The following is a 57671-nucleotide window of genomic DNA, read 5'->3' as shown; positions in this document are numbered from 1 at the left end:
TAAAAGATGTGGCAAAGATACAATGTTGAAAAACGGACGAAGATTCAAGTTATATTATGGGTATAAAGGTAATAGTCATATTCACATATCAGGTGGTACATTTGATATGAATGGTTTCAATTATCCATATAATAATACAACGATGTGCATGGGACACGCAGAAGATATTCAAATACAAAATGTAACTTTTAAAGATGTTGTAGGAGGACATTGTTTAGATGCTTGTGGTATCAATGGATTGTATATCAATAATTGTGAGTTTTTAGGCTTTAGAGATTTAGATGGAACGCGATTTTTCTCTGAAGCAGTTCAGATAGATATACAGGTGCCGGGTGCTTTTCCTAAATTTGGTGCTACAGATGGAACGATTACTAAAAATGTAATTATAGAACACTGTTATTTTGGTAATTCAAATACACCAACAATGCAAACTTGGAATCGTGCAATTGGCTCACACGCCAGTCGCTATGATCAATATTATCAAAATATTCATATTCGCTATAATACATTTGATGGCTTGAATCAATATGCACTTACACCGCTGAAATCAAAAGATACCTATATTCATCATAATATATTTAAAAATTGTGCAGGTGGTATAAGATTTTTAGCAGTTAAAGATGGTAAAAATGCCAAAGATTTAAAAGGTAAAGAGCAGGGGACGCAAGCTGGTAGCAATTTGAATATATATCAGAACAGTTTCATTGGAAAAATGAGTAAAGAGTCAATACGCATTCAAAGTTATAATGATGTGAAACACCAAACCGTGCTCATAGCTGATAATAGTTTTAAGGACTCGTCACAAAGCATACACTTACAAGATATAGCATCATTAATCCTGTTTAATAACAAAGATAGTGATATTAAAATTAAAAAAGTCCGTGTGGAATGATTATATTTTTGAAATAAAATCATAAATATTCTTTATGTAAATGATTAAAAATACTAACCCTATTTAAAATATATTATGTTATACTCTAATAAATTATTATGAATATTCAGATAATAATTAAAAGGGGGAAGACATCGTGAATGATTTAAATAAAGGGGATATGAGACGATCACAATATTTGACGTTTTTTTCAAATAAAAAGGAAAAGAAGTCATATAATGCAGGCCAATTAACAGGTTTAATATTGGGGCCATTGTTATTTGCTTTAACATTATTGCTATTTCACCCAGATGATTTATCGGTTAAAGGCATTTATGTGTTAGCAATTACACTTTGGATAGCTACTTGGTGGATTACTGAAGCGATACCTATCGCTGCAACCAGTTTGTTACCATTGATTTTATTACCGATAGGGCATGTGTTGAATCCAGAAGAAGTTTCAGCTCAATATGGTAATGATATTATTTTCTTATTCTTAGGTGGTTTTATTTTAGCTATAGCGATGGAAAGATGGAATTTACATACTCGTGTTGCTTTGTCTATTATTAATACACTTGGTACAAGTACTGGGAAGATTTTATTAGGCTTTATGATTGCTACTGGATTTTTATCAATGTTTGTTTCTAATACAGCAGCCGTGATGATAATGATACCTATTGGTCTTGCGATTATAAAAGAAGCAAATGAATTAAAAAGCCAAAATACTAAACCGGAAAGTATATCTAAATTTGAACAATCTCTTGTGCTTGCAATTGGTTACGCAGGAACAATTGGGGGACTAGGTACATTGATCGGTACACCGCCCTTGATAATTTTAAAAGGACAATACCAATCAGCATTTGGGGAAGAAATTAGTTTTGCTAAATGGATGATTATTGGTGTGCCAACAGTAATTGTATTACTCTTCTTAGTTTGGATATATATTCGTTATATTGCATTTAAACATGACATGAAAGAATTACCTGGTGGCCAAAAATTAATTAAAGAAAAATTAAGCGAACTAGGTAAAATGAAATATGAAGAAAAAATTGTTTCAGTTGTATTCTTACTTGCAAGCTTTTTATGGATTAGCAGAGAGTTTTTATTAAAGAATTGGTCAGTTACTTCTGAAGTCGCGGATGGCACAATTGCAATGTTTATATCCGTGCTGTTATTTCTTATTCCTGCTAAAAATAAAGAAAAACATAAGAGAATTATAGATTGGGAAGTTGCTAAAGAATTGCCTTGGGGTGTTTTAATACTGTTTGGTGGTGGTTTAGCTTTAGCAAAAGGTATTTCAGAAAGTGGATTAGCAAATTGGCTTGGTGAACAATTGAAATTAATCGAAGGCGTAAGTCCATTGATTATTGTCCTTGTAATTACAATATTTGTGTTATTCTTAACAGAAATAACATCTAATACAGCAACGGCTACAATGATCTTACCTATTTTGGCAACACTTTCTGTTGCAGTAAATGTGCATCCATTATTACTTATGGTACCTGCAGCTATGGCTGCTAATTGTGCATATATGTTACCAGTTGGAACGCCACCAAATGCCATTGTGTTTGGTACAGGTAGGATCAGTATCAAGAAAATGGCATCTGTAGGTTTTTGGGTCAATTTATTAAGCATAGTTGCAATTGTCTTGGTTGTGTATTTCTTAGTACCACCAGTGTTAGGTATTGATGTTACCAAACCGTTACCATTGAAATAATAAAATAAGCATCATTTATAACATATAGAAGGCATAACATATCAAAGTTACTTACTGTAACTTTATGGTATGGTGTGCCTTATTTTTATAACATGTTTATGGTAATTGTATTTAGTTTATAAATGAAAACTGTTCAAAATATTGTGAAATAGGCATTACAATATCGACAAAGTCAGAGGAGACGATGTCGATGTTGTAATGCCTATTTATTACTGGATAAGTTATTATTTTGAATATAAACAGCTCAGATTAATAGCATAGCGTAGTTTTCATAGTCTAATTTAATAATGAATTAGGGAGAGTATTATTCATAAAGTTGTACTAATTCAATTTATTAAATGAACCTATTATAGTAACTTGGAAGTCTAAAGTATTGAGAATTTTAATTACTTTGGATAAATCTTCTGTTATTGGCGTGTCTGCTTGGACAAAAAAATGATACATGCCGAGTTGCGTTTTTAATGGTCTAGACTCTATCCAAGATAAGTTAATATTAAACAAGACAAATGTGTTTAATATACTTGCTAATAACCCTGGTTTATCGAACTGAGGGGTTATTAGTAACATAGTATCGCTAGCATTTTCGATATGACTAGGTTGGTTACTAACAACTAAAAAGCGAGTGACGTTGTGTGGATAATCTTCAATATTTTGTTCTATAGGCGTGTAACCATATGTTTCTCCACTGCCAAGTGGCGCAATAGCGCCGATACCGTTGCTAATCATATCTAAGCTTTTAATTGTGCTATCCACATAATCAATATCGAAACCATGTGATTGGATATATTTACTAGTTTGACTAATGGCAGGTCCAATAGAATATACTGTTGAAATATCGTGAACAGAAGCGCCATCAATACCATATAGTGCAAATTGAATATCTAAATGTAACTCGCCTTGCGCGTAAATATTTTGTTGTGTTAATGCATCTGCGACAATATTAATAGTGCCTTCTATTGAATTTTCAATTGGCACAACTGCTACGCTATCGTCATCTTCAGATACAGCAGCGACTACTTCGTATAAATTAGATTTTGATACATAATCTATGTCTGTTTCTGGTTGATATTGTGTTGCAGCTAAATAAGAAAATGTTCCCTTTGGACCTAAATAATAAAGTTTCATTTGACGTGACCCCTTGTTTATATATGTGTGATAGATTCATTAATGAAATGGACAGCCAGTAGCTTCTGGTTTTTTATAAAAGAAGTTAGGTTCTTTCATAATATTTTTATATCCATGATGATAATTAGACGCTAATGTGGGTGACAGGGAAGGAGCTAGCCATGACCATTTGCCAGTAATCTCTCTACCATTTCTTGTTTCATTTAATTCAAATCTTTCAAATTGTTTTGATGCAGTGAGATGATCAACGATAGATACGCCAGATTTTTTAAATGAGTGATAAACCGCATAGTTCAATTCGACAAGTGTGCGATCTTTATTGAAAGAATTATTCTTTAGTGTACCAAATTCAAAAGCTTCTGCAACACTTTCTAATAAATTATAACGATAAGAATCTGTGAAGTTACGTACAGCTATTTCATTTACCATATACCAACCATTAAATGGTGCAGTTGGATATGTAACACCGCCAATCTTTAAATCCATACTTGATATGATGGGCACCGCGTACCATTTTAATCCAAGCTGCTGTAATTTTGGAAAACGATCATGTTCAATAGCAACTTCTTTAATTAAATGAGGTTGATATTCATGATATTTCATTGCACCATCCGGCATTTTATAAATTAAAGGTAAAATATCGAAGTCAGTATGTGAACCGTGCCAGCCAAGACGTTCAGCAAGTTGAGTAACGCTTCTTTCTGCGGGATCGCCCATACCTTCGTAACCTGCATATCTAATTAATTGATTATTAAATATTTGAGGAGGATTATCCTTTGAAAAGATTGTGATATAAGGTTTTATTTTTCCATTATTTGTTGCTGTTGCAATATGATTTTCTATTGCATCAATAAAGTCATTTTCAGATTGTATGTGTCTTGCATCAACAACCGTTAATGAATCCCAAAAAAATCGTCCAATACAGCGATTAGAATTACGCCAGGCCATTTTTGTTCCATAAGTTAATTCTTCAACAGTATGTTCATAAGTACCAGTTGATTCGATGGCATATTCAATTTCTTTAATTCTATTTGAAATACTTTGCTCATCATAGTTTAATTCTTTATACATTGTTTCGATGAATGATTTGGCTTCTTTTAACATATAAACACCTCAATAAAGATTATAAATCATTTTTAAATTTTTATAATCTTATATCATACAAATGTCACGACATTGTCGTTAGCCATGTCACATTTTAAACAAATTTAAATCATATATTAAACTGTATATGTAAAAAATATAATCTTATATTAAATTTTCCAGTATATTTAAGTCCTCTTTCATGTGCTATCAAGCTTTCATTTATGCTAAACTAATGGAAAAGCCGATTGGAGAGATGGTTGTGTACCAATTTGAAGACGATACGTTAGTATTGCATAACGATTTATATCAAATAAATATGGCAGAAAGTTATTGGAATGATGGGATTCATGAACGTATGGCAGTATTTGATCTATATTTTAGAAATATGCCATTTGATAGTGGCTATGCTGTTTTTAATGGATTGAAACGTGTCATCGATTACATTAATAGTTTTCACTTCTCAGAGTCAGATATCGATTATTTAAAATCTATTGGTTACCAACAAGATTTTCTAAGTTATTTGAAAAATTTAAAATTTACCGGCAATATTCGTTCAATGCAAGAAGGGGAACTTTGTTTTGGTAATGAACCATTATTGAGAGTCGAAGCACCTTTAATACAAGCACAGTTAATAGAAACAATGCTTTTAAATATTGTTAATTTCCATACATTGATAACAACTAAGGCGAGTAGAATTAGACAAGTAGCACAAGAAGATATGTTAATGGAATTTGGTACCCGCCGAGCACAAGAAGCGGATGCAGCATTATGGGGAGCTAGAGCTGCCTATATTGGAGGATTTAATTCTACAAGTAATGTACGAGCAGGTAAGCTATTTGGTATTCCTGTTTCAGGAACGCATGCGCATGCCATGGTACAAACATATGGCGATGAATATATTGCTTTTAAAAAATACGCTGAACGTCATAAAGATTGTGTGTTCTTGGTTGATACGTTCCACACATTGAAATCTGGTGTGCCGACTGCAATTAAAGTTGCTAAAGAATTAGCTGACAAAATTAATTTTGTTGGTATTCGTTTGGACTCTGGAGATATAGCATATTTATCGAAAGAAGCACGTCGTATGCTAGATGAAGCTGGTTTCCCTGATGCTAAAATTATCGCTTCAAACGATTTAGACGAGCAGACAATTACGAGTTTGAAATCACAAGGTGCAAAAGTCGATTCGTGGGGCGTCGGAACAAAACTTATTACTGGTTTTGATCAACCTGCATTGGGCGCAGTTTATAAATTAGTTGCAGTTGAAGATAGTAATGGTGAATACGTGGACCGTATTAAACTTTCTAATAATGCTGAAAAAGTTACAACACCAGGCAGGAAAAATGTTTATCGTATTATCAATAAAAAAACAAATAAAGCTGAAGGCGACTATATTACGCTCGATTACGAGGATCCATATGCAGAATCACCTTTAAAACTTTTCCATCCAGTTCATACCTATAAAATGAAATTTATAAAAACATTTACCGCAAAAGATTTACATCATGATATTTTTAAAAATGGCCAATTAGTTTACGAAATGCCAAATGAGAGTGAGGCGCAAGCTTATCTAAAAAACAGTCTTGATTACTTATGGGATGAAAATAAACGTCATTTAAACCCACAAGAGTATCCAGTAGATTTAAGCACAGCGTGTTGGGAAAATAAACACAAACGTATTTTTGAAGTTGCTGAACATGTTAAAGAGATGGAGGAAGAAAATGAGTAACCTACAAGATATCGTTGTTAGAGAAATGAAAGTGAAACCTGAAATCGAAAGTAAACTTGAAACAAAGCAAATCATTCACTTTATAAAAAGTTATGTACAATCCCATTCATTTGTACAAGCATTAATTTTAGGAATTTCAGGTGGTCAAGATTCGACATTAGCTGGAAAGTTATGTCAAATGGCAGCAGAAGAATTAAGAGAAGAAGGCAATCCATGTAAATTTATAGCTGTTAAATTACCTTATGGTGAGCAAAAAGATGCTACAGAGGTTGAAGATGCATTATCCTATATTCAACCTGATGAAATCATAACTGTAAATATTAAACCAGCAGTGGATCAAAGTGTGCAATCGCTTAAAGATGCTGGAATTACTTTGACAGATTTTCAGAAAGGGAATGAGAAAGCTAGAGAGCGTATGAAAGTGCAATTTTCAATCGCTTCTAACAAAAAAGGCATCGTAGTAGGTACAGATCATTCTGCCGAGAATATAACTGGTTTTTACACTAAATACGGAGATGGAGCTGCAGATATTGCACCTTTATTTGGCTTAAATAAAAGACAAGGTAAGCAATTATTAAAATACTTAGACGCGCCTAAACATCTTTATGAAAAAGTGCCGACTGCTGATTTAGAAGAAGATAAGCCTCAGTTACCTGATGAAGAAGCGTTAGGTGTAAGCTATAATGATATCGATGATTATTTAGAAGGTAAATCAGTGCCTAGTGACGCAAAGTCTACAATTGAAAATCACTATATTAAAACCGCACATAAAAGAGAATTAGCATATACGAGGTATACTTGGCCGAAAAATTAAGTGAGTTTCCAATATTTTTAGTGACAAAATAAAAAGATGTTGGTAAAATTACTTGAATTTAATATCAGAAAGGAAAATGGTCATGTCAGTGATAACATCTAATCCATGGTTAATGGTTTTAGCGATTTTTATTATAAACGTTGCTTATGTAACTTGTCTTACAATGAGAACGATATTAACACTTAAAGGTTATCGCTATGTAGCTGCACTTGTCAGCTTTTTAGAAGTTCTTGTGTATGTCGTTGGACTAGGCATGGTAATGTCTAGCTTAGATCAAATTCAAAATGTATTCGCATATGCATTTGGATTTTCAATTGGAATTATTGTGGGTATGAAAATAGAAGAGAAATTAGCGTTAGGTTATACTGTCGTTAATGTCACTTCATCTGAATATGAATTAGATTTACCACGACAATTAAGAGATTTAGGTTACGGTGTAACGCACTACACAGCTTATGGTCGTGACGGAAATCGCTTAATATTACAAATTTTAACACCACGACGCTTTGAATTTAAGTTAATTGAGACCATTAAACAAATAGATGAAAAAGCATTTATCGTAGCGTATGAACCTCGTACAATTCACGGAGGTTTCTGGGCGAAAGGTGTTAGAAGTAAAAAACTCAAACAATATGATACGGATGAAGTTGAAAGTATATGAAAAAGCAGCAAAAATTTAAAGTCGAAGAAAATGAGACAATCCAAGATTGTTTACAACGCATGAGAAACGCGGGTTACACACCTGTAAAACGCTTCGAAAAACCTGTTTATAAAGAAAATAAAGATGGAACTTTCGAGCTGTATAAACAAGAGATAGAATTTGTTGGTAAAATTTTATAATAAAGATTGGCAAACCGTTATGGGAATACGCGTCCATAACGGTTGTTTTTATTGCCATGTAAATTTTTTATACAGATAATTGAAAAGGTTTATACTTTTCATAGGAATTCTGTTAAACTAATAATGAAAAGGTTAAACACGAACTTTTATTTAAATTTATGTTTTAATGTACATGTTTTAAGGCGTAATATTAACAAAATTTATGTATGATAGGAGCTTATTTCAATGATTGAACGTTATTCTAGAGAAGAAATGTCTAATATTTGGACTGATCAAAACCGCTATGAAGCGTGGTTAGAGGTAGAAATACTTGCATGTGAGGCATGGAGTAAATTAGGAGATATCCCCGCGGAAGATGTAAAAAAAATACGTCAAAATGCTAAAGTTGATGTAGCGCGTGCGCAAGAAATTGAACAAGAAACACGTCATGATGTTGTGGCATTTACTAGACAAGTATCAGAAACACTTGGTGAGGAACGTAAATGGGTCCACTACGGCCTAACATCAACAGATGTTGTAGATACTGCATTAAGTTATGTTATTAAACAAGCGAACGATATTATTGAAAAAGATTTAGAACGTTTTATTGAAGTATTGGCGAAAAAAGCAAAAGACTATAAGTATACATTAATGATGGGACGTACCCATGGCGTGCATGCTGAACCAACAACATTTGGTGTTAAGATGGCATTGTGGTACACAGAAATGAAACGTAATTTAGAACGTTTTAAACGTGTAAGAGAAGAAATAGAAGTTGGTAAAATGAGTGGTGCTGTAGGCACTTTTGCGAATATCCCACCAGAAATAGAAGCATATGTTTGTGAACATTTAGGTCTAGATACAGCGCCAGTTTCCACGCAAACATTACAACGTGATCGCCATGCTTATTATATTGCGACGCTTGCTTTAATTGGTTCATCAATGGAAAAATTCGCTGTAGAAATCCGTAACTTACAAAAAACTGAAACTCGTGAAGTAGAAGAAGCATTCGCAAAAGGTCAAAAAGGGTCATCTGCAATGCCTCATAAACGTAATCCAATCGGTTCAGAAAATATTACTGGTATCGCACGTGTGATTAGAGGTTACGTAACAACTGCTTATGAAAACGTACCATTATGGCATGAACGTGATATTTCACATTCATCTGCTGAACGTATTATGTTACCAGATGTTACAATTGCATTAGATTATGGATTAAATCGTTTTACTAATATTGTAGAAAGATTAACGGTATTTGAAGATAATATGCTCGATAATATAGATAAAACATTTGGTTTAATCTATTCACAACGCGTATTACTTGCCTTAATAAATAAAGGTTTGGCTCGTGAAGCTGCATATGATAAAGTACAACCAAAGGCTATGGAATCTTGGGAAACGAAGACACCGTTTAGAACTTTAATTGAACAAGATGAATCAATTACTGAGTTATTAACTAAAGAAGATTTAGATGAATGTTTCAATCCGAAACACCATTTAAACCAAGTAGATACGATTTTCCAAAGAGCTGGTTTAGAATAATTGAATTTTTCAAGTGAAATCGTTACACTTTAATGTATTAGTACGTTAAACTGAGATTAAATTGAAAAATACAGGGGTTGTTTTAAATGCAAATAGAAAAACTAAAAGGGAAAGCATTAGATGAATTATTTGATGCTATTTTAACACTAGAAAATAGAGAAGAATGTTATCAGTTTTTTGATGATTTATGTACTGTTAATGAAATTCAGTCATTATCACAGCGATTACAAGTAGCAAAAATGATTAAACAAGGCTATACGTATGCAACTATTGAACAAGAATCTGGTGCATCAACTGCAACTATTTCACGTGTGAAAAGATCATTACAATGGGGTAATGATGCTTATACGATGATTCTAGAGCGCATGAACATAGAAACGGCCGATTAACGATTTCATAAAGTATAAAATAAAAGAATAGGCTTACAAGAGCTAACGACAAGGATATTTAATACCTCGTCGTTAGTTTTTTTGTTGTTTACTTTGAAACAAAGTAATACGGAAATGTAATAGAAATACCCTCTTTTAAATATACGCATATTTTAAATGTTTATAAAAATAAAGTAGGGTAATTGATAGATAACAACAAAATAAATATAGTGATAGTTATTGGAAAAACTATTGGAATTGAGTGAAAGGAAGTAACTTTATGATTAAAAAATTGTTGTTTGGCCTAATAATGTTATTATTACTAAGCTTTATATTTGGTATTGCTTTGGTAGTATTTTCGAATTCATACACACCATCAAAGTCTAATATTGTAAAACCTAAGAATGCCTTGCCAATTATTAATAAAACAGAAGGCGTTACACAGGTGAACGGCCACGTGATTGTCAATAAAAAATATAAACTCCCCCCACAATACCAACCAGGTGAAGATAAAATCGCGAAACGAAATTTTAATAAATTATTAGTTAAAGGTGAAGATGCCCAGTTAGATTTAAAATTTTCTAGTGGTTATAGAAGTTATAAAGAACAACAAAAAGTAATGAAAGACTATGTAGAAAAAGACGGTGAAAAAGTTGCGCGTCAATACACTGCAAAACCAGGAGAATCAGAACACCAAACAGGCCTTGCATTTGATGTTGGTACCAATAAGCCACTAGACGATTTTCATAAAGATTTTGAGAAAACACACGAAGGTCGATGGATAAAACAACATGCTTCAGATTATGGCTTTATTATTAGATATCCAAAAGGACAATCACATGAAACAGGCTATGCATACGAAGCGTGGCATCTTCGTTACGTCGGTAAACCACTCGCCAAAATTATTGATGAACAAGATACCAATTTAGAAAGTTACTATCGTTTAAATGAAAAATGAAATTAAAATCAACAAATCGCTGCGAAAATTCGGGGCGATTTTTTTACATCATTTTAGAACTCATAGCATAAAAATGATATAATCAAATGTATGCTAAAAGAAGGAGTAACATGTCATGAATGAGATTAAAAAGTGGAAACATATTTTTAAATTAGATCCTGCAAAATCAATCAGTGATAAGGATTTAGAGCGAATTTGTAGATCTGGCACAGATGCTATTATGATAGGTGGTACAGATAATGTTACCGAAGATAACGTTTCACACTTGATGAAAAAAGTTAATGCTCATTCCGTACCGCTAGTGTTTGAATTTTCAAACTTAGAGAGTATCGTGCCAGGGTTTGATTTATATTTTATACCTACAGTGTTAAATAGCAAGGATGTAAAGTTTCATAATGGTATGCTCTTAGAAGCGCTGAAAAATTATGGGTATTTAATCGATTTTGAAGAAATAGTGTTCGAAGGTTATGTTGTACTAAATCCCGATTGTAAAGTGGCGACATTAACACAAGCCAACACACATTTAACAACAGAAGATATTGAAGCTTATGCCCAAATGATTAATGATATTTATAAATTACCAGTTATGTATATCGAATATAGTGGTGTTTATGGAGAGATTGATATGGTAAAAGCAGCAGCTGATTCATTATCTAATACACAATTATTTTATGGTGGTGGTATTAATGATTATAAAGAAGCAGAAGCAATGGCTTCAGTAGCTGATACAATCATCGTCGGCAACATTATTTATGAAGATATAAACAAAGCACTAAAAACAGTTAAGATAAAGGAGACACATAAATGAATGCATTAGTTAATAAAATGAATGACGAACAAAGCCAGGCAGTACGTACAACAGAGGGTCCATTACTTATAATGGCAGGCGCGGGTTCAGGTAAGACACGTGTCTTAACACATCGTATTGCTTACTTGTTAGATGAAAAGGGAGTGTCTCCGTATAATGTTTTAGCGATTACTTTTACAAATAAAGCAGCTAAGGAAATGAAAGAACGTGTCCAAACTTTGGTTGGTGAACAAGCTGAAGTGATTTGGATGTCAACATTCCACTCCATGTGTGTGAGAATTCTTAGAAGAGACGCAGATCGTATTGGTATTGAAAGAAACTTTACGATTATTGATCCAACTGACCAAAAATCAGTTATTAAAGATGTTTTAAAAAATGAAAATATAGATAGTAAGAAATTTGAACCTAGAATGTTTATAGGCGCAATTAGTAATTTGAAAAATGAATTAAAGACACCTGAAGATGCGCAAAAAGAAGCAAATGACTACCATTCACAAATGGTTGCGACTGTATACAAAGGTTATCAACGTCAACTTTCAAGAAATGAAGCGCTAGACTTTGATGATTTAATTATGGTGACCATCCGATTATTTGAACGTGTTCCAGAAGTGTTGGATTACTATCAAAATAAATTCCAATACATACACGTGGATGAATATCAAGATACGAATAAAGCACAGTACACATTAGTGAAATTATTAGCATCAAAATTCAAAAATTTATGTGTAGTAGGAGATTCTGACCAATCGATTTACGGGTGGCGCGGGGCAGATATCCAAAACATTTTGTCATTTGAAGAAGATTATCCTGAGGCAAAAACAATTTTCTTAGAACAAAATTATCGTTCTACTAAAAATATATTAAATGCAGCTAATGAAGTTATTAAAAATAATTCAGAACGTAAACCTAAGGGATTATGGACAGGCAATACAGATGGCGATAAAATTCATTACTACGAAGCGACAACTGAACGCGATGAAGCAGAATATGTTGTACGTGAAATCATGAAACATCAACGAAATGGCAAGAAATATCAAGATATGGCAATTCTATACCGTACCAATGCACAGTCACGTGTACTGGAAGAAACCTTTATGAAATCTAATATCCCTTATACTATGGTTGGAGGACAAAAGTTCTACGACAGAAAAGAAATTAAAGACTTATTGAGTTACTTAAGAATTATTGCAAACAGTAATGACGATATTAGCTTACGCCGTGTTATTAATATTCCAAAACGTGGCATTGGCCCGTCTTCGGTAGATAAAATTCAAGCTTATGCTGTTCAAAATGATTTGAGTATGTTTGATGCTTTGGCAGAAGTTGATTTTATTGGTTTATCGAAAAAAGTAACACAAGAATGTATTACTTTTTATGATACGATGCAAAATATCATCAAACAGCAAGAGTTTTTAGAAATTACAGAGATTGTAAATGAAGCGTTAGAAAAATCTGGTTATCGCGAAATGTTAGAGCGTGAACAAACATTAGAATCGAGAAGTAGATTAGAAAATATTGATGAGTTCATGTCTGTACCAAAAGATTTTGAAGAAAATACGCCGTTAGAAGAACAATCTTTGATAAACTTCCTAACTGATTTATCATTAGTTGCTGATATAGATGAAGCACAAATTGAAAATGGTATAACATTGATGACAATGCACTCTGCTAAAGGTTTAGAATTCCCGATTGTTTTTATAATGGGTATGGAAGAGTCGTTATTCCCGCATATTAGAGCAATTAAAAGTGATGACGAACATGAAATGCAAGAAGAAAGACGTATCTGCTATGTGGCTATTACACGTGCAGAAGAAACATTATATTTAACACACGCAACATCAAGAATGTTGTTTGGTAGACCACAGTCTAATATGGCATCTAGGTTCTTAAGAGAAATCCCTGAAGATTTACTAGAAAATGAATCTAAACGCAACGCTTCTACGCAAAGTCAAGGAAATCGTTTCCAATCAGCTACAAAGCAACCAGCTAAAAGAGCACATAGCCAAAAAACTACTACATCAAGAAAATCTCAAGCAACAACTAATTGGAATGTTGGAGATAAAGTGATGCATAAATCTTGGGGTGAGGGTATGGTTAGTAATGTGAAGGAAAAAAATGGTTCAGTAGAATTAGATATTATCTTTAAATCAGAAGGGCCGAAACGATTATTAGCACAATTCGCACCAATTGAGAAGAAGGGGGAGTAACAAGTGGCTGATTTGCAATCACGTGTAAATGATTTACATGATTTATTAAATCAATATAGCTATGAATATTATGTTCAAGATAACCCATCTGTACCTGATAGTGAGTATGATAAGTTATTACACGAATTAATAGATATTGAAACAACTCATCCTGAATATCGCACAGAGGATTCACCTACAGTGAGAGTGGGTGGAAGTGCTCAATCAACGTTTGAGAAAGTGCAACACGACACCCCTATGCTCAGTTTAGGTAATGCATTTAATGAGGAAGATTTAAGGAAGTTTGACCAACGTATACGTGATAACATTGGTGATGTGGAATATATGTGTGAATTAAAGATAGACGGTTTAGCTGTATCATTAAAATATGAAAATGGAAGATTTGTCCAAGGCTTAACACGCGGGGACGGTACTACAGGCGAGGACATAACAGAAAACTTAAAAACTATTCACGCCATTCCTTTAAAAATTAATGAACCTAGAACATTTGAAGTTCGTGGTGAAGCATACATGCCTAGAAAATCATTTTTTAATTTGAATGAAGCTAAAGCAGAAAATGATGAACAGCCCTTTGCAAATCCAAGAAATGCAGCTGCAGGCTCACTAAGACAATTAGATTCAAAACTTGCTGCTAAACGTAAATTAAGCGTCTTTCTATATAGTGTGAATGATTTTACGCAATTTAATGCAGATACTCAGAGTGAAGCATTAGATGAGTTAGATCAATTAGGATTTAAAACAAATCAAGCACGCCAACGTGTACAAACGATAGATGAAGTGCTGGCATATATTGAAAAATGGACAGAGCAACGTGAAGATTTACCATATGATATTGATGGTATTGTAATTAAAGTGAATGCTTTAGAACAACAAGAAGCACTTGGATTTACTCAAAAATCTCCGCGTTGGGCAATTGCATATAAATTCCCTGCAGAAGAAGTAATAACAGAGCTGTTAGATATTGAGTTAAGCATCGGTAGAACGGGTGTTGTGACCCCAACTGCAATATTAGAACCAGTAAAAGTTGCTGGTACAACTGTTTCCCGCGCTTCGTTACATAATGAAGATTTGATACATGAGAAAGACATTAGAATTGGTGACAGTGTCGTCATTAAAAAAGCTGGAGATATTATCCCTGAAGTTATCAAGAGTGTGCTAGATAGACGTCCTGAAAATGCAGAACAATACCATATGCCCACACATTGCCCGAGTTGTGACCATGAGTTAGTAAGGATTGAAGGTGAAGTTGCATTACGTTGTATCAATCCGAAATGTCAAGCTCAGTTAGTAGAAGGGTTAATACATTTTGTTTCGAGACAAGCTATGAATATTGATGGTTTAGGAACAAAAATCATTCAACAATTATACGAAAATGAACTGATTAAAGATGTAGCAGATATTTTCTATCTAACGAAAGAGGACCTAGAGCCACTTGATCGCATGGGTGAGAAAAAAATCGATAATCTGCTTAAAGCTATTGAGCTAGCGAAATCTAATTCTCTTGAACAACTACTATTTGGATTAGGTATAAGACATCTAGGAGTAAAGGCTAGTCAAGTCATTGCAGAGAAATATAGTACAATGGATAAGTTGTTTGATGTTACAGAAGAAGATTTGGTAACAATCCATGATATTGGTCACAAATTAGCACAATCAGTAGTAACTTATTTAGAAAATGAAGATATCCGTGCTCTAATTGAAAAATTAAAAGTTAAAAATGTTAATATGACTTATAAAGGTGTTAAGACAAGTGAACTTGAAGGGCATCCTGAATTTAAAGATAAAACAATTGTCCTTACAGGTAAATTGTATCAAATGACACGAAATGAAGCATCCAAATGGTTGGCGTTGCAAGGTGCAAAGGTAACTAATAGTGTGACTAAAAGTACAGATTTAGTTATTGCTGGTGAGGACGCTGGATCTAAGCTAACTAAAGCAGAAAAATTCGGTACAGTAGTTTGGTCTGAAGAAGACTTTGTTCAGAAACAAAAAGAAATTGAGGGATAGAGGAGATAATGCATGAAAAGAACGATAATATTATTCATTTCAGCAATTTTTGTATTATCAGCGTGTGGTCAAAATGAAGAAAAACCAAAAGAAAAATCTAATGATAATGAACAACAAGAATCGGGTTCTGTAAAAGAAATCGCTACAGACAAAAATGTACAAGGTGATAATTACAGAACAATTTTACCTTTTAAAGAAAGTCAGGCTCGAGGATTATTACAAGATAATATGGCTAATAGCTATAATGGAGAAGACTTTGAAAATGGGCTTCTAGATTTAAGTAAAAGTGTGTTTCCAACAGACGAATATTTATATCAAGATGGCCAATACTTAGATAAAGATACAATTAATGCATTCTTAAGTCCAAAGTATACAAAAGCAGAAGTAGATAAAATGGATGAAGACGAGCGTAAAGAGAAAAAAGCAAATGAGAATTTAGGGCTTAACCCTTCTCATAATGGTGAAACAGACCCTGAAAAAATTGCTAAAAATTCACCAGCCTATTTATCTAATATTTTAGAGCAGGATTTTTATGGTAGCGGTGATACTAAAGGTGAAAAAATTAAAGGCATGACAATAGGCTTAGCTATGAATAGTACATACTATTATCAAAAGGAAAAAGATGGCGAAACTTATAGTAAAGATTTAGATGATAAAGAAATTAAAAAACAAGGTAAGCAAATGGCTGGCGAAATTTTATCTAGAATTCGTGAGCATAAAGAATTGAAAGATATACCAATTCATTTTGCTATATACAAGCAAACTGGTGAAAATTCAATTGTACCTGGCGAGTTTATTACTGGTACAACTGTCGAAGAAGGCAAAACTCGCATCAATGACTGGAAAGATATTAACCAAAAAACAGCCTTATTACCTTCACAAGAAGCAGACGATTTAGATGAAAACTTGAACAACGATTTCAAACAATTTAATGATAATTTACAAACTTATTTTAATAACTTTACTCAAGCAGTTGGAACGGTTAAATTTGATAAAAAAGAAGCAAAACAATTATCTGTCGATGTACCAATCGATTATTATGGTAAAGCAGAAACAATTGGTATTACACAGTATGTGACAGAACAAGCAGAAAAATATTTTGATGATATTGATGAATATGAGATCCATATAAAGGATGGTAATAACCCAAAAGCCTTAATTAGTAAATCAAAAGATGATAAAGAGCCACAAGTTCATATTTATAAAAATAATAATTAGTAAATAGAATATATTGAATTAACGCCCTGCAAGATTGTCAATTTATGTCAATCTTGTAGGGCGTCTTTATATCATATAAATAATTTAAAAGTGTTTATTCTTTAATAATTTGTTTGACCTTATTGAGATCTTTTTCGACAAAATCTCCAGGTTTTTTAGTATATTTACTTACTAGGTAAGTAACAATCACACTTGCAAAGAAACCAGGAATTATTTCATACATACCAAATATTTCGTTGATAGTAGCTAAAGGTTTTATCCAAGCAATCCAAATAATAACGACTACTGCGCCTGTAATCATTCCAGATAAAGCCCCTGCATGTGATAAACCTTTCCAGTATAACGAGAAAATAACTAAAGGACTGAAAGCAGCGCCAAATCCTGCCCAAGCATTTCCAACTAAATTTAAAATAGTATCGTTTGGAGACCAAGCAATCCAAATAGCAACAATAGCTACTAATAATACAGATAATCTGCCAACTAGAACGAACTCCTTTTCATGTTCTTTAGCTTTATCTTCGCCGCGAATTAATTTATAAAAATCTTCAGTTAATGAACTAGAAGTTACAAGTAATTGAGATGATATTGTACTCATGATTGCTGCCAATATCGCTGCTAATAAGAAACCACCTACAAGTGGGTGGAATAAAATCTGACTCATAACTATAAATAGCGTTTCAGGGTCTTCTAATTGAATATTGCGTTCAGAAATAAAGGCAATACCAGTAAGTCCAACTGCGACAGCGCCTAACAAACCTATAACCATCCAACTAATTCCAAGTCGTCTTGCTTTAGGTAATAGTTTATGTGTCTTAATAGACATAAACCTAACGATGATATGTGGCTGGCCAAAATAACCTAAGCCCCAAGCAAACAATGAAATAATACCTAATACTGTCGTACCTTTAAATAAATTCATATTTGTCGGTTTCATTTCAGCTACTTGTCTAAACGTATCTAAACCGCTGAGCTCTATAAGAGCAACAATCGGTACCATAACCATAGCAATTAACATGATAACTCCTTGGAAGAAGTCTGTAATAGAAACAGTTAAATAACCTCCAAAGAAAGTATAAAATATGACAATAGCTGCTACTATAATAAGCCCCCAATGATAGTTCATGCCAAAAGCGCTTTCGAATAATTTGCCACCTGAAACAAAACCTGAGTGTGTATATAAAGTGAAAAAAACTACGATAATTAAACCAGAAATAATTTTTATATAATTATTTTGGTCATTAAGCCTATTTTTGAAAAAATCTGGCAAAGTAATCGCATCACCTGCGAGTTCAGTATAAACTCTCAACCTAGGGGCTACGACAAAGTAGTTCACATATGCGCCTAAAGATAGACCAATTGTTATCCACATTGCTGAAAGACCAGTGCTATACACAGAGCCAGGTAACCCCATAATCATCCAACCACTCATATCCGATGCACCTGCTGAAAGAGCAGTGACATAAGGACCAATACTTCTGCCTCCAAGCATAAATTCACTTAAATTTCCTGTAGACTGTTTATATCCATAGTAACCAATAACGAGTAGTATAATGAAATATATTACAATCATAATATAAGTCTGCCAACTCGCCTGAACTTGGTTGGCTAATGAAGTGCCCAAAATCAGCATGGTTCATCTTCTCCCTTTGTCTTTATCTATTAATTTGTTGTACATGAATGATTATACAATAAAATTTATAAATAGAGTAGTGCTATTTTAAATTATAACAATATATTGCTTTTCGCAATATATTGTTAAGCGCTTACAAATTTGTATTGTAATGATACACTTACTATAAATTTTTGTGATTTATTATGCATTCTAATATAAGGAAAATATAGATAAGGTAAATGAATATATTGAAAATTAGATATTAAATAGCACAACTAGAGAAATTAAATCGCTTTAATTTGCGTATATTGTTGAAAAACTTAGATTTTTGGGCGGAATTTTGGTACAATTTTGTAATGAATGAGTAAAAAGGAGGCTTTTATTAATGGCTAAAGTTACACGAGAAGAAGTTGAACACATCGCTAATTTAGCAAGACTTCAAATTACTGAAGATGAATCTGCAGAAATGCAAAACACTTTAGAAAGTATTTTAAACTTTGCTAACCAAATAGATACAGCGGATACAAGTAACATTGAACCAACATATCATGTACTAGATTTACAAAATGTGTTACGTGAAGATAAAGCAATCGAGGGCATTCCCCAAGAACTTGCATTAAAAAATGCTAAAGAGACGGAAGATGGACAATTCAAAGTACCATCTATCATGAATGAGGAGGACGCTTAAGATGAGGATCCGTTATGAATCTGTGGAGAATTTAATCAGCTTAATCAAAAACAAAGAAATAAAACCATCACAAATTGTTAGTGACATTTACGATGCAATTGAAGAAACGGATCCAACTATTAAATCATTTCTTGCGTTAGATAAAGAAAATGCAATTAAGAAAGCACAAGAACTTGATGAATTACAAGCTAAGGATCAAATGGAAGGTAAGTTATTTGGTATACCTATGGGAATTAAAGATAACATTATCACCGAAGGCGTGGAAACAACTTGTGCTAGTAAAATGCTAGAAGGATTTGTACCGATTTATGAATCAACTGTAATGAATAAATTACATAATGAAAATGCGGTGCTTATCGGTAAATTGAATATGGATGAATTTGCAATGGGTGGTTCAACAGAAACATCTTATTACAAAAAAACAGTAAATCCATTCGACCATACTGCGGTTCCAGGTGGTTCATCGGGTGGCTCAGCAGCAGCAGTGGCAGCAGGTTTAGTACCTTTTAGTTTAGGATCAGATACTGGTGGCTCAATCCGTCAACCAGCTGCGTACTGTGGTATCGTAGGTCTGAAACCAACATACGGACGAGTGTCTCGTTTTGGTCTTGTTGCATTCGCATCGTCATTAGATCAAATTGGCCCATTAACACGTACGGTAAAAGATAATGCATTAGTGTTAGAAGCTATTACAGGCGTTGACGAAAATGATTCAACAAGTGCTCCAGTTGAAGATGCTGATTATACAGCTGATATAGGAAAAGATATAAAAGGACTTAAAGTAGCTTTACCAAGTGAATATTTAGGTGACGGCGTGTCTAATGAAGTTAAAGCTTCAGTAAAGGAAGCGGTCGAAACACTTAAATCATTAGGTGCAACAGTTGAAGAAGTTTCCTTACCTAATACGAAGTATGGTATTCCATCTTATTATGTTATTGCATCATCAGAAGCATCATCAAACTTATCTCGTTTTGATGGTATAAGATATGGTTATCATTCACCTGAAGCTAATTCATTAGAAGAGTTATATAAAATGTCTAGAAGTGAAGGGTTCGGTGACGAAGTTAAACGTCGTATCTTTTTAGGTACATTTGCATTAAGCTCAGGATATTATGATGCTTTCTACAAAAAATCACAAAAAGTTAGAACTTTAATTAAAAATGACTTTGATCGTATTTTTGAAAATTATGATGTTGTAGTAGGCCCTACTACACCAACTACTGCATTTAATTTAGGTGAAGAAATTGATGATCCACTTACAATGTATGCAAATGATTTACTAACAACTCCTGTAAACTTAGCAGGATTACCGGGTATCTCTGTACCATGTGGACAATCAAATGGTCGACCAATTGGCTTGCAATTTATTGGTAAACCTTTTGATGAAAAAACATTGTACCGTGTCGCTTACCAATACGAAACACAATTCAATTTTCATAATGAATACGAAAAATTATAAGGAGTGGAAATCATGCATTTTGAAACAGTTATTGGGCTAGAAGTCCATGTTGAGTTGAAAACAGATTCTAAAATGTTCTCATCATCACCAGCGCATTTTGGAGCGAAACCGAACTCAAATACAAATGTAATTGACCTTGCATATCCTGGTGTCTTGCCAGTAGTAAATAAACGTGCAGTTGATTGGGCTATGAGAGCATCAATGGCATTAAATATGGAAATTGCTACGGAATCAAAATTTGACCGTAAAAACTATTTCTATCCAGATAATCCAAAAGCATATCAAATATCTCAGTTCGACCAACCAATTGGTGAAAACGGCTATATTGATATCGAGGTTGATGGAGAAACAAAACGTATTGGTATCACACGTTTGCACATGGAAGAAGATGCTGGTAAATCAACTCATAAAGATGGTTATTCTTTAGTAGATTTAAATAGACAAGGTACACCATTGATTGAAATTGTATCTGAACCAGACATTCGTTCTCCGCAAGAAGCGTATGCATATTTAGAAAAATTACGTTCTATTATTCAATACACAGGCGTTTCTGATTGTAAGATGGAAGAAGGTTCGCTACGTTGTGACGCTAATATTTCTTTACGTCCATATGGCCAAGAAGAATTTGGTACAAAGGCAGAACTTAAAAACTTAAACTCCTTTACATATGTACGTAAAGGTTTAGAATATGAAGAAAAACGCCAAGAAGAAGAATTATTAAACGGGGGAGAAATCCTTCAAGAAACGCGTAGATTTGATGAATCAAATGGTAAAACATTATTAATGCGTGTTAAAGAAGGTTCTGATGATTATCGTTACTTCCCTGAACCAGACATTGTTCCTTTATATGTTGATGATGAATGGAAAGAACGTGTGCGCCAAACAATTCCAGAATTACCAGATGAAAGAAAAGAAAAATATGTTAACCAATTTGGTTTACCAGCATATGACGCGCATGTACTTACACTTACTAAGGAAATGTCAGATTTCTTCGAAGGTGCTGTAGCACAAGGTGCTGACATCAAATTGACTTCTAACTGGTTAATGGGCGGGGTGAATGAGTATTTAAATAAAAACCAAATTGAGTTATTAGATACTAAATTAACTCCTGAAAACTTAGCTGGTATGATTAAATTAATCGAAGATGGCACAATGAGCAGTAAAATTGCTAAAAAAGTATTCCCAGAACTTGCTGAAAATGGCGGAGATGCCAAACAAATTATGGAAGATAAAGGTTTAGTCCAAATCTCTGACGAGGCGACACTTCTTAAATTTGTAAATGAAGCATTAGATAATAATGAGCAATCAATTGAAGACTATAAAAATGGTAAAGGTAAAGCAATGGGCTTCTTAGTTGGTCAAATTATGAAAGCTTCAAAAGGTCAAGCAAATCCACAATTAGTTAATCAATTATTGAAACAAGAATTAGATAAAAGATAATAGTTAGAACATAAGTGTTTATAATTACTAAATTATTATGTGTGTTAAAACTATGACTAGCAGTACAGGCTGAGACAATTTAATTGTCTCAGCCTTAATCATTATATTGGTAGTAACTTAAAGTTCCACTTCCAATTTATATATCCTTCGTTCTATATTTTCTTTAAAATTTAACCTAAAATGCTTTTATCATCTATGTAAATCATTTAATATAGGTAATGAGTATACGAAGTTGAGGGATAAATTATGAGAAAACGAGCTAGAATCATTTATAACCCAACATCTGGAAAAGAACTTTTTAAACGTACATTACCAGATGTTTTAATTAAATTAGAAAAAGCAGGCTTTGAAACAAGTGCTTATGCAACTGAAAAAGTCGGAGATGCTACAACAGAAGCGACACGTTGCTTAGAACAAAATTACGATGTACTTATAGCTGCAGGAGGCGATGGCACTTTAAATGAAGTCATTAATGGTATAGCAGAAAAAGCCAATAGACCGAGTTTAGGTATCATTCCAATGGGCACTGTTAATGATTTTGGTCGTGCGTTACATTTACCTACTGACATAATGAGCGCCATTGACGTCATCATTGAAGGTCACATTACGCGTGTAGATATAGGGAAAATGAATAGTCGCTATTTTATTAATTTAGCTGCAGGAGGACAATTAACCCAAGTCTCATATGAAACACCGAGTAAATTAAAATCCATCGTTGGACCGTTTGCATATTATATAAAAGGTTTTGAAATGTTACCGCAAATGAAAGCAGTAGATATCCGCATTGAATATGATGATGAATTATTTCAAGGCGAAGCGCTTTTATTTTTACTTGGCCTGACAAATTCGATGGCAGGTTTCGAGAAATTAGTACCCGATGCGAAATTAGATGATGGTTATTTTACTTTAATTATCGTTGAAAAAGCGAACCTTGCAGAGCTTGGTCATATAATGACTTTAGCATCTAGAGGTGAGCATACAAAACATCCAAAAGTCCATTATAAGAAAGCGAAATCTATAAGCATTTCATCCTTTACTGATATGCAACTTAATGTAGACGGTGAGTATGGTGGCAAATTACCCGGTAACTTCTTGAATTTAAAACAACACATTGAAGTGTTTACACCGAGTGACATACAGAACGAAGAAATAGTTGAACAATAAAATATATAATAAACTACGAGGTTAGGTCAGTCTATAAATATTCCTAACCTCTTTTAGTGTGGGGTGAAATAATGAACGCAATTCAAAAAAACGAAGTCGTAGAGGGGAAAGTTGTAGATTTAACACATGAAGGTCATGGTGTTGTTAAATTCGATCGTTATCCTGTTTTTGTTCCTAATGCGTTAATTAATGAAGTAATTGAATTTAAAGTGATTAAAGTGAAAAAGAATTTTGCTATAGGTAAATTAATAACTATTAAAGAACAAAGTGAATCTCGGGTAGAACCACCATGTATATATTATTATAAATGTGGTGGTTGCCAATTACAGCATATGACTTATCAAGCGCAATTAGATATGAAAAAAGAACAAGTAATAAATTTATTCCAACGTAAAGCAGGATTTAAAGATGTTGTGATACATGATACAGTCGGGATGGATAATCCTTGGTATTACAGAAATAAATCCCAAATTCCAGTAGGTAAAAATAATGAGCATGAAGTAATAACCGGATTTTATCGTCAACGTAGTCATGACATAATCGATATGGATGAATGTTTAATACAGGACAGTTTACATCAAGACGTAATAAACAAGGTTAAAGCATGGTTTAATGAACTTAATGTTAGCGTTTATAATGAACGTCAAAAACAAGGCTTAATGCGACATGTTGTCATTAGGACTGGGCACCACTCAAGAGAATTAATGGTTATATTTGTCACAAACGGTAAAAAATTTAAACAAAGTGACATCATAACAGATAGATTAATTGCTACCTTTCCGGAAATTGTCAGTATTAAACAAAATATAAATACGACACATTCTAATGTGATTATGGGAAATGACTCATATACTTTATATGGAAAAGATGAGATTGAAGATACATTATCTGATGTTACATTTAAAATAAATGACCAATCATTTTATCAAATTAATTCAATACAAACTGAAAAATTATATCAACGCGCTATAGAATATGCAGAACTACAAGGTGAAGAAGTTGTGCTTGATACGTATTGCGGGATTGGAACTATTGGATTATACATGGCTCCGAAAGCGAAACATGTTTATGGTGTTGAAGTTGTTCCTGAGGCAATTAAAGACGCACAGTTAAATGCGACTATAAACCAATTCGAAAATACTACTTTTGTCTGTGGCAAAGCTGAAGAAGTTATCTTAAAATGGGAATCGGAAGGAATTAAACCAGATGTAGTAATGGTTGATCCACCTCGCAAAGGGTGCGACGAAACATTTTTGGAAACATTATTAGAATTAAAACCCAAAAAGATTGTCTATATTTCCTGCAATCCATCCACACAACAACGCGATGCTCAATTACTAGCACAACATTATAAATTAACGCAAATCACACCAGTAGATATGTTCCCACATACGACACATGTTGAAACTGTTGCACAATTTGAACGACTTTAAGTTTAACCCATTAGATTAATGTGATGTTTTGTTATATATAGTAATTGTGAAATTAATTAATTAGTTGTTTACTGAGTATTGCAGATTATTGCAAGTTGAGTAAGTTTGTTAAAATTTAATTACAAGCAACTAACTTTCTTGAAAAGCCCTTTATTAGTGGAGATAATCGTTGTATACTCTAGGTAATAACGAATGACATGGAGGGTTGACTGATGTTCAAAATTGATTTGTTTTCGAGCAAAAAGGCGCTTGAAGGCTTTATCTTATTTCAATTTACAATTGTGATGATTAGCATTTTAGTATCTTATAAATTGGCTTATTCAATGACACATATTATTGAACAGAATATTGTTTTAAATTTGCTGCTTGGTATAATAGGTTTTGCAGTTGTATACTTCTTACATGAATTTATTCACAACGTTATGTTTCGAATATTTTCAAAAGGTAATAAACCTACATATCGTATTCGGTTAGGTTTAATGACAACACATATGCCAAATGTTTATTTCAAAAAATGGCAGTACATCAGCATCATGTTAGCTCCATTAGTCATCATTACAAGTGCATTATTAATACTATTTTCTTTCTTTGCATATTCATCACTTATATTTATTGCATGTTTCCATATAGGATATTGTGTGTTGGATTTGTACTTTCTATCAGGCGCATTCAATAAAAATGTGCAATTGATTGAAGACACCGAAGATGGTATTATATTTTACACTAAAGCTTCAGTCCAGGAGTTACAAACAGAAGCAAAATAGCATATATTTAATATAAATCATTTTTAATTAAAGAGTTAGGATTCTAGTATTAAAATATATATTGACGATACGTTCAGTATTTATTTCAATAACTAGGACTAGCTCTTTTTTAATGAGCAAATTTGAAGAATTAAAATATAGTAAATTGTAAGATATAAGTAATAGAAAGAATTAATACTAGCATAAAAAGAGGAGGTGAGGTAATTGTCAGAGAGAAGAATTATTCATATTGATATGGACTATTTTTTTGCGCAAGTTGAAATGAGGGATAACCCTAAATTAAAAGGGAAACCAGTTATTGTAGGTGGTAAAGCAAGTGGTAGAGGCGTTGTTTCTACAGCATCTTATGAAGCAAGAAAATATGGTGTCCATTCTGCAATGCCCACCGCTCAGGCACATAAACTTTGTCCTAACGGATATTACGTGACGCCTCGATTTGAAGCTTATAGAGAAGCATCAGAACTAATTATGAATATCTTTAAAAGTTATACTGACATAGTTGAACCACTTTCATTAGATGAGGCCTATCTAGATATTACACACCTTGTTAGACCGGATTTACCTGCTTCTCATATTGCACAATATATACGGAGAGATATTTTTGAAGCGACACAACTTACTTCTTCAGCAGGTGTTTCTTACAATAAGTTTCTAGCAAAGTTGGCTAGTGGAATGAACAAACCGAACGGCTTAACTGTAATTGATTACCACAATGTACACAAGATATTAATGGAGTTAGACATTGGTGACTTCCCAGGTGTTGGAAAGGCTTCGAAGGGAAAAATGCATGAGCATAATATATATACGGGACAGGATTTGTATGATCAAAGCGAGCGAGAACTGATTAGGCTGTTTGGTAAAAGAGGTCATGGTTTATATAACAAGGCAAGGGGCATAGATCATAATCCAGTTAAATCAACGAGAATTAGAAAGTCTGTTGGTACTGAACGAACGTTTGCTACTGATATGAACGATGATGAAGAAATATTACAAAAAGTTTGGGAGTTAAGTAATAAAACAGCAGAACGGTTAGCTAAATTGCATAAATCAGGTAAAACAGTAACTGTTAAAATAAAGACATTTAAATTTGAAACATTATCTAAGCAACGTAGCTTACGTGATCCTGTTCGGAACGAGACGGATATCTATAATATTGCTTATAGTTTATATACTGAATTAAAAGATTCCGATACACCTATTAGACTTATAGGGGTGACTGTTGGGAACCTAGAAAAAGCTACATTCGAAAACATGACAATTTATGATTATATTTAAAGGTGTTTATTGTTATATAGTTTCATCAAATTATATGTCTTAATAATATTTAGTCTTTATCTCTAAGATCTTTACCATATACCTTAAGCATACTTGGTAAATTGTCATAGTGTTTTAGAAGTCTAAATGTGATCATAGCACAAGCTTTAGCGTCATTTAGTGCATCATGGTGTCCGTGAAAGTCTAAATTGTAATATTGCATCATATAATTTAAACCATAACGGTGGTTATGAATTGTTCTTCGTGATAATTGAAGTGAACAAAAATAAGTCATGCATGGTGTTTCAATTCCCAATGCTCTAATACTTTCGTGTAACACAGTCATATCAAAAGCCGCATTATGCGCTACTACTGGTAAATCACCTATAAATTTCAACATGTATGGATACACAGTTTTAAAAGTAGGGGCATCTGCAACTTCCTCGGGATGAATACCGTGTACTGCAATATTTTGTTGTGAAAAGAAGTCATTAGGATTAATAAGGGTGTTAAACGTTTCTGTTATTTGATGGTTAATAACTTTAACCATACCAACCGAACAAATACTCGTTCGTTTCCCATTTGCTGTTTCAAAATCTAAAGCAATAAAGGCATCTGAAGTCATTTTATATGGTTCCTTTCTTAATATTAATATGTAATGACTTTATATAAATATGCTTAACTAGTCAAGTTAATAAGACTATTCGAAGTGGCATTAATAGTTTGTTTAAATATTACTAATTGTGGAAAGATATAAAAAAGAGGGATTAGCATAAAAATCATTTTAACAAAAATTGATTCTTAGACTTTTCCCTTTTATGATGTGCCAAAGTTAGGCATGGAGTATAAAAATAAGATATTTATGCTTGAATAATATCGTGGCACAAATATCTTACTTACTGTTTAATGTCCAAGAAAGTTTAAGCGTCCTCGTTGAAAGAACGTGCAGCTAATTCTTTTTCGTATAAGTAAAGTGTATTACTGTCATCACCGATACGATTTAAATAATCGATATGTGTTTCAAACATAGCTTCCTCTTCAACTTGTTCATCTAAGAACCAATTTAAGAAAGAAATTGTTGCGTAGTCTTTATCTTTATTAGCTAAATCAGATAAATTATAAAATCTACGCGTTACATCTTGCTCTTGCGCTAAACCATCTTTAAACGTTTCTAAAATACTTGAGAACTCTGTTTTTGGTGCAGGAATAGAACTGAAGAGCGCATGGCCACCACGATCATTAATGTAGTCGTATATTTTTTTACCGTGGAAACGTTCTTCTTTCGCTTGTTGGATATAGAAGTTAGCAAATCCTTCATAAGAATTGTCATCACAGAAAGCAGCCATAGCCATATATGCATGAGCTGCGTAAAATTCATGATTCATTTGTTCATTTAACGCATTCAATAAGTCTTCATTTAACATAATTAATAAGCCTCCAATGCTTTTTTTTAAGTATATCAAAACTATTCATAGTAGTAAATTATACGTAACACAGATAGTAAAAATGCTATAGTAATTTAGATTTAGAATTGTTTGGAATACAACATAATCATGTTATAATATTCTAGTGAAGAGTAGAGGAGGAAGTATATGAGACATTGGACTGCAACCCGATTAGCAAAAATGGCTAGGCAAGCGAGTAGAGTAGCCGGTAAAAAAGGTACAGATTTGCCAGGTCAAGTTGCTAGAAGAATAGATAAAAATATATTACGAAAATTAGCTTCTCAGGTTGATGAGATTGTCTTCATTAGTGGAACAAATGGGAAAACGACGACATCGAATTTAATCGGTCATACATTAAGAGCTAATGATATTGAAATTATACATAATAATGAAGGCGCAAATATGGCTGCTGGCATAACGTCAGCTTTTATTTTGCAAAATAATAAAGATACAAAAATTGCAGTTATTGAGATAGATGAAGGGTCAATTCCAAGAGTGCTTAATGAAGTAACACCGACAATGATGGTTGTTACGAATTTCTTCCGAGACCAAATGGACCGTTTTGGCGAAATCGATATTATGGTCAATAACATAGCAAACGCAATTAATAATAAGGGAATTAAGTTGCTGTTAAATGCGGATGATCCATTTGTAAGTAGATTAAAAATAGCTAGTGATACAGTTGTTTATTATGGGATGAAAGCACACGCACATGAATTTGAGCAAAGTACAATGAATGAAAGTCGTTATTGTCCAAACTGTGGCCGCTTATTACATTATGATTATGTACAATATAATCAAATTGGACACTATCATTGTGAATGCGGATTTAAACGTGAAGATACAAAATACGAAGTATCTCAGTTTACACTTACGCCATTTATTAATTTAGATGTAGGAACTACTACATTTAATATGAAAATAGCTGGTGATTTTAACGCGTATAACGCGATAGCAGCATACACAGTCTTAAGAGAATTAGGTTTAGATGATGAAGGTATACGACAAGGTTTTGAAACTTATACTTCTGACAATGGCCGTATGCAATATTTTAAAAAAGATAGCAAAGAGGCAATGATTAATCTTGCCAAAAACCCTGCTGGAATGAATGCAAGCTTATCTGTGGGAGAACAATTAACTGGTAGTAAAGTTTATGTATTGAGTTTAAATGATAATGCTGCCGATGGTAGAGATACATCATGGATATATGATGCTGATTTTGAAAAATTAACCAGACAGCAGATTGAAGCAATTATTGTGACAGGTACGCGTGCTGAGGAATTGCAATTAAGATTGAAACTTGCTGGTGTTAATGTTCCAATCATTTTGGAAAAAGATATATATATAGCTACGGCTAAAACAATGGATTATAAAGAAAGTTTCACCGTGGCAATTCCAAATTATACTTCACTTGCACCAATGCTAGAACAATTAAACCACTCATTTGAGGAGGTCAAAGTGAAATGAATGAATTAACGATTTACCACTTTATGCCAGACAAATTAAACTTATATAGTGATATAGGTAACATTATAGCATTAAAGCAACGTGCCAAATTAAGAAATATTAAATTAAATGTTGTAGATGTTAATGAAACAGAAGGTATCACCTTAGATGGTTGTGATATATTCTTTATCGGTGGTGGAAGTGATAGAGAACAAACTCTTGCAACAAAAGAGTTAAGCAAAATTAAAAATGCTTTAAAAGCAGCAATAGAAGATGGTATGCCAGGTCTAACGATTTGTGGAGGGTATCAATTTTTGGGAACTAAATATATCACTCCTGATGGTACAGAACTCGCTGGCTTAGATATATTAGACTTTTATACAGAATCACAAAAAGAACGTCTAACTGGTGATATCGTTATACAAAGCGAGACTTTTGGTACAATTGTTGGCTTTGAAAATCACGGCGGGCGCACGTACCATTCCTATGGCACTTTAGGGAAAGTAACACATGGTTACGGTAATAACGATGATGAAGCGGCAGAAGGTATACATTACAAAAATCTCTTAGGCACGTATTTGCATGGTCCAATTTTACCAAAAAATCATGAAATTACAGATTACTTGTTAGAGAAAGCTTGTGAGCGCAAAGGTATAGAATTTGAGCCTAAACAAGTGGATAATACAGAAGAAGAAGCTGCTAAACAAGTCATTGTTGAGCGTGTACAGAAAAACAATTAATTAAACGTTTATAGTAATGCGATAGGGTAGACTACAAATTATGCAAAAAAGAGTGGTACAGAAATCATTTTAGTCAAAAACGATTTCTGTACCACTCTTTTTATATGTATAATTAGCTGAATACTCACGCTATCGTATAATGATTAACTAATTATAATTTATGAGGCAAAACGATGGTCTAAGATTCGATAAATTAATAATATCTCATAGATGATATGACTTTTAATTTGATTTTCATCAAACTCATCTAAACCTTTGACTGATGTTTTGAGTAATGAAGCGTGGCGTGGTTGGCGTTCAAAATGGCCAGTCGTATAGATATTATTTATACTTTGTGCAATATATAAGATGGCCAATTTTTCATCGTGCGTAAATGTTACAATAGTATCTTTTGGTAAGTACACTAAATTGGACAAATGAGTTATAAATAATCTGTTTGTGTGTGATCTAGTTGTTAATGACTTTAGCCGTAACCAGTCAGAGTCATTATGCTTATGGTAACTAAGTTCATCTTTTTGGTAAGCCAATAACGTTTCTACTTTTTGGTTGATGTCGACCAAAGCATTTAATTGACGATAAGGTGCGCTTTTGGTGAATTTACCAAGTAAAAGTTGCCGCATTCTTAAATCAAAAAGAGCATACATTTTACGTTCAGAAGTATTTATTGAAGATTCTAACTGATCATAATATTTCGGAGGTAAAATAATAAAGTTCACAAGACCTGCAGTTACAAGGCCTATTATGGCTGTTAAAAGTCTGGAAAAGAAATTAAAGAAATAAGCATCGTGAATACCTGGAATCATGGCCATTGCAGTTAGTGTAGCGACAGTTGTACCCACGTGTAAGTTTAACTTGGTACATAAAATGATTGTGAATGTTGCACTAAAAGCATAAGCAAAAGGTGATTGATCACCGAAGATAAAAGTAAATATTACGGCAAATAATGCGCCAATAATAGTTGCTGGCAGTCTTCGATAACCTTTTTTCAGAGAAGCTTTAGCAGTTGGTTCAATTGTAACAATTGCTGTTAAAATTGCAAAAATAGGGTTTAAATCTAAGGCTAAGCAGAAAAATGCAGTTAAAAATGTAGCTAATCCTGTTTTGATTGTTCGTGCACCGATAATCTTTTTATACCAAATGTCATTCATAGAAAAACTCCTAATGGTATGTATAGTAGCCAAATCAATATGAAATATTAAAAGTAGTCATGTCATTCTTTCCATAAAATGTTAAACTATACATGTTAAAATTTTCTAATTTATTATATCAAAAAAATTCTGCTATAATAAGGGAGAATATAATTTATAAAAAGGAACGGGATAATATGATCGTAAAAACAGAAGAAGAATTAACAGCTTTAAAAGATATTGGTTACATATGTGCTTTAATTAGAGATAAAATGCAAGCTGCTACTAAACCCGGTGTAACTACTAAAGAGTTAGATGACATAGCAAAAGTATTGTTTGAAGAACATGGTGCAATCTCAGCACCAATCCACGATGAAAACTTCCCAGGCCAAACATGTATTAGTGTAAATGAAGAAGTTGCACACGGCATTCCTGGTAAACGTAAAATAAACGAAGGTGATTTAGTGAATATTGATGTGTCTGCCTTGAAAAACGGTTATTATGCAGACACAGGTATTTCATTTGTTGTTGGTGAAGCCGATAATCCATTGAAACAAAAAGTTTGTGATGTAGCATTAGAAGCTTTTGAAGCAGCTATGACAAGAATTAAACCTGGCGCAAAACTTAGCCAAATTGGTAAAGCAGTGCATGCAACAGCCCGTAAAAACAACCTTACTGTAATAAAAAACTTAACTGGGCACGGTGTTGGACAATCATTGCATGAAGCGCCAAACCACGTGATGAACTATTATGAACCAAAAGACAAAACATTACTAAAAGAAGGTACAGTCATAGCAGTAGAGCCATTTATTTCTACAAAGGCAACTTATGTTACTGAAGGGAAAAATGAATGGGCGTTTGAAACCAAAGATAAAAGTTTTGTGGCTCAAATTGAACATACTGTCATTGTGACAAAAGATGGACCAGTATTAACTACTAAAATAGATTAGATAGTGTTTCGGTCTAAAGTCCTAATATAAGATGGTTCCGGAGCCTATATTAAAGGTTCCGGATGTTTTTTATAATAGAATTTAATCAATCATGAGGTGATTCTATGAATTATATTAAGACTTACTTAGAAAAAATGACTAAAAACACTTTTTACACTAGTTTAGTAGAATATAGACAATATTTAGATAGAAAATTAAGAAGTATTGAAATGTACATAAATTATTTAATCGAAAGAAAAGTTTATGTAGGAAAATTAATTGATAATTTAACTTTATCATTAGAAAACAAATATATTGAAATGATAGATGAAGATTACATTTATTGCGCTCAAGAGATTGAGGATATCGAAATAGATAGAATAAAAAACGACTTAAATGAAATGGAAGCAGACTACGCTCGAATCGAATCCGATCTATCACAACAAGCAGTTGAAAGAGCAAATATTGAAACTGAGTGTGATTTAATCGAACGCATTAGTTTAGTCGCTTGAAGAAAGGTGGCGAAACATGACTCATAAATATATATCGACAGAGATGCTTATTGTTTTTACAGCATTGATGATTATTGCCAATTTTTACTATATTTTCTTTGAAAAAATTGGCTTTTTACTTGTCTTATTACTTGGTTGTATTTTAGTTTATGTAGGTTATATTTATTTTCATAAAGTACGTGGACTACTCTCGTTTTGGATAGGGGTATTATTGATTGCGTTTACGTTACTTTCAAATAAATACACAATTATAATTTTATTTGTATTTTTAATTGTATTAATCGTAAGATATATTATTTATAGATTTAGACCATTGAAGATTACTGCTACTGAAGAAGAGGTAGATACGCCAGATTTTATAAAGCAAAAATGGTTTGGTGAACAACGTACGCCTGTATATGTTTATAAGTGGGAAGATATTCAAGTACAACATGGTATTGGAGATATTCATATTGATATGTCAAAAGCTGCTAATATTAAGGAGAATAATACTCTAGTTATCCGTCATATTATTGGAAAAGTACAAATTATCGTACCATTGAACTACAATATAATCTTACATTTCACAACGTTGTATGGTAATGCCTATGTAAATGAAACGTCTTACAAAGTTGAGAATAATAATATCAAGATTGTTGAGGAGACTAAAGAAGATAATTATGCTGTGAACATTTATGTTTCGTCCTTCTTGGGCGATGTTGAGGTGGTTTATAAATGAATCACTACATTAGAGCAATAGGTTCAATGTTGATATTAGTTTATAGTACGTTTTTTGCTATATTTTTTATAGATAAAGTATTTGTTAACATCATGTACTTTCAAGGTATGTTTTATACGCAAATATTTGGGATTCCCGTCTTACTATTTCTAAACTTAATGGTTATTTTACTGTGTATTATTGTAGGTTCTGTATTAGCCTATAAAATTAATCAACAAAACCATTGGTTAAAAGACCAGATAGAAAGATCAATAGAAGGGCAAACTGTAGGTATAAATGACCAAAATATTGAATTGTACAATGAAACTATCGAGTTATATCAAACGTTAGTTCCTTTAAATCAAGAAGTACATAAATTAAGGATGAAAACGCAAAATTTAACTAATGAATCATATAATATTAATGACGTAAAAGTTAAAAAAATTATTGAGGATGAACGACAAAGGTTGGCACGTGAATTACATGATTCCGTGAGCCAACAGTTGTTCGCAGCTAGTATGATGTTATCAGCAATAAAAGAAACAAAATTAGAAGCACCATTGGATCAACAAATCCCAGTGCTAGAAAAAATGATACAAGATTCTCAATTAGAGATGAGAGCTTTATTACTACATTTAAGACCTATAGGTTTGAAAGATAAATCACTTGGTGAAGGTATCAAAGATTTAGTTGTAGATTTACAGAAAAAAGTACCGATGAAAGTTGTATATGATATAGAGGAATTTAAAGTGCCTAAAGGCATTGAAGACCATTTATTTAGAATTACACAAGAAGCTATATCTAATACATTAAGACATTCAAAAGGAACTAAAGTGACTATAGAGTTATTCAATAGAGATGATTACTTATTATTAAGAATACAAGATAATGGTAAAGGCTTTAATGTAGATGATAAAGTAGAACAAAGTTATGGCTTGAAAAATATGCGTGAACGTGCACTTGAGATTGGTGCCACATTTCATATTGTATCGTTACCTGACGCAGGTACTAGAATTGAAGTTAAAGCCCCATTAAATAAGGAGGATTCATATGCCGATTAAAGTTTTATTTGTGGATGATCATGAAATGGTCCGAATTGGAATATCTAGCTATTTATCAACACAACCAGATATTGATGTTGTAGGAGAAGGGAAGTCCGGAAAGGAAGCAATTGAAAAGGCACACCAATTGAATCCAGATTTAATATTAATGGATTTATTAATGGATGATATGGACGGTGTTGAAGCAACCGAACAAGTGAAAAAAGATTTACCTCATATGAAAGTAGTCATGCTTACAAGTTATATAGAAGATAACGAAGTATATCGTGCGCTTGATTCAGGAGTGGATAGTTATATTTTAAAAACAACAAGCGCTAGTGATATTGCAGAAGCAATCAGAAAAACCTATAATAATGAGTCGGTTTTTGAAGCGGAAGTTTTAGTTAAGATGAGAAATAGGATGAAACAACGCGCAGAATTATATGAAATGCTAACAGAGCGTGAGATGGAAATATTATTGTTAATTGCAAAAGGCTATTCAAACCAAGAAATTGCAAGTGCTTCACATATTACAATTAAAACGGTTAAAACACATGTAAGTAATATTTTAAGTAAATTAGAAGTGCAAGATAGAACGCAAGCTGTTATTTACGCTTTTCAACATAACTTAATTCAATAAGTTATAAAGTATTTAATAAATAAAGGCTAAAACAGAAACGTAATCATTTAATACGTCATGTTTTAGCCTTTATTTTTATATAACACAGATTTCTGTCAGTTCCTATAAATTTAGCTATTGTAGAATTGTCAAAACTTATTGATTATTATTTTTGCTATTGTTCGAATCAGCATCTAAGTTTACATCTTCTGAATTTTGTTCTGGTTTTAATTCTTGTTGTTCAGAAGTAGCATGGTTTTGCTTGATTTCCTCAAAAGTTTCTTCTTCAGGTGTCTTACCAATCACAACTTTTCGTTGGTGGAAAATTGCATTGATTTCAGCACCTATAATGATAATGAAACCAGTAATATATAACCAAAGCATTAATATAATAATGCCGGCAATACTACCGTATGTTCTAGAATAGTTGGAAAAATTAGATATATAGATACCAAATAAGTATGAACCAGCTAAGAAAACTACTGTTGCAAAGATAGCACCAGGTATTACAGACATTAACTTAATTTTAACATTTGGAGCTAAGGTATATAAGACCATGAAAGCAATCAATACGACAATTACTGGAAGAACAAAACGAATCGTATCAAACACCCATTTTACTTGCTCTCCAAGTCCTAGGGGACCAAATAATAAGTCACCGATTTGTTGGCCAAATGTTGGTAATACAAGTGCTACTGGCATAACAATTATCATTGCTAATGTAAATAAAACGCTAAGTAATTTTGAAACGATAAAATTTCTACTGTCTTCAACGTCATAGGCAACATTAAATGAATTCATTAATGCAGTCATTCCATTTGATGCTGACCATAATGCTAAGATCAAACCTACAGATAAAATACTGCCGCTGGCATTACCCATGATATCCCCAATGATGTCAGCTACCTGTGAAGCATAAGCAGGTGGCACATGATCTTTAATTATATCTCTAATAGTAGATTGTTTTACACCAACTACAGGAACAATTGATAGTAAAAATAATAGCATTGGGAATAGAGATAACATGAAATAATAAGACAGTTGTGCAGATAAGCCAGATGCGTCATCCTTACCTATTCTATACACCAAATAAGAGAAAAAATTAGAATCTTTGGTATATTTTGCTGGTTTATTAATACGGGATACAAAGAACGCTTGATTGTCCTTTTTGGGCGATTTAGATTTGAATTCGTCAGGTGTAATATATGTACGATCACGCTTAATCTGTTCACCATTCTTTTCGGACGAGTTCTTTTTTTCCAGCTCTTTAGCGGAATTTAAAAAGTTAGAATTAGTTTTTTCTTTTTTAGACATATCAAAACTCCTTATGTATTTATATTTTTAATATACTTTAAAATGATAATAAGGTAAATATGTGTTGCCATATTCTTACTATAAAAGAGAAAATAATAGTTTTAGATAATATTGTAAATTATAAAATAATATAAAAAAGGGCGAGACATAAATCAAAATTTTAATTTGATTTCATGTTTCGCCCTGATTTAGGCTTATTGATATCTAAAAAATTAAAATAAATAATACTTAGTATTTTAATATCAATTATTACTATGCGTTGTATCAATATAAAATTACTAACTTTGAATTTTAGTTTTCATTAATAACCAATCAACATGCAATACCTAAATGTTTAATTCAGAGACTTTATTAGCCGTTTAAACGATTGTTTTTACGTTCAACAAATGTGTTTTTAGCGTCTTTTATTGAGCGTTCTAATTCAGGATTGTTGCGTCTGATTTCTTCAACAACATCTTTCCAATAAAACACTTCATCTTTTATATTATTAATTGCAGATGGTTTTTGAGAACGGTTGCCTTCTTTTCTATCTTTGATAGATTGTTTTAAAGACTGTCTAGTTGATTTATCTGCTAATGTTGCTGCGCCTCCGATGACGGCACCTATTAATACTCCTGGAATTAATTTGTTTTTCATTATATTTTACCCCTCTCTTAAATTTGCATCTTTAATTATAAAATTAATTAAATTATCACAAGATGATTGTACCATTTTATAAACACCTTCGAAATTATTTGTATAATAAGGGTCTGGCACATCAGTTTCGTCCATATCACTAAAGTCTAATAGTTTGTATAATTGACCTTTAATGTTAGGGTTGATTTGTTTAATGTTCTCTACGTTACTTTGATCCATTGCAATGATATAGTCAAAGTCATCAGTAGGTTGAAACAATTCGCTAATCATACCGTCAAACGGTATATTATGCGAGTTTAGAATTGCCTGAGTACCTTCATGAGGAGGTTCTCCTAAATTCCATTTTCCTGTACCTTTAGAGGATACATTAATATCTTGAATGTTTCTATCAAGTAACTTTTGACGCATAATGGCTTCTGCCATGGGTGAGCGACATATGTTACCTAGACATACAAATGCTACAGTTGTCATACGAGTACCTCCAAATTTATATAATCCTCATTCCCATTTTAAAGCTTTTTCAATCATTTCTAAAGGGGTAATTATTATAAAAGTTTTACAAGGTAGTTAAATTTGATAAAATGAATAAAAAAGAGGTGAATAATTTGGCAAATAGTAATGAACAAATGATAGATGAAATAAGAGGACGCTTAAATCTTGTGAATCAAAGTGTGATTGATCCTGAAAAGTTTAAAACAGCAGATGAACAAGAAATTCGTGAAATTTATGATTATGTAACATCAAAGGCATCATTTACGCCAAGTGAAGCATCGGCTATCGCAGAGGCTCTTGGTCAGATTCGTCAATAAGAATGGAGTGAGTACATATGACTCAATTACAAGATAAACTTAAACAATATGCCGAACTTTTAGTAGGTGTAGGTATGAATGTTCAAAAAGATCAACCAGTATTTATTCGCTCGAGTGTTGATGCACTTGAACTAACACATTACATAGTAGAAGCTGCTTATAAACGTGGTGCGTCTGATGTTAAAGTAGAATACAGTGATGATAGATTATCACGCTTGAAATTTGAGTATGAGACGGTACAACATTTTGAGGAAAATGAAGTTAAATCTTATGAAGTGGAAAAGCGTATGGATTATGTGAAAAGAGGCGCGGCAAATCTTGCTCTAATTACTAAAGATCCTGATTTATTAAATGGTATAGATGGTGATAAACTATCTGCATTTCAAAGACAGTACTCAATGGCATATAAAGGTTATATGGAAGCGAGTCAAAAAAATCAATTTCCTTGGTGTGTAGCAGCATATCCATCTAAAGCATGGGCAAAACGTGTCTATCCAGAATTATCTGAGTCAGACGCATACAGTAAATTTATTGATGAAGTGTTAGATATTGTGCGTGTAGATGGTAACGACCCAGTCGTGAATTGGCAAACACACGTCGATAATTTAAGTCAACATGCTGAAAGGTTGCAGCTAAAAAACTATAAAGCGCTTCATTATGTGTCAGAAGGTACGGATTTAGAGATTGGTTTACCTGATGGTCATATTTGGGAAGATGCTACAAGTTATACAAGCGATGGCCAAGCATTTGTAGCAAACATACCTACAGAAGAAATTTTTACCGCGCCACATCGATTGAAAGTTAATGGCTATGTTACTAATAAATTGCCTTTAAGTCATAATGGTAATATTATTGATAATTTCACGTTAACGTTTAAAGATGGCGCTGTAGTTGACTTTAAAGCCGAGAAAGGTGAGTCAGTACTACGTGATTTATTAAATACTGATGAAGGTGCAAAACGTCTAGGAGAAGTAGCACTTGTACCTGATGATTCACCAATTTCAAATAGAAACACGATTTATTATAACACTTTATTTGATGAAAATGCTTCTTGTCATATTGCTTTAGGGGCGGCATATGCTTTCAATGTTGAAGGCGGTACAGAAATGACAACGGATGAAAAAATTGAACGTGGACTTAATGATTCGTTGATTCATGTCGACTTTATGATTGGTGGGCCTGATTTAACAATTTATGGAATTACCCAAAATGATGAAGAAGAACTAGTATTTGAACAAGGAAATTGGACGAAGTAACATACAATGTTGAATAAATAAATTTACAGTGTTTTGATGTAATTTCAGAACACTGATTTTTATTAGTTAAAAGCAAAGGAATGGATTATATTATGGGAAATGTAAAACGTAAATCAATGTCGGAATCAAGAAGTATAAAGGAACGACAAGTGTTTCCACAAGATACAAATCATTTACACACAATGTTTGGTGGTATGTTGATGGCAAACGTGGACGAAATTTCTGCAATAACTGCAACTAAGCATAGTAATTCTCAAGTAGTTACAGCTTCAACAGATTCCGTAGACTTTTTAAAACCAATTAAGACTGGTGATATTGTGTCATACGAAGCTATGGTGTCATATGCAGGCAAATCATCTATGGAGGTTTGTGTACAAATCATTATAGAAGATATTATAAGAAATGAGCGACATTTAGCAGCGTTAAGCTTTTTAACTTTTGTTGCATTAGATGAGGATGGTAAACCACAAGAGGTACCTCAAGTTTATCCAGAGACACAAACTGAAATGTGGTTTCATGACACAGCGCTTGCACGAGTGAAACGTAGAAAAGAACGTAGAAATGAAAGTAAAGAAACGATAGCATTCTTAGCAAAAGCACAAAGTATGAAATAGGGATTGGAACGACGAAATCTAATATAACGATTAAAAAACGGCTAGGATCATTAAAGATCCTAGCCGCTTTTTGATCATATTAGTATAACTTGAGTTCATCACATTTTTTAATTGAATTAAAACAATACGATACATTTGATTAGTATTTAAAGCATTGTGTGTAATGTGTGCATCTCTTTTTCTTTTTCTTTAAAATCAGTTTTTGGATAATACATGTTTTTTACAAGAACATTAGGACCAAGACAACTAAATGATGAACAATGACAGTTGAGTGATTGTGCCAGTGAAGAGTTTAGCCAATGGCTAAACACATCGGGTAATTTATCATTTTTAATATTTGAAATAGTGCCGTTTTCGTCACCAAAATCTGTGACGATAACATTACCTGTAAACACATTAACATTTAATCTGTTTCTACCATCCGGATCATTACGCATAGTAACATTTGGCGTATCACGTAATCGTTGTAGTAATGCTTGGTCATTTTCGTCATTGATACATGGATAAATTGGTAGTGTACCAAATAGCATCCATAAGTCTGGGTCGCGTAAATCTAAAAGTTGGTGTATCGCTGTTTTCATGTCTTTAAGTGATAATACATCTAATTGACTTGCAAAATCTGCAGGATACATAGGGTGAATCTCATGTCTTTTACACTTCATGTCATTAACGATTTCTTTATGAATTTTTTCAAGATGTGGCACAGTACTTTGATTTAACATCGTTTCTGCTGAAATAAACATACCTTGATCAGAAAGCGTGCTAGAATTAGTAAGCATTTGATCATATAATTTAAGTTTCGCTTTTAAAGGTGGTTGTTTATCCATGGCTCCAAAACCTACATCTGTAAATTCATCGATGGTACCCCAATTGTGGGAAATATGCATGACATCTATATATTCAGCGATATCTAAATAACGGTCTAGTGGTAATGTTAGATTCGAATTCATTTGTGTATATATACCACGGTCATAAGCATATTTTAATAATGGTTTAACCACATTTTTAATTGATTTCTTAGAAAACATAGGCTCACCACCTGTGATGGATATCGTCTTAAGATCTGGTATTTCATCAAGGCGACGATAAATTAAGTCCATAGGTAATGGATCAGGGTCAGTTGTTTGCAGTGTATAACCAACAGCACAATGACTACAACGCATATTACATAAATTAGTCGTCGTGAATTCTATATTACTTAACGTCAAACGATTGTGTGCTTGTATATCATTATAAGCTTCCCACGGGTCGTTAGTGATTGAAATTGGTTTCTTTGAATTAGTAGCGTGTAAATTTAGCATAAATTAAACTTCCTTTTTATTAACTTTGTACTTGGGGTAATTGAAAATGAATATATTAGTAATTGAATCATAGCATAATAAATCAATTGTTTTACAGGTAGTAGTGTGGTTTACAAAATAAGTTATACATGATTATTTTGAGGAATAAAAACGTAAAATAAACCAAACATTCAATTTAATATTATTAAGACTATACCAAAATTTGTCAAATCCATGTTAGGATATAACTATCATAAAAAAAGGAGTCATTTTTAAAATGGATGAAAATCAAACAATTGATCAAATAAAAGCGAGATTAGAAAAATTTATAGATGACATTGACCATGTTAATCCAGATGAAGTTAAAGTGGAAGATATTGATGAGTGGATTGGCTTACTCGATCAACTAGAAGAAAAGGTTAAAACTGTCTCAAACACTTCAGACTCAAATAAAGCATAAATAAATGAAAATAAAAAAATATGTTTAAAACCTAGTTGTTTAGTCTATATTAAATGTAGAACCTAAATAGAGAAAGGTGATTAAACATGGCGAAAAAAGTAGCAATCATAGTAACAAATGAATTTGAAGATAGCGAATTAACAAGTCCTAAAGAAGCAATTGAAGAAGCGGGACATGAAACTGTTGTAATTGGCGATGAAGCAAATAGTGAAGTAGTCGGTAAACACGGCGAGAAAGTTACAGTAGATTTAAGCATTGCTGATGCCAACCCTGAAGATTACGATGGATTATTAATTCCTGGCGGATTTTCACCTGATCACTTGCGCGGAGATTCTGAAGGAAGATATGGTACATTTGCTAAATACTTTACTAAAAATGACGTTCCAACTTTCGCAATTTGCCACGGACCACAAATTTTAATAGATACAGATGATTTAAATGGCCGTACATTGACTGCAGTATTAAATGTACGTAAAGATTTAGCTAACGCTGGAGCGCAAGTCGTTGACGAATCTGTAGTTGTAGATAATAATATTGTTACAAGTCGTACACCAGACGATTTAGATGATTTCAATAGAGAGATTGTAAATCAACTTAATGACTAAACGACTAAGAGTAGCATTAATTCAATAAATTGAAGTTTTAATCTTCCGTAACTGGAAAAATATAGAGAACACGTATTGAAAAGTGATATTTTAAAATTTATCACGAAGTAATATGTAAGTATCTTTGTTTTTCCAGTTTTTATTTTGTGAAAATGTAGGATGTCATAAGTGGTTTGGTAATAATGTAAAACTTCATATTGAGTATGGCATACACCCTTGGACTGATTTTTACAATTAGCTCTAGATAAACATTTCATCTATTGATAAACTCACTTATAATGATATGAGAGCAACATAAAGGAGCTACCGCATGAAAAGAAGCGATCGATATAAAGAAAATAAACAATATAAAGCAAAAGGTTCGAATATACCGTATCACAATACTTACTCCCAACCTGTGAATAAACCAAAGAAAAAGAAAAAAGGTATAGGACTGTTATTTAAATTATTAATGCCAATCATTATCATATTAGGTATTTTTGTTGCTGCGATGTATGCTTTGTCTTTAAGGGCAAATGTTGATGAATTAAAAACAATTGAAGATAAGGAAAGTTTTGTTGCCGCTTCAAATATGCCTGATTATACAAAAGGTGCATTTATCGCTATGGAAGATGAACGATTTTATAAACATCACGGATTTGATTTCAAAGGTACTTCAAGAGCGCTTTTCTCAACATTAAGTGATAAGAGTGTTCAAGGAGGCAGTACCATCACACAACAAGTAGTAAAAAATTATTATTACGATAATGAACAGTCTTTTACTAGGAAAGTCAAAGAATTATTTGTCGCGCATAGAGTTGAAAAAAATTATGATAAGAATGAAGTATTGAGTTTTTATATGAATAATATATATTTTGGCAGTGATCAATATACTGTCGAATCTGCAGCGAATCATTATTTTGGCGTAACAACAGATAAAAATAACCCTAATTTACCACAAATATCAGTATTACAAAGTGCAATTTTAGCAAGTAAAATCAATGCACCAAGTGTATATGATATAAATGACATGTCAGATAATTTTATTAATCGAGTTAAAACGGATTTGGAAAAAATGAAACAACAAGATTATATAACAAATGAACAATACGAAAATGCTATTCAAGAATTAGGGGTTTAACAAAATAAAGCAGCAATATGAAATCTAGAAATAAAATGGATATCATATTGCTGTTTTTTATGTTTGGGGAGCTAATAGAAAACTGATTTATGTTGTTGTTAAAATTTGTTTCGTTTTATGGTATAACATAAATTTCTTCATGTTATTAATGCTATAATTTAGTAATACATATTATGAATTAAAATTAATTTTAAATATACTAGACACTATAATTCCATTCATAAACAATATAAGTTATCCTAAGAAGTGGAGTGAGGACTATGCCGAAAATAACTAAAATAGAAGTACAGAAAAAGAATAAAGAGCGTTTTAATTTATATTTAGATGGTGAATTTGAAATGGGTATAGATATGGATACATATATTCATTTTAATCTAAAAAAAGATCAGATTGTCGAAGCGCAAGATATGGAAAAAATACAAAATTATGATCAATATAGACAAGCTGTAAATACAGCTATTCAATATATATCTTATCGGAAGAGAACAGATCATGAAGTTATAAAACATTTACAGAAGAAAGAAGTTTCAGAACTTGTAATAGCAAAAGTTATAGAATACTGTCATGATCAACGTCTGATTGACCATAATGATTATGCAAATAGTTTGAAGAATACTATGATTCTAACTACTGACAAAGGGCCTGGTATCTTCAAAGAAAAATTACGGGAAGCTGGTGTAGAACAAATCATTATAGATGATTATGTGGAACGATATGAAGCAGAACAACCATTGGAAGCTATTGTTAAAGTAGCGAATAAAATTTTAAGGCAAAAAAAGGGACCAATTGTAAAAAGAAAAGAAAAATTAACTCAGTCATTGATACAAAAAGGTTACTCATTTGAAAAAATTAAAGAAGTTATGGATGAAATGGATTTTTCTCAGCCAGAAGAAGAATTAGATGGTTTGCTACAACAGGAATTAGAGAAAGTATATAATAAACATTCAAGAAAATATTCGGGCAGAAAATTGATTAATAAAACCATTGAAGGCCTTATGAGAAAAGGTTACAAATATGATAAAATTAAAGGTAAATTAGAAGAGAGTGGTATCGTCGATGGAACAGAAGAAATTGAGTGAAATGAGTGAAGTAGAATTACGACACGAAATTCAAGGGTATAAAGAAAAAATGAGAAAAGCAGAAATGAATGGTATTTTAAATGAATATGATGTCTATCAAAGTAAAGTGATAATTGCAGAAAGTTACTTGGTCGATAGAACAAAAATTGAACTAGGCAAAATATACAAATTAAATGATGGTACAGAAAATTACTTTAAGGTTGAAAGATTAAAAGGTGTATTTGCATGGGGCTTTAGAATTAAAAGTACAGAACCTGAAGAAGGTTTACCTATTGCATTATTAAAATTATAGAAGGATGAAGATAGGATGGGTAGTTCAATTATATTAAAGTTACTTAATGTGACGCATTATTATAGAAATAGAAAATCCAAAAAATGGTATCAACCCTTTGGTTATGATGCAGAAGATATAGAATTGAATAATATTAACCTACATATCTATCAAGGTGAAGCCTTAGGTATAATTGGTGAAGTTGATTCCTCTAAATCATTGATAGGTCGTTTATTGAGCGGTGAAATTAAACCGGATAAGGGTAGAGTTGTGAGAAAGACAGATATGTTTTTCGCGGATATTGAAGATAAACCATTGTTATCTTTATCTGTTAATGATTATGTAAAAAATGCAATTATATTGTTTCAATATGACACGTCTGAACACAAAGTAGAACAAATAATAAAGTTTTCACATCTAGATAACGAAACTAATGAACCAATTAATTCCTTAACAGATCAACAGTTTGCTCAATTGCAATTTACATTGGCTAGAACATCCAAAGCTAACATTATTATTATGAATCAAATCTTACATAATTTGGATGAAAGTTATTTTGAAAAAGCAATTGAATTAACAGATGAATACATAAATAATAACTTAACTATCGTTATGATAGATGATAATGTGGAACGTATTTCAAAGGCTAGTAATTATTTAGCATGGATTTCTCATGGACAATTAAGAATGGAAGGTTCAATTAAGCAAGTATTGCCTATGTTTAAAGAACATGAAAAAGATAGACAGTCATTAAATAGTGAAGAAGAGAAAGCTAATTTTGATGTAGACTGGAAAAAGAATAGAACAAGAATTCCAGAATTGACTTATAATTTTAGAAGAATTGAACGTTATAAACATGCAAAACCACCCGTGGCGTTGGTCCGTTTTTGGACTTTATTTACTATTTTCTTTATGGGGCTTTTATTTATGGCATTATTGATGTTCAATGACTTAGGTAAACTTGAGATTGGTGAAAATCAAGATCAGGCTTCTATTCAAAACCAACAGAAAAATCCATACGAAGAGAAACTGGCGTACGGCATTGTATTGAATGATGCTGTTAATTTAGAAAATATGAACAATAGTAAGAAAATAAATGCAGATCAATATTCATTTGTAACAATTACTGGCGAAAATTCAAAAAATTATCGTGTCGTGGTCGATAATAACAATTATAAAATTGCCAAAAATAAATTACGCTATTTTGATCCAGCGGGATTATTTGAAGAGCATAGCTTGAAATCATTAGCACCGTATATGCATACAAATTACAGTAATTACAATGAATTTTTTAATAGTCATTTGCATAAAAAACATAATAAAGTAACAGATTCACTTGTACCTGAAAGTGGGAAAGATAACCGATTTAATGTGCCAATTGTACAACAACCAATTTCTATGATTTTTGATGATCAAAATAAATTAACTGGTTTCACTTTCCCTATTAAAGATAAAAAAGAATTGAAAGACAAATTTGATATTGAAAATAACTTCTGGATTACTAAATCAGGGGATGGTTATTTCATGGCAGATTTAAAGAATAATAAATGGATTTATATTGAATTGTAGGTGTAAAAGATGATTGATAGTATGATTAGCTATTTTAAAAACACGCCATACCTAATGAAACATGCATATCATCGTTTGAAATCAAAATGGATGTGGCTAGCAGCGCCTTTCGTGGTAAGTATTGCTCTGTTACTTATAATGATGTTGATATTTCATTTAAGTGGTACAGAAGAAATTAAGCAAGCACGCGGTTATTTTAGATTAACTTCATTAGTATGCTTTGCATTTATTTGGATTGCGATTTATCAAAGTTATAATACATTTAAAACTGATTATTTCATAGGGAAATTATTTAATTTAAACCCAGTTTTTCAAAACATCCTTATTTCGATTGTTATAAGTATAACAATGTTTATAACACTCATAATTATTATCTTAGCAACGCCTGTTAATATTGAAAGTTCAATCTACTCGGCATTATTTTTTGTAGTTATGACTATGCTGTTTATAATAATTATTTCTACATTCTTAGGATTGATTTCAATCATACAAAGTAAAATTAATACCATATTCTATGTCGTTACGTTCATTATGTTCTTTACTTTACCAATTATTTTTATTCCTAATAGTGATACTTCCATATTGTTACATATTTTAATGTTGAATCCTTTGTTCTATTTGGTTGAAGGTATTTCTCAATCAGTAGTACTAGGAACTTTGAGTTTGAACAACATCCCATATCATTTATATTTTGTTTTATTTTTAGCGATCATGGGCGTGCTTATCTATGCTTTGTATAGAATTGTAGCACATAAAAAATATGACTATGTGAAAACAAATTCACACACGGAAGAGACAACAGAAGCAAATCCGCAAAATAATAACGTTCAACATACAGCAGAGTAATTAAAAAACTATAGTAATATATAAATACGAAACAGAAAACTGGAGGCAACCGTTAAAAGATAACGCGTGCCTCCAGTTTTATTAATGAAATATTGATTTTTACTTCGCAAATAATTTACGTTGCAACTTATCTTCGCTAAACACCCAGCCAATATATGAATGGTCTATTTGCATATCTTTATCCAAGTGGGCAATTGCTACAAAAGAATAGTGACCGTTTTTTAAATAACGTAAATCAACCAATCTTATTTCGGTAGTACCGTCATCTAATGTTTTGGCTTGCCAACGATAAATAGAAGAAAAATTAAGGAAAGTTCTTATATTTTTATCACCTTTTACATATTGCATTAAATCATCATTAGCAAATGATTGGCGTTTACCTTTATCACTAAATACAATATTACGACCATAACTTCTTCCCACATAATCATGTTCTTCAGTTTGAATAGCCACTCGCCATTGCATAAATCGAATAGTTGGGGCTACAAAAACTTTTACGGGATTATGTTCTTGCTTAATTTGTTTCAATGCTTGTTGCTTAATTATAGCTTGCATTCTAAAGCGAATCATATAATATACTACAAGGATAGCAATAATAGGGAAGAAAGCGACATATGGATGTATACCAATTAACCAAAATATTATCCCAACACACCATAATATGAAAATAATAGGATCGAAGGTGTTGATTACGCTTAATTGAATCCATTTGTTAGTAATGGGTCTAAGTGCTTGTGTACCATAAGAATTGAAAATATCTACAAATACATGAAGAAACACAGCAAGTTGTGCCCATAGCCAAACGTGTGTTGTATCTACGTTTTTGAAAAATGTAAATATGAAAAGCGTGATTAATAAAGGCCACAGAATTGTAAAAGGTATTGAATGTGTTATCCCTCTATGATTGGATATATACGTAGCATTATCTTTTAATTTAAAAACTGTGTCACCATCAGGTATTAATGAACCAACTACTAATGTTGTAGCTGTTGCTGCAAAAGATCCTGCCATAGCGGGGTCTTGGGTAGCTAGTGCAGTGAGTCCGATACCCATGACTATATGTGTTCCTGTATCCATAAGTATTCACTCATTTCATGTCAATATTATATTCATTATAATCGAATATGCACAATATTAAAAATAACATACTATGTTTATCATAAAAAACTTTTACAAAACTAAAGAAAGAGATGTGGAAAATGTTTAATGAACCGAAATTTAAAAACAATCTTGTGACTTGGTTTGAAACAAATCAACGCGAAATGCCTTGGAGAGAAACTTCAAATCCTTATTATATCTGGTTAAGTGAAGTCATGTTACAACAAACACAAGTAAAAACAGTTATAGATTATTATAATAGATTTATTAACCGTTTCCCCACAATTGAAGATTTAAGTAATGCAGAAGAGGATGAAGTGCTTAAGTATTGGGAAGGCTTAGGTTATTATAGTAGAGCGAGAAATTTTCATACTGCAATTAAAGATGTTCATTCGAACTACCATGGACAAGTGCCTGATTCACCACAAATATTCGGTAAGTTGAAAGGTGTTGGGCCTTATACCCAAGCTGCAGTGATGAGCATCGCATTTAATTTACCGTTAGCAACTGTGGATGGGAATGTTTTTAGAGTATGGTCAAGATTAAATAATGATACTAAAGATATTAAACTGCAATCAACAAGAAAGACATATGAAAAAGAATTACAGCCATATGTTGAACAAGACGCTGGCACGTTTAATCAGGCAATGATGGAATTAGGGGCCTTAGTTTGTACTCCTAAAAATCCATTGTGTTTATTTTGTCCTGTACAAGAAAACTGTGAAGCATTTGAAAAAGGGACTGTCGAGGATTTGCCTGTAAAAACAACTAAAACAAAAAAGAAACATGTAAAGCAGCATGTATATATCATTAGAAATGAAGATAATCAATTATTAATAGAAAAAAGAATGCAAAAATTGTTGAATAATATGTGGGAGTTTCCAATGTATGAAGCGGATGAAGTAGAAAATATTAATACAAAATTGGAAACAGATATTCGATTTTCAGAAACACCTATCTATAAGTTGAAGCATCAATTTACTCACATTACATGGGACATTGAAGTATACTTAGCAGATAAAGTAATTAATAAAATAGATGTTGATTTACCTGAAAATATGATATGGATGCATGTTAATGAGAAAGAAATGTTTAATTTTCCTGTGAGTATGTCGAAAATATTTAAATTTATTTCAACACATGGTTAGACTCGTTGTTGAATCCATAATTATGTTATAATTTATATTGTGAAATTAAGAAAAGGTGGTGTGGAGCATGGTAAAAGAATCCATACCTAAAGAAGGTCAGACAATTAAGATTCAAAGTTATAAACATGATGGTAATATACATCGTGTTTGGTCTGAAACTACTATATTAAAAGGTACGGAACATGTTGTAATTGGTGGAAATGATCATACGCTTGTTACTGAAAGTGATAGTCGCACATGGATAACTAGAGAACCAGCAATTGTTTATTTTCATTCTGAATATTGGTTTAATGTAATATGTATGTTTAGAGAAGATGGTGTGTATTATTATTGTAACTTATCATCGCCATTTGTATGTGATGAAGAAGCGCTAAAATATATTGACTACGATTTGGATATTAAAGTTTATCCGAACGGCAAGTACCATTTATTAGATGAAGACGAGTACGAACAACATATGAAACAAATGAATTATTCATCAGATATTGATGTGATATTAAGACGTAACGTTGATATTTTACAACAATGGATTGAACAGAAGAAAGGTCCGTTTGCTCCCGATTTTATAAAAGTTTGGCGTGAACGATATAAAAAAATTAGAAATTATTAAGCACATTTAATGTTTTTAATTACATTATCATTTATAGTGATATGCGTTGAGCTATTTAGGCATGGCAAAACATGTTTAATATAAATAACCGTATGCGCGAATGAAATGATAAACAAACTAAGATAACGCGTTTACAACAGCCTCGTTGATAGCTCAACGTAGGCTGTTTCATTTGCTATAAAGTTTGGGGGAGGAATAAATTTATGATTCGTAGATATTTACAATTTGTAAAACCATATAAATGGCGAATCATTGCTACGATACTTGTTGGTATTTTAAAATTTGGGATTCCGATGTTGATTCCATTATTAATAAAATACGTTATTGACGATATTATTAATAATAATTCAATTTCAGTTGAAGAGAAATTTACAAGATTAGCTATTGCTTTGGGAATTGCTGTATTTATTTTTGTGATTGTAAGACCACCAATTGAATTTTTAAGACAATATTTAGCACAGTGGACAAGTAATAAGATTTTATATGATATACGTAGAAGACTTTATAATCATCTACAAGCATTAAGTTCTAGGTTCTATGCAAATAACCAAGCTGGACAGGTTATATCTAGAGTGATTAATGATGTCGAGCAAACAAAAGATTTTATTTTAACGGGATTAATGAATATTTGGCTAGACTGTATCACAATTGTGATTGCACTATCCATCATGTTCTTCTTAGATGTTAAATTAACGTTAGCAGCGCTTGTAATTTTCCCGGTGTATATATTAACTGTTTACTTTTTCTTCGGTCGTCTAAGAAATTTAACAAGAAAGAGATCTCAAGCATTAGCTGAAGTTCAAGGCTTTTTGCATGAACGTGTACAAGGCATGTCTGTTATTAAAAGTTTTGCTATTGAAGATAATGAAGCACAAAACTTTGATAAACATAATCGAAACTTCTTGCAAAGAGCATTTAATCACACACGTTGGAATGCTTATTCCTTCTCTGCGATTAATACGGTAACTGATATAGGACCACTGATTGTTATTGGTTCAGGTGCATTTTTAGCTATCAATGGATCGATAACTGTTGGGACATTAGCGGCTTTTGTTGGCTATTTAGAGCAATTATTTGGTCCGTTACGTCGACTTGTATCTTCATTTACAACTTTGACACAAAGTTTTGCTTCAATGGACCGTGTTTTTCAACTAATGGATGAAGGTTATGACATTAAAAATAAAAAAGGTGCATTACCAATTGAAATTAATGAAGGTCATATAGAGTTAAACGATGTAAGTTTTAAATATAACTCAGACGAATCAACAATTTTAAATAATATAAACTTAGAGATTAACCAAGGTGAAACAGTAGCATTCGTTGGAATGAGTGGTGGAGGGAAATCTACTTTAATTAATTTAATTCCAAGATTCTATGATGTAACAGAAGGTGAAATTAAAATTGATGGTACAAATATCAAGTCATATTTAACAGGAAGTTTAAGAAATCAAATAGGCTTAGTCCAACAAGATAACGTCTTATTTTCAGACACGATTAAAGAGAATATCTTATTAGGCCGTCCTGATGCTACAGACGAAGAAGTGATTAAAGCTGCCAAAATGGCCAACGCGCATGACTTTATTATGGAATTATCTGAAGGCTATGATACAGAAGTTGGCGAAAGAGGCGTAAAACTTTCTGGTGGACAGAAACAACGTGTTTCAATCGCACGTATCTTCTTAAATAATCCTCCTATTATAATTTTAGATGAAGCTACAAGTGCGTTAGATTTAGAAAGTGAATCTATTATCCAAGATGCATTAAATATTTTAAGTGAAAATCGTACGACATTGATAGTTGCTCATAGACTTTCAACTATTACACACGCTGACAAAATTGTAGTAATGGAAAATGGAGAGATTGTAGAAACAGGAACACATGAAGCGTTATTAGCTAAAAGAGGCGCTTATGAACATCTTTATAGCATACAAAACTTGTAATTTGATACGATTCTGTTTCTTTTAAATAAATGACATAAAAAATCCCCGAGAGTGTTGTAATAACACAATCTCGGGGTTTTTTATAAATCGAAATCTTCATCTAATATATCGATTTCATTGTCATTATTATGATATGAGAAGAAACTAATGCGAAGTCTGTCTAAGTGTTCTAGCGTGTAACGATATTCTTCTATTGCAGATATAATTTGCATAATATTCGCATAAGAGTATACCGTTTGATATGGATTTTTAATTATTTCTTTTTGGAAGGCATCCATAAGTTCTTTTTTCTGTGGATTTTCTATTTGATTGTCGAATTGACTTACATCATATTTAGCTTTTTTAGAAAGGCTTATAAATATTTGTTCATGATATGCAATTAGTGTATCTATTTCCAATTTAATCTGAAGTAGTAATTCGTGATTTAAATTGTGTAAATCGTTTTGATAACGATTCATTTTTTTTAATACTTCATATGCGTGTCGAGTACTGCGAACGACTTCTTTAAAAAGTATCTTTTTGCGATTTTGCGCATATACTTGTTTTTTAGTAAATGGTCGTTCTTCTTCATAGTAACTAAATGTCTGTTCAAGTCTCTTAATGCGATCACTTATTACGCCTCTATCTTCTTTTATGTGGTGATATTCTGATGTATCGTTTAATACAAGTTTAAACCAGACAAATATATCGGAACATATATTCAATGAGTTGTAATAAATTTTTGATTCAAATTTTGGTGGTAAAAATAATAGATTAACTGTTGATGAACTAATTACACCAATCATAACTAGTACAAATCTATAAAATGCAGAAACATAAAAATCTCCTGAGTGCTGTCCCATAATAATTAACGCTGTTACACTCGCTAATGTAGCAACATGTGCTAAATTGAAACGGAAAAGTATAGCAATTAAAAGTATGACAGTAACACCCATAATTATGACATTGTCTCCAAATACCGTAACCATTGCTACAGCAAGCAATGCACCAACGACATTACCAAGCGCTTGGTCAGAAACAGTTTTTATAGATCGAAAAACGCTTGGTTGCATAGCAACGACTGCACTGACCCCAGCGATTGCTTTTAAACCAGCTTCATCAGGTAATAGAGAAGCGATAAACAAAGCAAGTATAATGGCTATACCTGTCTTGAGAATACGGGCTCCTAATTTCAAATATACCGCTCCTTAATAAATGTATTTATACTTGTTATACAATGATTGGAGCTAAAATTCAAGTTTATTTCATTTGACTAAAAGCGTAATCGGCTGCTTTTAATGTTGTATCTATTTCTTCTTCAGTATGTTCTGTTGTTAAGAACCAAGCTTCGAATTTAGAAGGGGCTAAATTTATACCTTGATTTAACATAAGTTTAAAGAATTTAGCGAAGGCTTCACCGTCAGAATTTTCCGCTTGATCATAGTGGACTACAGTTTCTTCTGTAAAATAGAGTGTAAGTGCACCATATACTCTATTAACTGTTGCTGTAATATTATGCTTTTCTATTAATGAAAGTAATCCATCTTCTAAACGTTTACCTAAGGCATCTAACTTTTCATAAACACCTTCTTGTTCTAGTACTTCTAATAATGCAATACCAGCTTTCATAGACAACGGATTTCCAGCCATTGTACCAGCTTGGTATGCAGGGCCTAATGGTGCGACCTGTTCCATAATATCTTGTTTACCACCGTATCCACCAATTGGTAGACCACCGCCGACAATTTTTCCAAATGCAGTTAAATCAGGATAAACATTATACAAATCTTGAGCTCCACCAAAATGGAATCTAAATGCAGTTATCACTTCATCATATATTACTAAACTACCATTGTTATGTGATATTTCATTCACTTGTTCTAAGAAGTTAGGTTGTGGTTTTACCATACCAAAATTTCCGACAATTGGTTCAACAAGAACTGCAGCAATTTCATCACCCCAATAATCTATAGCTTCTTTATAAGCGTCGATATCATTATATGGGACAGTAATAACTTCTTGTGCAACACTTAAAGGTACACCAGCGGAGTCAGGCGAGCCTAATTGTGATGGGCCGCTACCAGCAGCTACTAATACTAAATCTGAATGTCCGTGATATTGCCCAGCAAACTTGATAATCTTAGTCCGGTTTGTATAAGCACGTGCGACACGTATAGTAGTCATCACAGCTTCCGTTCCAGAGTTAACAAATCTAATTTTTTCTAATGAGGGAATCGCGCCACGTAATTTCTTGGCAAATTCAATTTCTAACTCAGTAGGTGTGCCATATAACACGCCTAATGCTGCCTGTTCTTGAATCGCTTTAGTGATATGTGGATGTGCATGGCCAGTGATGATTGGACCATATGCCTGTAAGTAATCAATGTATTTATTTCCATCGACATCATAAAGATACGCGCCTTGACCAGAACGCATCATTACAGGTGCTCCACCGCCAACTGCCTTATATGAACGAGACGGTGAATTAACACCACCTAAAATATATTCATCGGATAATTTCTGAAGTTTTTCACTTTCAGTAAATTTCATAGTTATCAACCTCTTTTTATTTAATATTTACGACTATTATCGTATCATAAAATAAAGAATAAAAAGAAATAGGGTGAATGAAATGTTAAAAAAAGGAAGTCAGTTTCCTAAATTTGAATTAGAAAATCAAAATGGTGAATTAGTATCTAATGAAAGTATTAAAGGTAAAAAGGCTGTGCTTTATTTTTACCCGAGGGATAATACACCGACATGTACAACGGAAGCTTGTGATTTTAGAGATAATCTTGAAATGTTCGATGAATTAAATGTAAGTGTTTATGGAATAAGTGGAGATAGTAAAAAGAAACACCAAAACTTTAGCAATAAATTGGATTTAAATTTTGATTTATTGGTAGATGAAGATTATAAACTTTCTGAAGAAGTTGGCGTATATCAATTGAAGAAGTCTTTTGGTAAAGAATCTATGGGGATTGTAAGAACTACTTTTATTTTAGATGAAAATGGGACTATTATAGATGTAATTGAAAAAGTTAAAGTGAAAACTCAAATAGAAGAAATAAAAGATATATTAGGTGATTTGAAATGAAAGCTGTAAGTTTAATGAAGCTAGGTGACCTAGAAACTGAGTTAATTGAACGATTTCCTACTGTAGAATTCGTATTTACAACTGGTGTTTCTAATATCGATAAAGAAGATAAACAAACTTTAGATATATTGTTTGGTTACGACAGTAACTTAGATACTACGTTTTTAAGTGATTGCCCAAATTTAAAATGGCTGGCATGGTACTCTACGGGGGTGAACAAACTCCCATTAAAATATATTAGCGACAACAATATAAAACTAACAAATGGTAAAGGTGTTCATGCAAAACAGATGTCAGAGTTTATCTTTGCATATATCTTGGATGATTATAAAAAAATGAGGACTTCTTATATAAACCAAATTAAAAAGCATTATAACTCAAAAATGAGTGGTAAAAGGTTAAGTGGTCAACGCTTATTATTCTTAGGTACAGGTAGCATTGCACAAAATACGGCGAAAATAGCTAATACTATGAATATGGAAGTGTTTGGCATAAACACAACTGGTCATGATGTAAATGGTTTTAGTGAAACATATGCCATAGAAGATTTAAAAGAAGTTATATCTAAAGCGGACATCATTGTTAACACACTTCCTGAAACAAATGAAACGATACATCTACTAACAAAATATCATTTCGAATTGATGAAAAACGAATTGTTATTTATTAATGTAGGTAGAGGGAGTATTGTAAAAGAAGAAGTATTAGTCGAAGTCTTAAAAGAAAAAATAATAAGACATGCATATTTAGATGTATTTGAAAATGAACCGTTAACAGCAGATAATCCACTATATGAATTAGAAAATGTTACAATTACAGCTCATATTACTGGTAATGGGGCAGAAAATAAAGCAGAAGTAACAGAGATTTTTAGCAAAAATTTAGAATCGATTCTCAATAATGATGACCTAATTGAGAATGTAGTTGACCCAAAGAACGGATATTAATGAGTTTAGACTAAGAATATTGACATTTCACCGTTTTAACAGTTATATTAATATTAAGTAATAATAATTCTTAAATAGAAAGATGGTGAGGGAAATGAGTGCAGAGATGGAAACAGTTGAACATCAACTAGAAGATTCAATTGCATCTTTAAGAAATAACGGCGTGAGAATAACTCCACAAAGACAAGCAATCCTTAAGTTCTTAATTGCTTCAGAATCACATCCTACAGCCGATGAAATTTATCAAGCACTTTCACCTGATTTTCCAAATATAAGTGTTGCTACTATATATAATAATTTACGTGTCTTCAAAGAAATAGGGATAGTTAAAGAATTACCTTACGGAGATTCATCAAGTCGTTTTGATTTCAGTACACATAATCACTACCATGTTATATGTGAAGATTGTGGGAAAATCGTAGACTTTCATTATCCACAGCTAGATGAGGTTGAACAATTGGCCCAGCACGTAACAGATTTTAATGTAACGCATCATCGTATGGAAATTTATGGTTTATGCAAAGATTGCCAAGATAAAAATGAATAATTGAAACCATAGTCGAAGCAATGATAAATTTAATAGTTATTAACTAACAAACCCAAAAAGGTAAAACATATAAACATATGTTTTACCTTTTTGGGTTAAACAATGCTAATTATGATTGAATTAGATGTATAACTTAGCTAAGTCTTTTATATTAGAAACTGTTATTTACAAAGAAGAGACAAATAAGTTCAACATACGCTAACTAACTATAAACTGTATAATGTTAGAACCCAAGATCTTCAATATCTTGGGTTTTTTGTTTTCAATTCTTTCTATAGTAGGAACAAGTATAATTAAAAATATATAATTATTTAAAATATGGAGGAAAGATTGTATATAAAAATGCTTTTACTTACCAACTAAAACAAAAAATTGGAACAAAATGAGTAAATAGTTATGTAACGTTATTACACAATTTTAAAAAACTGTACATCTATTTACTAAATAGTGAATAGAAAGGTAAAATTCAACTAAAAAGATTCACGATAATTATTGACGATATAGAATAATCTTGATACTATATAAAAGTCGTCAAAACAAGACGCACTGCAATATTGATTGAAAAAAATGAATTTTAAAAAGTGTAAAATTAACGCTTGTGAATCTCATTTGTAAGTTATATAATAGTAAATGTTGAGTTGAGAAAAACGAAACAGACTTAATAAAAAAATTAAAAATTTATCATTGACTTAACAAAAACTTAATGATAAAATAATTTCTTGTAACACATTAATGAACATTGAAAACTGAATTGCAATATGTCAACGTTAATTCCGAACACAACATTAAATTGTTGGTTCAAAACAGT

General features: G+C 32.3%; 56 protein-coding genes (1 of these 56 running past the window's edge). 43 read left to right on the top strand and 13 right to left on the bottom strand.

The annotated features are described in order from the left end of the window. On the top strand, nucleotides 1–892 hold the 3' portion of the coding sequence (locus J5E45_RS13220; RefSeq protein ID WP_039068982.1) for a glycosyl hydrolase family 28-related protein. The gene continues 197 nt to the left of window position 1, outside the view; the window shows 892 of its 1089 coding nt (coding positions 198–1089); its start codon lies off the left edge, out of view; it ends in the stop codon at nucleotides 890–892. Between the two features lie 160 nt (nucleotides 893–1052). Continuing rightward, nucleotides 1053–2588: an SLC13 family permease gene (locus tag J5E45_RS13215; RefSeq protein WP_107548833.1), complete on the top strand. Its 1536-nt coding sequence runs from the start codon at nucleotides 1053–1055 to the stop codon at nucleotides 2586–2588. Nucleotides 2589–2909: 321 nt separating this feature from the next. Here J5E45_RS13215 and J5E45_RS13210 read toward each other — a convergent pair whose 3' ends face one another. Both J5E45_RS13210 and J5E45_RS13205 read right to left on the bottom strand, forming a co-directional pair. Next, nucleotides 2910–3713, bottom strand: coding sequence for a prephenate dehydratase (locus tag J5E45_RS13210; protein ID WP_039068984.1), 804 nt, complete (start codon nucleotides 3711–3713; stop codon nucleotides 2910–2912). 39 nt (nucleotides 3714–3752) lie between these two features. Beyond that, nucleotides 3753–4817, bottom strand: coding sequence for a nitric oxide synthase oxygenase (locus tag J5E45_RS13205; RefSeq protein WP_208182318.1), 1065 nt, complete (start codon nucleotides 4815–4817; stop codon nucleotides 3753–3755). Nucleotides 4818–5058: 241 nt separating this feature from the next. Between J5E45_RS13205 and J5E45_RS13200 the strand changes: the two genes are divergently transcribed. The 11 genes from J5E45_RS13200 to J5E45_RS13150 all read left to right on the top strand — a co-directional run bounded on the left by J5E45_RS13200 (nucleotide 5059) and on the right by J5E45_RS13150 (nucleotide 17269). Continuing rightward, nucleotides 5059–6528, top strand: coding sequence for a nicotinate phosphoribosyltransferase (locus J5E45_RS13200; protein ID WP_039068986.1), 1470 nt, complete (start codon nucleotides 5059–5061; stop codon nucleotides 6526–6528). Further along, a complete protein-coding gene (nadE, locus tag J5E45_RS13195) occupies nucleotides 6521–7342 on the top strand; it encodes an ammonia-dependent NAD(+) synthetase (protein ID WP_039068988.1) in 822 nt (273 codons plus the stop codon). Before J5E45_RS13200 ends, nadE begins: the two co-directional genes overlap by 8 nt. 82 nt (nucleotides 7343–7424) lie before the next feature. After that, entirely contained in the window at nucleotides 7425–8003 is a 579-nt protein-coding gene (locus J5E45_RS13190) for a DUF2179 domain-containing protein (RefSeq protein ID WP_101051216.1), read from the top strand. Beyond that, nucleotides 8000–8182 (top strand): NETI motif-containing protein, encoded by a 183-nt coding sequence (locus tag J5E45_RS13185; RefSeq protein ID WP_039068990.1) that lies wholly within the window; start codon nucleotides 8000–8002, stop codon nucleotides 8180–8182. Before J5E45_RS13190 ends, J5E45_RS13185 begins: the two co-directional genes overlap by 4 nt. 225 nt (nucleotides 8183–8407) lie before the next feature. Further along, nucleotides 8408–9703, top strand: coding sequence for an adenylosuccinate lyase (gene purB / locus J5E45_RS13180; RefSeq protein ID WP_039068991.1), 1296 nt, complete (start codon nucleotides 8408–8410; stop codon nucleotides 9701–9703). An 86-nt stretch (nucleotides 9704–9789) separates the two neighbouring features. Then, a complete protein-coding gene (locus tag J5E45_RS13175) occupies nucleotides 9790–10092 on the top strand; it encodes a YerC/YecD family TrpR-related protein (protein ID WP_017723471.1) in 303 nt (100 codons plus the stop codon). Nucleotides 10093–10351: 259 nt separating this feature from the next. Continuing rightward, entirely contained in the window at nucleotides 10352–11029 is a 678-nt protein-coding gene (locus J5E45_RS13170; protein ID WP_208182317.1) for a M15 family metallopeptidase, read from the top strand. 115 nt (nucleotides 11030–11144) lie between these two features. Further along, complete coding sequence (gene pcrB / locus J5E45_RS13165; RefSeq protein ID WP_039068994.1) at nucleotides 11145–11837, top strand: heptaprenylglyceryl phosphate synthase; 693 nt, start codon at nucleotides 11145–11147, stop codon at nucleotides 11835–11837. Then, on the top strand, nucleotides 11834–14044 hold the full coding sequence (gene pcrA, locus J5E45_RS13160; RefSeq protein ID WP_208182316.1) for a DNA helicase PcrA: 2211 nt from the start codon (nucleotides 11834–11836) through the stop codon (nucleotides 14042–14044). The genes pcrB and pcrA overlap by 4 nt, the downstream gene beginning before the upstream one ends. A gap of 3 nt (nucleotides 14045–14047) precedes the next feature. After that, nucleotides 14048–16051, top strand: coding sequence for an NAD-dependent DNA ligase LigA (ligA, locus tag J5E45_RS13155; RefSeq protein WP_101051221.1), 2004 nt, complete (start codon nucleotides 14048–14050; stop codon nucleotides 16049–16051). Nucleotides 16052–16063: 12 nt separating this feature from the next. Then, complete coding sequence (locus J5E45_RS13150) at nucleotides 16064–17269, top strand: CamS family sex pheromone protein (RefSeq protein ID WP_039068999.1); 1206 nt, start codon at nucleotides 16064–16066, stop codon at nucleotides 17267–17269. A 94-nt stretch (nucleotides 17270–17363) separates the two neighbouring features. On the opposite strand, the gene putP is transcribed toward J5E45_RS13150, so the two are convergent. Then, nucleotides 17364–18899: a sodium/proline symporter PutP gene (gene putP / locus J5E45_RS13145; RefSeq protein WP_208182315.1), complete on the bottom strand. Its 1536-nt coding sequence runs from the start codon at nucleotides 18897–18899 to the stop codon at nucleotides 17364–17366. A 367-nt stretch (nucleotides 18900–19266) separates the two neighbouring features. Between putP and gatC the strand changes: the two genes are divergently transcribed. The 7 genes from gatC to dinB all read left to right on the top strand — a co-directional run bounded on the left by gatC (nucleotide 19267) and on the right by dinB (nucleotide 27104). Continuing rightward, entirely contained in the window at nucleotides 19267–19569 is a 303-nt protein-coding gene (gene gatC / locus J5E45_RS13140) for an Asp-tRNA(Asn)/Glu-tRNA(Gln) amidotransferase subunit GatC (protein WP_039069002.1), read from the top strand. 1 nt (nucleotide 19570) lies between these two features. Beyond that, nucleotides 19571–21028, top strand: coding sequence for an Asp-tRNA(Asn)/Glu-tRNA(Gln) amidotransferase subunit GatA (gene gatA, locus J5E45_RS13135; RefSeq protein ID WP_208182314.1), 1458 nt, complete (start codon nucleotides 19571–19573; stop codon nucleotides 21026–21028). A 12-nt stretch (nucleotides 21029–21040) separates the two neighbouring features. Further along, nucleotides 21041–22468, top strand: coding sequence for an Asp-tRNA(Asn)/Glu-tRNA(Gln) amidotransferase subunit GatB (gatB, locus tag J5E45_RS13130; protein WP_039069004.1), 1428 nt, complete (start codon nucleotides 21041–21043; stop codon nucleotides 22466–22468). Between the two features lie 246 nt (nucleotides 22469–22714). After that, complete coding sequence (locus J5E45_RS13125; RefSeq protein ID WP_017723481.1) at nucleotides 22715–23632, top strand: diacylglycerol kinase; 918 nt, start codon at nucleotides 22715–22717, stop codon at nucleotides 23630–23632. A gap of 71 nt (nucleotides 23633–23703) precedes the next feature. Beyond that, nucleotides 23704–25065, top strand: coding sequence for a 23S rRNA (uracil(1939)-C(5))-methyltransferase RlmD (rlmD, locus tag J5E45_RS13120; RefSeq protein WP_107549562.1), 1362 nt, complete (start codon nucleotides 23704–23706; stop codon nucleotides 25063–25065). 212 nt (nucleotides 25066–25277) lie between these two features. After that, entirely contained in the window at nucleotides 25278–25829 is a 552-nt protein-coding gene (locus tag J5E45_RS13115; RefSeq protein WP_069792523.1) for a DUF3267 domain-containing protein, read from the top strand. Between the two features lie 204 nt (nucleotides 25830–26033). Further along, nucleotides 26034–27104, top strand: a complete 1071-nt coding sequence (dinB, locus tag J5E45_RS13110; RefSeq protein WP_039069007.1) for a DNA polymerase IV — start codon at nucleotides 26034–26036, stop codon at nucleotides 27102–27104. A gap of 49 nt (nucleotides 27105–27153) precedes the next feature. On the opposite strand, the gene J5E45_RS13105 is transcribed toward dinB, so the two are convergent. Together J5E45_RS13105 and J5E45_RS13100 are read right to left on the bottom strand one after the other, a co-directional pair. Continuing rightward, entirely contained in the window at nucleotides 27154–27708 is a 555-nt protein-coding gene (locus tag J5E45_RS13105; RefSeq protein ID WP_039069008.1) for a 3'-5' exonuclease, read from the bottom strand. Between the two features lie 295 nt (nucleotides 27709–28003). Then, nucleotides 28004–28507, bottom strand: a complete 504-nt coding sequence (locus J5E45_RS13100; protein ID WP_039069009.1) for a ferritin — start codon at nucleotides 28505–28507, stop codon at nucleotides 28004–28006. A gap of 168 nt (nucleotides 28508–28675) precedes the next feature. Between J5E45_RS13100 and murT the strand changes: the two genes are divergently transcribed. Next, nucleotides 28676–29995 carry a lipid II isoglutaminyl synthase subunit MurT gene (gene murT, locus J5E45_RS13095; RefSeq protein WP_069792524.1) on the top strand — a complete coding sequence of 440 codons (1320 nt, stop codon included), beginning with the start codon at nucleotides 28676–28678 and terminating at the stop codon, nucleotides 29993–29995. Then, the gene (gene gatD / locus J5E45_RS13090) at nucleotides 29992–30714 is read left to right on the top strand and encodes a lipid II isoglutaminyl synthase subunit GatD (protein WP_069792525.1); all 723 of its coding nucleotides are present in this window, start codon (nucleotides 29992–29994) and stop codon (nucleotides 30712–30714) included. The genes murT and gatD overlap by 4 nt, the downstream gene beginning before the upstream one ends. A 158-nt stretch (nucleotides 30715–30872) precedes the next feature. Here gatD and J5E45_RS13085 read toward each other — a convergent pair whose 3' ends face one another. Then, nucleotides 30873–31862: an FUSC family protein gene (locus tag J5E45_RS13085; protein ID WP_039069014.1), complete on the bottom strand. Its 990-nt coding sequence runs from the start codon at nucleotides 31860–31862 to the stop codon at nucleotides 30873–30875. 176 nt (nucleotides 31863–32038) lie between these two features. Here J5E45_RS13085 and map point away from each other — a divergent pair, with 176 nt between their 5' ends. The 5 genes from map to vraR all read left to right on the top strand — a co-directional run bounded on the left by map (nucleotide 32039) and on the right by vraR (nucleotide 35659). Continuing rightward, complete coding sequence (gene map / locus J5E45_RS13080; protein ID WP_039069016.1) at nucleotides 32039–32791, top strand: type I methionyl aminopeptidase; 753 nt, start codon at nucleotides 32039–32041, stop codon at nucleotides 32789–32791. A 104-nt stretch (nucleotides 32792–32895) separates the two neighbouring features. Continuing rightward, nucleotides 32896–33282 (top strand): hypothetical protein, encoded by a 387-nt coding sequence (locus J5E45_RS13075; protein WP_039069017.1) that lies wholly within the window; start codon nucleotides 32896–32898, stop codon nucleotides 33280–33282. 16 nt (nucleotides 33283–33298) lie between these two features. Then, nucleotides 33299–34000, top strand: a complete 702-nt coding sequence (gene vraT, locus J5E45_RS13070; RefSeq protein WP_039069018.1) for a cell wall-active antibiotics response protein VraT — start codon at nucleotides 33299–33301, stop codon at nucleotides 33998–34000. Then, nucleotides 33997–35040: a sensor histidine kinase VraS gene (vraS, locus tag J5E45_RS13065; RefSeq protein WP_069792526.1), complete on the top strand. Its 1044-nt coding sequence runs from the start codon at nucleotides 33997–33999 to the stop codon at nucleotides 35038–35040. The genes vraT and vraS overlap by 4 nt, the downstream gene beginning before the upstream one ends. After that, nucleotides 35030–35659 (top strand): response regulator transcription factor VraR, encoded by a 630-nt coding sequence (gene vraR / locus J5E45_RS13060; RefSeq protein ID WP_017723494.1) that lies wholly within the window; start codon nucleotides 35030–35032, stop codon nucleotides 35657–35659. The genes vraS and vraR overlap by 11 nt, the downstream gene beginning before the upstream one ends. Nucleotides 35660–35794: 135 nt before the next feature. Here vraR and J5E45_RS13055 read toward each other — a convergent pair whose 3' ends face one another. The 3 genes from J5E45_RS13055 to J5E45_RS13045 all read right to left on the bottom strand — a co-directional run bounded on the left by J5E45_RS13055 (nucleotide 35795) and on the right by J5E45_RS13045 (nucleotide 38059). Then, the gene (locus J5E45_RS13055) at nucleotides 35795–36952 is read right to left on the bottom strand and encodes a YihY/virulence factor BrkB family protein (RefSeq protein WP_039069020.1); all 1158 of its coding nucleotides are present in this window, start codon (nucleotides 36950–36952) and stop codon (nucleotides 35795–35797) included. Between the two features lie 351 nt (nucleotides 36953–37303). Further along, nucleotides 37304–37588, bottom strand: coding sequence for a hypothetical protein (locus J5E45_RS13050; RefSeq protein ID WP_069792527.1), 285 nt, complete (start codon nucleotides 37586–37588; stop codon nucleotides 37304–37306). Between the two features lie 6 nt (nucleotides 37589–37594). Beyond that, entirely contained in the window at nucleotides 37595–38059 is a 465-nt protein-coding gene (locus J5E45_RS13045; protein WP_039069024.1) for a low molecular weight protein-tyrosine-phosphatase, read from the bottom strand. A gap of 134 nt (nucleotides 38060–38193) precedes the next feature. Here J5E45_RS13045 and J5E45_RS13040 point away from each other — a divergent pair, with 134 nt between their 5' ends. The 3 genes from J5E45_RS13040 to J5E45_RS13030 all read left to right on the top strand — a co-directional run bounded on the left by J5E45_RS13040 (nucleotide 38194) and on the right by J5E45_RS13030 (nucleotide 40267). Further along, entirely contained in the window at nucleotides 38194–38397 is a 204-nt protein-coding gene (locus tag J5E45_RS13040) for a DUF1128 family protein (protein WP_039069025.1), read from the top strand. A 17-nt stretch (nucleotides 38398–38414) separates the two neighbouring features. Beyond that, nucleotides 38415–39653, top strand: coding sequence for an aminopeptidase (locus tag J5E45_RS13035; protein ID WP_039069026.1), 1239 nt, complete (start codon nucleotides 38415–38417; stop codon nucleotides 39651–39653). Between the two features lie 92 nt (nucleotides 39654–39745). Then, nucleotides 39746–40267, top strand: a complete 522-nt coding sequence (locus J5E45_RS13030) for an acyl-CoA thioesterase (RefSeq protein WP_039069028.1) — start codon at nucleotides 39746–39748, stop codon at nucleotides 40265–40267. Nucleotides 40268–40413: 146 nt separating this feature from the next. Here J5E45_RS13030 and yfkAB read toward each other — a convergent pair whose 3' ends face one another. Further along, nucleotides 40414–41568 carry a radical SAM/CxCxxxxC motif protein YfkAB gene (gene yfkAB, locus J5E45_RS13025; RefSeq protein ID WP_069792529.1) on the bottom strand — a complete coding sequence of 385 codons (1155 nt, stop codon included), beginning with the start codon at nucleotides 41566–41568 and terminating at the stop codon, nucleotides 40414–40416. 256 nt (nucleotides 41569–41824) lie between these two features. Here yfkAB and J5E45_RS13020 point away from each other — a divergent pair, with 256 nt between their 5' ends. From J5E45_RS13020 to J5E45_RS12990, 7 genes are all read left to right on the top strand, one after another. Next, a complete protein-coding gene (locus tag J5E45_RS13020) occupies nucleotides 41825–42007 on the top strand; it encodes an SE1561 family protein (RefSeq protein WP_039069031.1) in 183 nt (60 codons plus the stop codon). A gap of 86 nt (nucleotides 42008–42093) precedes the next feature. Further along, nucleotides 42094–42612 (top strand): type 1 glutamine amidotransferase domain-containing protein, encoded by a 519-nt coding sequence (locus J5E45_RS13015; RefSeq protein WP_029378988.1) that lies wholly within the window; start codon nucleotides 42094–42096, stop codon nucleotides 42610–42612. Between the two features lie 310 nt (nucleotides 42613–42922). After that, on the top strand, nucleotides 42923–43732 hold the full coding sequence (gene sgtB / locus J5E45_RS13010; protein ID WP_069792530.1) for a monofunctional peptidoglycan glycosyltransferase SgtB: 810 nt from the start codon (nucleotides 42923–42925) through the stop codon (nucleotides 43730–43732). 260 nt (nucleotides 43733–43992) lie between these two features. Next, entirely contained in the window at nucleotides 43993–44811 is an 819-nt protein-coding gene (gene recX, locus J5E45_RS13005; protein WP_069792531.1) for a recombination regulator RecX, read from the top strand. Then, entirely contained in the window at nucleotides 44789–45103 is a 315-nt protein-coding gene (locus J5E45_RS13000) for a YfhH family protein (RefSeq protein WP_039069034.1), read from the top strand. Before recX ends, J5E45_RS13000 begins: the two co-directional genes overlap by 23 nt. Before the next feature lie 15 nt (nucleotides 45104–45118). Beyond that, nucleotides 45119–46651: an ATP-binding cassette domain-containing protein gene (locus J5E45_RS12995; RefSeq protein WP_208182311.1), complete on the top strand. Its 1533-nt coding sequence runs from the start codon at nucleotides 45119–45121 to the stop codon at nucleotides 46649–46651. Nucleotides 46652–46660: 9 nt separating this feature from the next. Beyond that, nucleotides 46661–47497 carry a sugar ABC transporter permease gene (locus J5E45_RS12990; RefSeq protein ID WP_107548950.1) on the top strand — a complete coding sequence of 279 codons (837 nt, stop codon included), beginning with the start codon at nucleotides 46661–46663 and terminating at the stop codon, nucleotides 47495–47497. A 99-nt stretch (nucleotides 47498–47596) separates the two neighbouring features. Here the strand turns inward: J5E45_RS12990 and J5E45_RS12985 are convergent, their stop codons facing one another. Next, nucleotides 47597–48574 (bottom strand): metal-dependent hydrolase, encoded by a 978-nt coding sequence (locus J5E45_RS12985; RefSeq protein WP_039069037.1) that lies wholly within the window; start codon nucleotides 48572–48574, stop codon nucleotides 47597–47599. Between the two features lie 122 nt (nucleotides 48575–48696). Between J5E45_RS12985 and mutY the strand changes: the two genes are divergently transcribed. From mutY to J5E45_RS12970, 3 genes are all read left to right on the top strand, one after another. Beyond that, nucleotides 48697–49743, top strand: coding sequence for an A/G-specific adenine glycosylase (gene mutY / locus J5E45_RS12980; RefSeq protein ID WP_208182310.1), 1047 nt, complete (start codon nucleotides 48697–48699; stop codon nucleotides 49741–49743). A gap of 67 nt (nucleotides 49744–49810) precedes the next feature. Next, a complete protein-coding gene (gene ntdP / locus J5E45_RS12975; protein ID WP_039069040.1) occupies nucleotides 49811–50353 on the top strand; it encodes a nucleoside tri-diphosphate phosphatase in 543 nt (180 codons plus the stop codon). A gap of 203 nt (nucleotides 50354–50556) precedes the next feature. Further along, on the top strand, nucleotides 50557–52293 hold the full coding sequence (locus J5E45_RS12970; protein WP_208182309.1) for an ABC transporter ATP-binding protein: 1737 nt from the start codon (nucleotides 50557–50559) through the stop codon (nucleotides 52291–52293). Nucleotides 52294–52373: 80 nt separating this feature from the next. Here the strand turns inward: J5E45_RS12970 and J5E45_RS12965 are convergent, their stop codons facing one another. Next, nucleotides 52374–53468 (bottom strand): FUSC family protein, encoded by a 1095-nt coding sequence (locus J5E45_RS12965; protein WP_039069042.1) that lies wholly within the window; start codon nucleotides 53466–53468, stop codon nucleotides 52374–52376. 64 nt (nucleotides 53469–53532) lie between these two features. After that, entirely contained in the window at nucleotides 53533–54822 is a 1290-nt protein-coding gene (locus J5E45_RS12960) for a glutamate-1-semialdehyde 2,1-aminomutase (RefSeq protein ID WP_069792534.1), read from the bottom strand. An 82-nt stretch (nucleotides 54823–54904) separates the two neighbouring features. Here J5E45_RS12960 and bcp point away from each other — a divergent pair, with 82 nt between their 5' ends. The 3 genes from bcp to perR all read left to right on the top strand — a co-directional run bounded on the left by bcp (nucleotide 54905) and on the right by perR (nucleotide 56863). Continuing rightward, nucleotides 54905–55369 carry a thioredoxin-dependent thiol peroxidase gene (bcp, locus tag J5E45_RS12955; protein ID WP_107549955.1) on the top strand — a complete coding sequence of 155 codons (465 nt, stop codon included), beginning with the start codon at nucleotides 54905–54907 and terminating at the stop codon, nucleotides 55367–55369. After that, complete coding sequence (locus tag J5E45_RS12950) at nucleotides 55366–56316, top strand: phosphoglycerate dehydrogenase (protein ID WP_107549227.1); 951 nt, start codon at nucleotides 55366–55368, stop codon at nucleotides 56314–56316. The genes bcp and J5E45_RS12950 overlap by 4 nt, the downstream gene beginning before the upstream one ends. Nucleotides 56317–56410: 94 nt before the next feature. After that, nucleotides 56411–56863: a peroxide-responsive transcriptional repressor PerR gene (gene perR, locus J5E45_RS12945; protein WP_039069047.1), complete on the top strand. Its 453-nt coding sequence runs from the start codon at nucleotides 56411–56413 to the stop codon at nucleotides 56861–56863. Nucleotides 56864–57671 lie beyond the last annotated feature (808 nt).

The sequence above is a fragment of the Staphylococcus shinii genome (genome assembly GCF_017583065.1).
Lineage (GTDB): Bacteria > Bacillota > Bacilli > Staphylococcales > Staphylococcaceae > Staphylococcus > Staphylococcus shinii.
The sequence above is the reverse complement of the archived record's forward strand: the minus strand, read 5'-3'. Positions and strand labels throughout refer to the sequence as shown.

Excerpts from the sequence above, each read along its gene's own strand:
- vraT (WP_039069018.1), top strand. The coding sequence starts at position 33,299 with ATGACTCATAAATATATATCGACAGAGATGCTTATTGTTTTTACAGCA.
- J5E45_RS13020 (WP_039069031.1), top strand. The coding sequence starts at position 41,825 with ATGGATGAAAATCAAACAATTGATCAAATAAAAGCGAGATTAGAAAAA.
- recX (WP_069792531.1), top strand. The coding sequence starts at position 43,993 with ATGCCGAAAATAACTAAAATAGAAGTACAGAAAAAGAATAAAGAGCGT.
- J5E45_RS13190 (WP_101051216.1), top strand. The coding sequence starts at position 7,425 with ATGTCAGTGATAACATCTAATCCATGGTTAATGGTTTTAGCGATTTTT.
- putP (WP_208182315.1), bottom strand. The coding sequence starts at position 18,899 with ATGCTGATTTTGGGCACTTCATTAGCCAACCAAGTTCAGGCGAGTTGG.
- gatA (WP_208182314.1), top strand. The coding sequence starts at position 19,571 with ATGAGGATCCGTTATGAATCTGTGGAGAATTTAATCAGCTTAATCAAA.
- vraS (WP_069792526.1), top strand. The coding sequence starts at position 33,997 with ATGAATCACTACATTAGAGCAATAGGTTCAATGTTGATATTAGTTTAT.
- J5E45_RS12995 (WP_208182311.1), top strand. The coding sequence starts at position 45,119 with ATGGGTAGTTCAATTATATTAAAGTTACTTAATGTGACGCATTATTAT.
- ntdP (WP_039069040.1), top strand. The coding sequence starts at position 49,811 with ATGGTAAAAGAATCCATACCTAAAGAAGGTCAGACAATTAAGATTCAA.
- rlmD (WP_107549562.1), top strand. The coding sequence starts at position 23,704 with ATGAACGCAATTCAAAAAAACGAAGTCGTAGAGGGGAAAGTTGTAGAT.
- map (WP_039069016.1), top strand. The coding sequence starts at position 32,039 with ATGATCGTAAAAACAGAAGAAGAATTAACAGCTTTAAAAGATATTGGT.
- J5E45_RS13125 (WP_017723481.1), top strand. The coding sequence starts at position 22,715 with ATGAGAAAACGAGCTAGAATCATTTATAACCCAACATCTGGAAAAGAA.
- J5E45_RS13170 (WP_208182317.1), top strand. The coding sequence starts at position 10,352 with ATGATTAAAAAATTGTTGTTTGGCCTAATAATGTTATTATTACTAAGC.
- gatB (WP_039069004.1), top strand. The coding sequence starts at position 21,041 with ATGCATTTTGAAACAGTTATTGGGCTAGAAGTCCATGTTGAGTTGAAA.
- J5E45_RS13150 (WP_039068999.1), top strand. The coding sequence starts at position 16,064 with ATGAAAAGAACGATAATATTATTCATTTCAGCAATTTTTGTATTATCA.
- vraR (WP_017723494.1), top strand. The coding sequence starts at position 35,030 with ATGCCGATTAAAGTTTTATTTGTGGATGATCATGAAATGGTCCGAATT.
- J5E45_RS13045 (WP_039069024.1), bottom strand. The coding sequence starts at position 38,059 with ATGACAACTGTAGCATTTGTATGTCTAGGTAACATATGTCGCTCACCC.
- gatC (WP_039069002.1), top strand. The coding sequence starts at position 19,267 with ATGGCTAAAGTTACACGAGAAGAAGTTGAACACATCGCTAATTTAGCA.
- nadE (WP_039068988.1), top strand. The coding sequence starts at position 6,521 with ATGAGTAACCTACAAGATATCGTTGTTAGAGAAATGAAAGTGAAACCT.
- mutY (WP_208182310.1), top strand. The coding sequence starts at position 48,697 with ATGTTTAATGAACCGAAATTTAAAAACAATCTTGTGACTTGGTTTGAA.
- J5E45_RS13205 (WP_208182318.1), bottom strand. The coding sequence starts at position 4,817 with ATGTTAAAAGAAGCCAAATCATTCATCGAAACAATGTATAAAGAATTA.
- J5E45_RS12960 (WP_069792534.1), bottom strand. The coding sequence starts at position 54,822 with ATGAAATTTACTGAAAGTGAAAAACTTCAGAAATTATCCGATGAATAT.
- J5E45_RS13055 (WP_039069020.1), bottom strand. The coding sequence starts at position 36,952 with ATGTCTAAAAAAGAAAAAACTAATTCTAACTTTTTAAATTCCGCTAAA.
- murT (WP_069792524.1), top strand. The coding sequence starts at position 28,676 with ATGAGACATTGGACTGCAACCCGATTAGCAAAAATGGCTAGGCAAGCG.
- perR (WP_039069047.1), top strand. The coding sequence starts at position 56,411 with ATGAGTGCAGAGATGGAAACAGTTGAACATCAACTAGAAGATTCAATT.
- pcrB (WP_039068994.1), top strand. The coding sequence starts at position 11,145 with ATGAATGAGATTAAAAAGTGGAAACATATTTTTAAATTAGATCCTGCA.
- yfkAB (WP_069792529.1), bottom strand. The coding sequence starts at position 41,568 with ATGCTAAATTTACACGCTACTAATTCAAAGAAACCAATTTCAATCACT.
- J5E45_RS13015 (WP_029378988.1), top strand. The coding sequence starts at position 42,094 with ATGGCGAAAAAAGTAGCAATCATAGTAACAAATGAATTTGAAGATAGC.
- J5E45_RS12950 (WP_107549227.1), top strand. The coding sequence starts at position 55,366 with ATGAAAGCTGTAAGTTTAATGAAGCTAGGTGACCTAGAAACTGAGTTA.
- J5E45_RS13105 (WP_039069008.1), bottom strand. The coding sequence starts at position 27,708 with ATGACTTCAGATGCCTTTATTGCTTTAGATTTTGAAACAGCAAATGGG.
- J5E45_RS13085 (WP_039069014.1), bottom strand. The coding sequence starts at position 31,862 with ATGAATGACATTTGGTATAAAAAGATTATCGGTGCACGAACAATCAAA.
- J5E45_RS13100 (WP_039069009.1), bottom strand. The coding sequence starts at position 28,507 with ATGTTAAATGAAGACTTATTGAATGCGTTAAATGAACAAATGAATCAT.
- J5E45_RS13215 (WP_107548833.1), top strand. The coding sequence starts at position 1,053 with ATGAGACGATCACAATATTTGACGTTTTTTTCAAATAAAAAGGAAAAG.
- J5E45_RS13185 (WP_039068990.1), top strand. The coding sequence starts at position 8,000 with ATGAAAAAGCAGCAAAAATTTAAAGTCGAAGAAAATGAGACAATCCAA.
- J5E45_RS13050 (WP_069792527.1), bottom strand. The coding sequence starts at position 37,588 with ATGAAAAACAAATTAATTCCAGGAGTATTAATAGGTGCCGTCATCGGA.
- J5E45_RS13000 (WP_039069034.1), top strand. The coding sequence starts at position 44,789 with ATGGAACAGAAGAAATTGAGTGAAATGAGTGAAGTAGAATTACGACAC.
- J5E45_RS13030 (WP_039069028.1), top strand. The coding sequence starts at position 39,746 with ATGGGAAATGTAAAACGTAAATCAATGTCGGAATCAAGAAGTATAAAG.
- sgtB (WP_069792530.1), top strand. The coding sequence starts at position 42,923 with ATGAAAAGAAGCGATCGATATAAAGAAAATAAACAATATAAAGCAAAA.
- J5E45_RS13075 (WP_039069017.1), top strand. The coding sequence starts at position 32,896 with ATGAATTATATTAAGACTTACTTAGAAAAAATGACTAAAAACACTTTT.
- bcp (WP_107549955.1), top strand. The coding sequence starts at position 54,905 with ATGTTAAAAAAAGGAAGTCAGTTTCCTAAATTTGAATTAGAAAATCAA.
- J5E45_RS13035 (WP_039069026.1), top strand. The coding sequence starts at position 38,415 with ATGACTCAATTACAAGATAAACTTAAACAATATGCCGAACTTTTAGTA.
- pcrA (WP_208182316.1), top strand. The coding sequence starts at position 11,834 with ATGAATGCATTAGTTAATAAAATGAATGACGAACAAAGCCAGGCAGTA.
- J5E45_RS13115 (WP_069792523.1), top strand. The coding sequence starts at position 25,278 with ATGTTCAAAATTGATTTGTTTTCGAGCAAAAAGGCGCTTGAAGGCTTT.
- J5E45_RS12985 (WP_039069037.1), bottom strand. The coding sequence starts at position 48,574 with ATGGATACAGGAACACATATAGTCATGGGTATCGGACTCACTGCACTA.
- J5E45_RS12990 (WP_107548950.1), top strand. The coding sequence starts at position 46,661 with ATGATTGATAGTATGATTAGCTATTTTAAAAACACGCCATACCTAATG.
- purB (WP_039068991.1), top strand. The coding sequence starts at position 8,408 with ATGATTGAACGTTATTCTAGAGAAGAAATGTCTAATATTTGGACTGAT.
- J5E45_RS12970 (WP_208182309.1), top strand. The coding sequence starts at position 50,557 with ATGATTCGTAGATATTTACAATTTGTAAAACCATATAAATGGCGAATC.
- J5E45_RS13210 (WP_039068984.1), bottom strand. The coding sequence starts at position 3,713 with ATGAAACTTTATTATTTAGGTCCAAAGGGAACATTTTCTTATTTAGCT.
- J5E45_RS13175 (WP_017723471.1), top strand. The coding sequence starts at position 9,790 with ATGCAAATAGAAAAACTAAAAGGGAAAGCATTAGATGAATTATTTGAT.
- gatD (WP_069792525.1), top strand. The coding sequence starts at position 29,992 with ATGAATGAATTAACGATTTACCACTTTATGCCAGACAAATTAAACTTA.